The organism is Kitasatospora sp. NPDC088548 (assembly GCF_044753005.1).
Taxonomy (GTDB): Bacteria; Actinomycetota; Actinomycetes; order Streptomycetales; family Streptomycetaceae; genus Kitasatospora.
Genome location: NZ_JBIVMI010000003.1, coordinates 1 through 56813, shown reverse-complemented (window position 1 = coordinate 56813; position 56813 = coordinate 1). Strand labels below are relative to the sequence as shown.

Annotated in this window: 50 protein-coding genes, 1 rRNA gene and 2 riboswitches (1 of these 53 running past the window's edge); of the genes, 21 read left to right on the top strand and 30 right to left on the bottom strand. The window is 73.0% G+C overall.

Going from position 1 to position 56813, the window contains the following annotated elements; genetic code table 11:
• Positions 1-551, bottom strand: partial view of a sensor histidine kinase gene (locus ACIP82_RS05720; protein WP_400651239.1) — the 5' portion only. The gene continues 190 nt to the left of window position 1, outside the view; 551 of the gene's 741 nt are visible here — the first part of the coding sequence; it begins with the start codon at positions 549-551; its stop codon lies off the left edge, out of view.
• 334 nt (positions 552-885) lie between these two features.
• On the opposite strand from ACIP82_RS05720, the gene polX reads away from it, so the two are divergent.
• Complete coding sequence (polX, locus tag ACIP82_RS05715; RefSeq protein WP_400651236.1) at positions 886-2613, top strand: DNA polymerase/3'-5' exonuclease PolX; 1728 nt, start codon at positions 886-888, stop codon at positions 2611-2613.
• 328 nt (positions 2614-2941) lie between these two features.
• On the opposite strand, the gene ACIP82_RS05710 is transcribed toward polX, so the two are convergent.
• The 3 genes from ACIP82_RS05710 to ACIP82_RS05700 all read right to left on the bottom strand — a co-directional run bounded on the left by ACIP82_RS05710 (position 2942) and on the right by ACIP82_RS05700 (position 5545).
• Positions 2942-3637 (bottom strand): response regulator transcription factor, encoded by a 696-nt coding sequence (locus ACIP82_RS05710; protein ID WP_363609088.1) that lies wholly within the window; start codon positions 3635-3637, stop codon positions 2942-2944.
• A 110-nt stretch (positions 3638-3747) separates the two neighbouring features.
• Positions 3748-4194, bottom strand: a complete 447-nt coding sequence (locus ACIP82_RS05705; RefSeq protein WP_363609090.1) for a hypothetical protein — start codon at positions 4192-4194, stop codon at positions 3748-3750.
• A gap of 130 nt (positions 4195-4324) precedes the next feature.
• Entirely contained in the window at positions 4325-5545 is a 1221-nt protein-coding gene (locus ACIP82_RS05700; protein ID WP_400651231.1) for a sensor histidine kinase, read from the bottom strand.
• 212 nt (positions 5546-5757) lie between these two features.
• Here ACIP82_RS05700 and ACIP82_RS05695 point away from each other — a divergent pair, with 212 nt between their 5' ends.
• From ACIP82_RS05695 to ACIP82_RS05685, 3 genes are read left to right on the top strand one after another with little or no spacing between them, the layout of a single operon-like run.
• Positions 5758-5910 carry a hypothetical protein gene (locus ACIP82_RS05695; RefSeq protein WP_400651229.1) on the top strand — a complete coding sequence of 51 codons (153 nt, stop codon included), beginning with the start codon at positions 5758-5760 and terminating at the stop codon, positions 5908-5910.
• 30 nt (positions 5911-5940) lie between these two features.
• Positions 5941-6081, top strand: coding sequence for a hypothetical protein (locus ACIP82_RS05690; protein WP_363609095.1), 141 nt, complete (start codon positions 5941-5943; stop codon positions 6079-6081).
• A complete protein-coding gene (locus tag ACIP82_RS05685; protein WP_400651227.1) occupies positions 6078-6809 on the top strand; it encodes a (2Fe-2S)-binding protein in 732 nt (243 codons plus the stop codon). Before ACIP82_RS05690 ends, ACIP82_RS05685 begins: the two co-directional genes overlap by 4 nt.
• Before the next feature lie 122 nt (positions 6810-6931).
• Here ACIP82_RS05685 and ACIP82_RS05680 read toward each other — a convergent pair whose 3' ends face one another.
• The 4 genes from ACIP82_RS05680 to ACIP82_RS05665 all read right to left on the bottom strand — a co-directional run bounded on the left by ACIP82_RS05680 (position 6932) and on the right by ACIP82_RS05665 (position 12206).
• Positions 6932-8512 carry an alpha-amylase family glycosyl hydrolase gene (locus ACIP82_RS05680; protein ID WP_400651225.1) on the bottom strand — a complete coding sequence of 527 codons (1581 nt, stop codon included), beginning with the start codon at positions 8510-8512 and terminating at the stop codon, positions 6932-6934.
• A 78-nt stretch (positions 8513-8590) separates the two neighbouring features.
• Positions 8591-9286 (bottom strand): bifunctional 4-hydroxy-2-oxoglutarate aldolase/2-dehydro-3-deoxy-phosphogluconate aldolase, encoded by a 696-nt coding sequence (locus tag ACIP82_RS05675; RefSeq protein ID WP_400651223.1) that lies wholly within the window; start codon positions 9284-9286, stop codon positions 8591-8593.
• Entirely contained in the window at positions 9283-10905 is a 1623-nt protein-coding gene (locus tag ACIP82_RS05670) for an amidohydrolase family protein (RefSeq protein ID WP_400651221.1), read from the bottom strand. Before ACIP82_RS05670 ends, ACIP82_RS05675 begins: the two co-directional genes overlap by 4 nt.
• The gene (locus tag ACIP82_RS05665) at positions 10905-12206 is read right to left on the bottom strand and encodes an alanine racemase (RefSeq protein ID WP_400651219.1); all 1302 of its coding nucleotides are present in this window, start codon (positions 12204-12206) and stop codon (positions 10905-10907) included. The genes ACIP82_RS05670 and ACIP82_RS05665 overlap by 1 nt, the downstream gene beginning before the upstream one ends.
• A 129-nt stretch (positions 12207-12335) precedes the next feature.
• Between ACIP82_RS05665 and ACIP82_RS05660 the strand changes: the two genes are divergently transcribed.
• The 3 genes from ACIP82_RS05660 to ACIP82_RS05650 are packed head-to-tail and all read left to right on the top strand — an operon-like array spanning position 12336 to position 14694.
• On the top strand, positions 12336-13472 hold the full coding sequence (locus ACIP82_RS05660) for a sugar kinase (protein ID WP_400651216.1): 1137 nt from the start codon (positions 12336-12338) through the stop codon (positions 13470-13472).
• Complete coding sequence (locus ACIP82_RS05655; protein WP_400651213.1) at positions 13469-14239, top strand: IclR family transcriptional regulator; 771 nt, start codon at positions 13469-13471, stop codon at positions 14237-14239. The genes ACIP82_RS05660 and ACIP82_RS05655 overlap by 4 nt, the downstream gene beginning before the upstream one ends.
• Positions 14240-14268: 29 nt before the next feature.
• Positions 14269-14694: a RidA family protein gene (locus ACIP82_RS05650; RefSeq protein WP_363609110.1), complete on the top strand. Its 426-nt coding sequence runs from the start codon at positions 14269-14271 to the stop codon at positions 14692-14694.
• Positions 14695-14767: 73 nt separating this feature from the next.
• Here the strand turns inward: ACIP82_RS05650 and ACIP82_RS05645 are convergent, their stop codons facing one another.
• Positions 14768-15979 carry an MFS transporter gene (locus ACIP82_RS05645; RefSeq protein WP_400651210.1) on the bottom strand — a complete coding sequence of 404 codons (1212 nt, stop codon included), beginning with the start codon at positions 15977-15979 and terminating at the stop codon, positions 14768-14770.
• A gap of 169 nt (positions 15980-16148) precedes the next feature.
• Between ACIP82_RS05645 and ACIP82_RS05640 the strand changes: the two genes are divergently transcribed.
• Positions 16149-16880 carry a DUF2470 domain-containing protein gene (locus ACIP82_RS05640; RefSeq protein ID WP_400651207.1) on the top strand — a complete coding sequence of 244 codons (732 nt, stop codon included), beginning with the start codon at positions 16149-16151 and terminating at the stop codon, positions 16878-16880.
• A gap of 236 nt (positions 16881-17116) precedes the next feature.
• On the opposite strand, the gene ACIP82_RS05635 is transcribed toward ACIP82_RS05640, so the two are convergent.
• Positions 17117-18085, bottom strand: a complete 969-nt coding sequence (locus ACIP82_RS05635) for a peptidoglycan DD-metalloendopeptidase family protein (protein WP_400651206.1) — start codon at positions 18083-18085, stop codon at positions 17117-17119.
• Between the two features lie 3 nt (positions 18086-18088).
• A riboswitch (cyclic di-AMP (ydaO/yuaA leader) is annotated at positions 18089-18247 on the bottom strand.
• A 395-nt stretch (positions 18248-18642) separates the two neighbouring features.
• Between ACIP82_RS05635 and ACIP82_RS05630 the strand changes: the two genes are divergently transcribed.
• Complete coding sequence (locus ACIP82_RS05630; protein ID WP_400651860.1) at positions 18643-20103, top strand: MFS transporter; 1461 nt, start codon at positions 18643-18645, stop codon at positions 20101-20103.
• 41 nt (positions 20104-20144) lie between these two features.
• Here the strand turns inward: ACIP82_RS05630 and purB are convergent, their stop codons facing one another.
• The gene (gene purB / locus ACIP82_RS05625; RefSeq protein WP_363609119.1) at positions 20145-21575 is read right to left on the bottom strand and encodes an adenylosuccinate lyase; all 1431 of its coding nucleotides are present in this window, start codon (positions 21573-21575) and stop codon (positions 20145-20147) included.
• A 118-nt stretch (positions 21576-21693) separates the two neighbouring features.
• Between purB and ACIP82_RS05620 the strand changes: the two genes are divergently transcribed.
• Positions 21694-23934 (top strand): ATP-binding domain-containing protein, encoded by a 2241-nt coding sequence (locus tag ACIP82_RS05620; RefSeq protein WP_363609121.1) that lies wholly within the window; start codon positions 21694-21696, stop codon positions 23932-23934.
• A 246-nt stretch (positions 23935-24180) separates the two neighbouring features.
• On the opposite strand, the gene ACIP82_RS05615 is transcribed toward ACIP82_RS05620, so the two are convergent.
• The 3 genes from ACIP82_RS05615 to ACIP82_RS05605 form a co-directional block, all read right to left on the bottom strand.
• Complete coding sequence (locus tag ACIP82_RS05615) at positions 24181-24636, bottom strand: MarR family winged helix-turn-helix transcriptional regulator (RefSeq protein ID WP_400651203.1); 456 nt, start codon at positions 24634-24636, stop codon at positions 24181-24183.
• Positions 24637-24774: 138 nt separating this feature from the next.
• Complete coding sequence (locus tag ACIP82_RS05610) at positions 24775-25191, bottom strand: DUF3037 domain-containing protein (RefSeq protein WP_363609125.1); 417 nt, start codon at positions 25189-25191, stop codon at positions 24775-24777.
• Positions 25188-25943 carry a HipA family kinase gene (locus tag ACIP82_RS05605; RefSeq protein WP_400651201.1) on the bottom strand — a complete coding sequence of 252 codons (756 nt, stop codon included), beginning with the start codon at positions 25941-25943 and terminating at the stop codon, positions 25188-25190. Before ACIP82_RS05605 ends, ACIP82_RS05610 begins: the two co-directional genes overlap by 4 nt.
• Before the next feature lie 170 nt (positions 25944-26113).
• Between ACIP82_RS05605 and ACIP82_RS05600 the strand changes: the two genes are divergently transcribed.
• On the top strand, positions 26114-27472 hold the full coding sequence (locus tag ACIP82_RS05600; protein WP_400651199.1) for an NAD(P)/FAD-dependent oxidoreductase: 1359 nt from the start codon (positions 26114-26116) through the stop codon (positions 27470-27472).
• 75 nt (positions 27473-27547) lie between these two features.
• On the opposite strand, the gene ACIP82_RS05595 is transcribed toward ACIP82_RS05600, so the two are convergent.
• Positions 27548-28885, bottom strand: coding sequence for an aminotransferase class I/II-fold pyridoxal phosphate-dependent enzyme (locus tag ACIP82_RS05595; RefSeq protein ID WP_400651197.1), 1338 nt, complete (start codon positions 28883-28885; stop codon positions 27548-27550).
• A gap of 34 nt (positions 28886-28919) precedes the next feature.
• Here ACIP82_RS05595 and ACIP82_RS05590 point away from each other — a divergent pair, with 34 nt between their 5' ends.
• The 6 genes from ACIP82_RS05590 to ACIP82_RS05565 all read left to right on the top strand — a co-directional run bounded on the left by ACIP82_RS05590 (position 28920) and on the right by ACIP82_RS05565 (position 34523).
• Positions 28920-29582: a pyridoxamine 5'-phosphate oxidase family protein gene (locus ACIP82_RS05590; RefSeq protein WP_363609130.1), complete on the top strand. Its 663-nt coding sequence runs from the start codon at positions 28920-28922 to the stop codon at positions 29580-29582.
• A 13-nt stretch (positions 29583-29595) separates the two neighbouring features.
• The gene (locus ACIP82_RS05585; protein WP_363609132.1) at positions 29596-30219 is read left to right on the top strand and encodes an FMN-binding negative transcriptional regulator; all 624 of its coding nucleotides are present in this window, start codon (positions 29596-29598) and stop codon (positions 30217-30219) included.
• A 123-nt stretch (positions 30220-30342) separates the two neighbouring features.
• On the top strand, positions 30343-31755 hold the full coding sequence (locus tag ACIP82_RS05580) for a sugar porter family MFS transporter (protein ID WP_363609134.1): 1413 nt from the start codon (positions 30343-30345) through the stop codon (positions 31753-31755).
• Between the two features lie 58 nt (positions 31756-31813).
• The gene (locus tag ACIP82_RS05575; protein ID WP_363609136.1) at positions 31814-32515 is read left to right on the top strand and encodes an alpha/beta fold hydrolase; all 702 of its coding nucleotides are present in this window, start codon (positions 31814-31816) and stop codon (positions 32513-32515) included.
• Positions 32516-32612: 97 nt separating this feature from the next.
• A complete protein-coding gene (locus tag ACIP82_RS05570) occupies positions 32613-33893 on the top strand; it encodes an MFS transporter (protein WP_363609138.1) in 1281 nt (426 codons plus the stop codon).
• A gap of 96 nt (positions 33894-33989) precedes the next feature.
• Positions 33990-34523: an HAD domain-containing protein gene (locus ACIP82_RS05565; protein ID WP_363609140.1), complete on the top strand. Its 534-nt coding sequence runs from the start codon at positions 33990-33992 to the stop codon at positions 34521-34523.
• On the opposite strand, the gene ACIP82_RS05560 is transcribed toward ACIP82_RS05565, so the two are convergent.
• Both ACIP82_RS05560 and ACIP82_RS05555 read right to left on the bottom strand, forming a co-directional pair.
• On the bottom strand, positions 34501-35289 hold the full coding sequence (locus ACIP82_RS05560; RefSeq protein ID WP_400651191.1) for a CPBP family intramembrane glutamic endopeptidase: 789 nt from the start codon (positions 35287-35289) through the stop codon (positions 34501-34503). The genes ACIP82_RS05565 and ACIP82_RS05560 overlap by 23 nt on opposite strands.
• A 76-nt stretch (positions 35290-35365) precedes the next feature.
• A complete protein-coding gene (locus tag ACIP82_RS05555) occupies positions 35366-36871 on the bottom strand; it encodes a glutamate--cysteine ligase (RefSeq protein ID WP_363609143.1) in 1506 nt (501 codons plus the stop codon).
• A gap of 374 nt (positions 36872-37245) precedes the next feature.
• Here ACIP82_RS05555 and ACIP82_RS05550 point away from each other — a divergent pair, with 374 nt between their 5' ends.
• The gene (locus tag ACIP82_RS05550; RefSeq protein ID WP_363609145.1) at positions 37246-37818 is read left to right on the top strand and encodes a hypothetical protein; all 573 of its coding nucleotides are present in this window, start codon (positions 37246-37248) and stop codon (positions 37816-37818) included.
• Between the two features lie 349 nt (positions 37819-38167).
• Positions 38168-38359 carry a DUF5999 family protein gene (locus ACIP82_RS05545; protein ID WP_363609147.1) on the top strand — a complete coding sequence of 64 codons (192 nt, stop codon included), beginning with the start codon at positions 38168-38170 and terminating at the stop codon, positions 38357-38359.
• Between the two features lie 79 nt (positions 38360-38438).
• Here the strand turns inward: ACIP82_RS05545 and gcvP are convergent, their stop codons facing one another.
• On the bottom strand, positions 38439-41339 hold the full coding sequence (gene gcvP / locus ACIP82_RS05540) for an aminomethyl-transferring glycine dehydrogenase (RefSeq protein ID WP_363609149.1): 2901 nt from the start codon (positions 41337-41339) through the stop codon (positions 38439-38441).
• A 238-nt stretch (positions 41340-41577) separates the two neighbouring features.
• Positions 41578-41681: riboswitch (glycine riboswitch) on the bottom strand.
• A gap of 223 nt (positions 41682-41904) precedes the next feature.
• Here gcvP and ACIP82_RS05535 point away from each other — a divergent pair.
• Positions 41905-43134, top strand: coding sequence for a PRC and DUF2382 domain-containing protein (locus ACIP82_RS05535; protein ID WP_400651186.1), 1230 nt, complete (start codon positions 41905-41907; stop codon positions 43132-43134).
• Positions 43135-43276: 142 nt separating this feature from the next.
• Positions 43277-44758: an MFS transporter gene (locus tag ACIP82_RS05530; RefSeq protein WP_400651184.1), complete on the top strand. Its 1482-nt coding sequence runs from the start codon at positions 43277-43279 to the stop codon at positions 44756-44758.
• 142 nt (positions 44759-44900) lie between these two features.
• On the opposite strand, the gene ACIP82_RS05525 is transcribed toward ACIP82_RS05530, so the two are convergent.
• The 12 genes from ACIP82_RS05525 to rrf all read right to left on the bottom strand — a co-directional run.
• Complete coding sequence (locus ACIP82_RS05525; RefSeq protein WP_400651181.1) at positions 44901-46322, bottom strand: DNA polymerase IV; 1422 nt, start codon at positions 46320-46322, stop codon at positions 44901-44903.
• A gap of 132 nt (positions 46323-46454) precedes the next feature.
• Entirely contained in the window at positions 46455-47189 is a 735-nt protein-coding gene (locus ACIP82_RS05520; RefSeq protein WP_400651179.1) for a vancomycin high temperature exclusion protein, read from the bottom strand.
• 90 nt (positions 47190-47279) lie between these two features.
• Positions 47280-47939 (bottom strand): MerR family transcriptional regulator, encoded by a 660-nt coding sequence (locus tag ACIP82_RS05515; protein WP_363609157.1) that lies wholly within the window; start codon positions 47937-47939, stop codon positions 47280-47282.
• Positions 47940-48162: 223 nt separating this feature from the next.
• A complete protein-coding gene (locus tag ACIP82_RS05510) occupies positions 48163-48639 on the bottom strand; it encodes a bifunctional nuclease family protein (RefSeq protein WP_030303568.1) in 477 nt (158 codons plus the stop codon).
• Positions 48640-48714: 75 nt separating this feature from the next.
• Positions 48715-49407: a MerR family transcriptional regulator gene (locus ACIP82_RS05505; RefSeq protein WP_363609171.1), complete on the bottom strand. Its 693-nt coding sequence runs from the start codon at positions 49405-49407 to the stop codon at positions 48715-48717.
• Positions 49408-49589: 182 nt separating this feature from the next.
• Entirely contained in the window at positions 49590-50471 is an 882-nt protein-coding gene (locus ACIP82_RS05500; protein WP_363609173.1) for an FHA domain-containing protein, read from the bottom strand.
• 214 nt (positions 50472-50685) lie between these two features.
• Entirely contained in the window at positions 50686-51729 is a 1044-nt protein-coding gene (locus tag ACIP82_RS05495; protein WP_363609159.1) for a DUF881 domain-containing protein, read from the bottom strand.
• A 52-nt stretch (positions 51730-51781) separates the two neighbouring features.
• On the bottom strand, positions 51782-52114 hold the full coding sequence (locus ACIP82_RS05490) for a small basic family protein (protein ID WP_030062488.1): 333 nt from the start codon (positions 52112-52114) through the stop codon (positions 51782-51784).
• Positions 52111-53229: a DUF881 domain-containing protein gene (locus tag ACIP82_RS05485; RefSeq protein ID WP_400651170.1), complete on the bottom strand. Its 1119-nt coding sequence runs from the start codon at positions 53227-53229 to the stop codon at positions 52111-52113. The genes ACIP82_RS05490 and ACIP82_RS05485 overlap by 4 nt, the downstream gene beginning before the upstream one ends.
• 166 nt (positions 53230-53395) lie before the next feature.
• A complete protein-coding gene (locus ACIP82_RS05480) occupies positions 53396-55891 on the bottom strand; it encodes a sugar phosphate nucleotidyltransferase (RefSeq protein ID WP_363609163.1) in 2496 nt (831 codons plus the stop codon).
• A gap of 124 nt (positions 55892-56015) precedes the next feature.
• A complete protein-coding gene (locus ACIP82_RS05475) occupies positions 56016-56627 on the bottom strand; it encodes a CDP-alcohol phosphatidyltransferase family protein (RefSeq protein ID WP_363609165.1) in 612 nt (203 codons plus the stop codon).
• A 99-nt stretch (positions 56628-56726) separates the two neighbouring features.
• Positions 56727-56813: ribosomal RNA gene (gene rrf / locus ACIP82_RS05470) — 5S ribosomal RNA — on the bottom strand; the annotation flags it as partial.

Here is a 56813-nt window from a genome sequence, read left to right as displayed (position 1 = left end):
CGGATCTCCACCCGCGCCTTCTCCTGCCCCGAGTACCCCGACTGCCCCGCATACCCCGAGCGCGTCGAGGACCCCACCTGCCCCGACCGCCCCGGCCCACCCGGTCCGGTCACCGCGTCCGCCCTGACCAGCACCCTGCCGCCGAGCGGGCTGCGCCGGATCGCGTGATCGACCAGCCCGGCCAGCGCCGACTCCAGTCGACGGGCGTCCGCGACCACGACCGGCAGACCGACCGGCACCCGGTTGGCGACCTGGGCCGCCCGACCGCCGCCGCGCAGCACCCGCTGCACCAGCTCGGCCACCTGGACGTGGTGCGCCTGCGCGGGGCAGCCCTCCGGGCGGTCCGTCCAGTGCACCCGGTCCAGTTCGGGCCGGGACAGCACCCGCGGCCCGGCCATCGAGCCCGGGTGGGACCGGCCCGGGCCTTCGTCGGGTTCGCCGACGCCGTCCCCGCCCACGCCGAACCCGCCACCGAAGCCCCCGAACGCGCCGAACCCGCCGAGCGCCCGGGCACCCGACGCGACATAGGCCCAGAGCTTCCCGCGTGCCATCGCTGTACCTCTCGCGCCTCACCGGCGGCCACCGTCAGGTGCGCGGCGGGCCGGAACAGGCCGCCTCACCGGCCCTTCCGCCAAGCCTGCGCCCGCACCGGACGGGTGACAATCCGGCTCCAGGGCGCGAACCAACCACCGCACCCCGCCGAACGGCTGGACCCGTACCCCCCGAGCGGCGGGGCGCGCCCACCCTCCGGCGGAGCGCACCCGACAACACCAGAGCCCCGGCGCACCGGAACACCCCCGCGCCCCCGACCTCCCCGACCTCCCCGACCTCCCCGACCGATCGGCCCACCCGGCCCGATCACCCCGCCCGCCCTAAACTGGCCCTGTGCCCCGGCTCAACGACCAGGTCCAGGAGCTGCTCCAGGAGTACGCCGACCTGATCTCGATCACCGGCGGGGACGCCTTCCGGGCCCGCGCCTACGAGAAGGCCGCCCGCGCGGTCGGCGGATTCCCGGAGGACGTCGCCGGGCTGGACACCAAGGGGCTCCAGCAGATCCCCGGCGTCGGCAAGTCCACCGCCGAAAAGATCGCCGAGTACCTCGCGACCGGCCGGATGGAGTCCCTGGAGAAGCTGCGGGCCATGATCCCGGCCGGCGTCCGCGAGGTGATGGCCGTCCCCAGCGTCGGTCCCAAACGCGCGCTCGCCCTCTACCGCGACCTCGACATCGCCTCCGTCGACCAGCTCGCCGAGGCGATCCGCGCCGAACGGCTGCGCGAGGTGCCCGGGTTCGGCGCGCGCAGCGGCGAGAAGATCCTGCACGGCATCGAACTGCTGCGGCAGTCCGGCGGGCGGACGCTGCTCGACGCGGCCACCGAGCAGGCCGAGCAGATCGTCGCGGCGATCGCGGCCGTGCCGGGCTGCACCCGCTGCGCCTACGCGGGTTCGCTGCGCCGGATGCGCGAGACCGTCGGCGACATCGACGTGCTCGCCACCGCCGAGGACTCCGCACCGCTGATGGCCGCGCTCGCCGGACTCCCGTACGTGACCGAGGTGATCGCGCAGGGCCCGACCAAGACCTCGGTGCGCACCGCCAAGGGCCTCCAGGTCGACCTCCGGGTGGTGCCGGAGGAGGACTGGGGCGCGGCGCTGGTGTACTTCACCGGCTCCAAGGCGCACAACATCAAGCTGCGCACCATGGCCGTCCGGGCCGGGCTGAAGCTCTCGGAGTACGGGCTGTTCGGCGCCGAGAGCGGGAAGAAGGTGGTCTCGGCGACCGAGGAGGAGGTGTACGCGGCGCTCGGTCTGCCCTGGATCGCACCGCCGCTGCGCGAGGACCGCGGCGAGATCGAGGCGGCCCTGCGCGGCGAACTGCCGGACCTGGTCACCCAACGCGACCTCCGCGGCGACCTGCACACCCACACCGACCTCACCGACGGCCTGGCCACCCTGGAGGAGATGATCGACACGGCGGCCGCCCGCGGCTACGCCTACTACGCGGTCACCGACCATGCGCCGGACCTGGTCATGCAGCGGATGACGGACGAGAAGATGCTCGCCCAGCGCGAGCGGCTGCGCGAACTGGCCGGCCGGCACCGGCGAATGCGCCTGCTGCACGGCACGGAGCTGAACATCGGCCCCGACGGGGGTGTGGACTGGCCCGCCGAGTTCCTGGCCGGGTTCGATGTGTGCGTGGCCTCGGTGCACTCGCACTTCGGCGCCGACCGGGCCGCCCAGACCCGCCGCCTGATCCGCGCCTGCGAGAACCCCTACGTGCACGTCATCGGCCATCTCACCACGCGGCGGATCGGCCGGCGCGGGCCGATCGACGTCGATCTGGACGCCGTCTTCGAGGCGGCCGCCCGGACCGGCACCGCGATCGAGATCAACAGTTCGCCGCAGCGGCTCGACCTGCGGGACGAGGACGTGCTGCGGGCGAAACGGCACGGGGTGCGGTTCTCGATCGACAGCGACGCCCACTCCACCCCGCAACTGGCCTACCCGGTGTACGGGATCGGCACCGCCCAACGGGCCTGGCTGACCGCCGAGGACGTGATCAACACCTGGCCCTGGCAGCGGCTGAAGCGGTTCCTGCGCAAGGACGCGCTGCGGTGATGACCGCCCCGGGGCCACGCCTCGCGCCACCGGTCCGGAATATTCCCGAATTGCCCGATTCCGGACCGGAAACCCCTGGTGCCTGGGCCGTAAGAGGCGCATGATGGTAGTGAACCTGCGAGGTAACAGTGGGAGTTTGACCGCAGGAGGCAGTGGCGACAGATCGAGACGGATCAAGGTCTGCCGCTGGTACCTCGGTCGACGATCGAACTAACAGGCCGGAGGACGTAGTCCGGAGGCCACCCCGGCCTCGCAGGTTCACCGGTGCCCGGAACACCGCAGGCCGACGCCGGACACCCCCGGGGCGTCCCGGGGCCTCCGGGACGGTTCAGGGTGCGCGGCCCCCGGCGGCCGGCACCGGGTACCCCATCTCCCAGGCGTGCACGGCGATGCCGACCCGGTTCGGCACGTCGAGCTTGCGCTGGATGCTGGCGACATGCGTCTTGACCGTGCCCGGTGAGATGAACAGCTCGGCGGCGATGTCCGCGTTGGTCCGGCCCGCCGCCACCTGTCCGGCGATCTCCACCTCCCGCTCGGTGAGCGGCACCACCGGTCCGGGCCGCCGCTCGGCACGCCGGGGCGCGGTGACGTGTTCCAGCAGGCGGACGGTGACGGACGGGCTGATCAGACTCTCGCCGCCCGCCGCCGCCCGGACCGCCTCGGCCAGCAACGCCGGGCCGGAACGCTTCAGCAGAAAACCCGACGCGCCGTACCGCAGGGCCGGATAGACGTACTCGTCGAGGTCGAAGGTGGTCAGCACGACCACCCTGACCGGGGTGACGGCACCCGGTCCGGCCAGCCTGCGGGTCAGTTCCAGGCCGTCCATCCGGGGCATCCGGATGTCGACCAGAGCGACGTCGGGGCGCAGCTGCCCGGCGAGTTCGAGCGCGGCGGCGCCGTCGGCGGCCTCACCGACCACCTCGATGTCGGGCTGGGCGTCCAGAATCCGCCGCACGCTCCGGCGGACCGCCTCCTGGTCGTCCGCGATCAACGTGCGGATGGGCTGCGGGTTCGGGCTCGTCACGCCGAGCAGTCTCGCACGCCGACGGCCCCGGCCACACCGGGCCGCGTCGGCACCACGCCCCCGGGCGCACCACCACCCCACCCGGACACCGGAGGCAAGGACGGCCGGTGTCAGGAGGCGTTGCCCCCGAGGTCGGTCGCCCGGCCGTCACGCAGGACGGTCAGACCGCGCGGCACCTCCACCCGGAACCTCACATCGCAGTTGGCGATGCCGTTGCAGCCGGCCCTGAGGTCGAGGGCATCACCGTCCAGGCTCCAACTGGCTTCCTTGGAACCGATGACCCGCGCTTCGAACCAGCGGATCACCCTGACATCCTGACGGTCCGTCGCGACCAGATCGGTGGGGAGGCCGTGGGCACGCACGTCGAGGGTGGTTCCGCCGTAGCTGAAGACCTTCTCCTCAGGGGTGGCGTCCTTCGCCGTCGCGCAGCCGGTGACGGCGGCCGACGAGACGAAGGCGGCCAGGACCAGGGCCAGAACGGTGGCGGGCGCCCGCCCGGAAGACGCCCGGGCAGACATTCGGGGAAACGCCCGGCGGACGGACGGGGTACTGGTCATGAGGTGGATCCTCCGGCAGGAGCGGGTCGGTGACGACTACGAGCCTCGCCGCTGCGCCCGCCGCTGCCATCTGCCGTTCGGCAGATACCCGGCACCCGGCCGACCGCGCGCCCCGCCCGGGCCGGGCCGCCTACCGCACCGGCAGCACACAGACGGTCCGCCAGCCGGACGGCCGGTGCGGGCCCGCCTCCAGGGTGCCGCCGTGCGCCGCGGCGCGTTCGGCCAGGCCCGCCAGCCCGGTGCCGCCGCCCACGCGACGGCGCAGCAGGCCCTTCGGGCCGCGCGCCGCCCCGCCGTCGTTCGTCACCGACACCTCGACCGCCCGGCCGGGACCGGCCGTCACCCGGACGGCCACCTCGGTGGCGCCCGGCGCGTGCCGCCGCACATTGGTCAGCGACTCCAGGACGACGGCGTACACGGTGGCCTCGGCCTCGGCGGAGAGCACTCCGGTGGCATCCGGCGCCAGCTCGACGGTGGCGCGGACCTCGGCACCAGCGGGGCCGGTCGTGGCGAAGCGGCCGACCAGCTCCGGAAGATCGGCCAGCCCGCGGATCCGGGTGGCACCGGACGTCCGGCCGGCCGCCGCCGCGTCGGACTGCGGGTCGCGCAGGGCACCCACCATCTCGTCCATCGAGTCCAGCGCCCGCAGTCCGGCCTCCTCCAGACGGCGCAGCAGTGCGGCCGTCTCCTCCCGGTCCTGGCCGGGCAGCTGGCCGGCCTGTGCCTCCAGGACGATGCCGGTGATCTCGTGGGCGACGAAGTCGTGCAGTCCCCGGGCCACTTCGAGTCGCTGCTCGCGGCGGGCACGAGCCACCGCGCGCTCCCGGCGGGTGTCCAGCACCCGTAGGTAGAGGCCCGCCCCGGCGACGCCGACGGCCGGGAGGAGCGAGAGCAGGAGGGCAACCAGCGAGTCCTGCCATCCACCGTGCGGGGTCCGCAGGGTGAAGCGCAGCGGCACCAGGAGCGTCGCCAGGCCGACCAGGGCCGCCACCGCGCCCACCCATCGGCCCGGCACCCGGCGTATCGCCCGGCCGAGCAGCACCAGAAGGGCGAGCCACTCGAAGGGCAGCCAGAACGCGGGGAGCCGGTAGAGGCCCGAGTAGCCCGCGTCGAGTGCCAGCGAGGCGGCGGCCACGACGACGGCGGCCGCCCCGAGCGTCACCCTCCGGGCCGGCCACCGGACCGTCGCCACCAGCACCGCGAGCGCGGCCATGGCGGCGACGAGCAGGGCCGCCGCGCGGTCACCCGGGCGGGCCGGCACCACCGGGGCCAGCAGCACCAGGACGGCGCCGGCGGCCAGCAACCGGCGAACCGGGGCGACGAAGGCCGGGGGCGGAGGGTCGGTACGCATGCGCCCGAGCCTACGGGGCCGGTCCCGGCGGTACGGCGGGCACGGCCCTCCCGGGGGAGGGCGGAATCTTTCCCGGGCGGAGCGATTCCACTCCCGTGCGGCAGAACTGACGGACCGCAGGACACCGGAGCGGATCCGGCCGCAGCCGGGACGCCGTCGCCACGGGCGTGATCACCCGGGGCGAGGCACCGTGGTTCCCCGGTCGCCGGCTCGTGGGCTCCAAGGTCTCGATCACCGTCCAGGACAACGGCCGCGCCGACCGGCTCGGCCGGCTCCGGGGAGCGTTCGGTCGGCCCGTCCCGGACTTCCGGGGCGCGGTAGCGTTCATCCGCACCAGCAGTGGCAACTTCACCGTGCGGGGCTGACGCCCCGGACCATCCCCGGAGGACGGCCCGATGATCGACGACCGCGCGACTCCCGCCGTCCCCGCCGCCCAGGACCGGGCCGCCCACCTGGTCACCGTCGGCCCGCCCGGACACGTCACCCGCTCCGCGCCACCCGCCGTGTTCACCGGCCCGACGGGCGCCGGCCGGTGACCCCCGTGCTGGACTACCGGCAACTGGCCGCCGTCGGACCGTACTTCGCCCTGGACGTCGCCACCGCCCCCGGGGAGGGCCCGCCCCCGGGCTTCCGGCCGCTGCGCGAGCTGTACGCCGGCGGACCGGACTCGTTGCTGGCGGGGCGGGTGCGCGTGGTGGCGCAGCGACTGGGCACCGCCGAGCCCCGGGTGGCAGCGTCGATCCTGCACCTCGGGCTGGCCGCCCGGTTCTGGTCGGTCGGCCTCGGCTCGGCCCTCCTGCTGGGCGTGGTGCCCGACCTGGACCCGGACCGCGCCCGTGTCCGGGTGCCCGACCAGGGGCCGATCGATCTCTGGAGGCCGTACGCACCCGCGCCGTCCGGACGTGAACCGCTCACCGAGCGGCTCCACCAGTCCGTTGTCCAGGGCCAGTTGACGCCACTGGGAGCGGCCGTCCGGACGGTGGCGCCGATCGCCGGCCGGCTGCTCTGGGGCAACGCCGCGTCCGCGCTGGCGGGCGCGCTGCGGATGCTGGACGCCCACGGGGCACCCGGCCACGGCCGTGCCCTCGTCGCGGAGTTGCTGGACCGCCCGCCGCTGGCCGGCACCGGTGTGCTGCGCGCCCTCGGACCGCGCGACACCGCGTTCCGCCGGAACAGTTGCTGCCTGTACTACCGCGTCGGCCCGGGCGCCGGGGTCTGCGGCGACTGCTGCTTCACCCGCCCGCCTGGGCCCCGGGCCGGGTAGCGGCCCGCCCCTGACCGGCGGCCCCCGCCCGGGCGAGCACACTGCCGCGGCCCGGGCCCCTCGTACAGGGCCGCGCCGGCCAACAGCGTGCCGCCGAGCAACAGCCGGCGCGGGGCCCCCGGTCAGACCAGCTCGAACACCCCGTAGGAGAAGCCCTCGGCCCGCAGCTCCCCGTCCACCATCCGCACCCCTTGGACGTCCAGCGGCCGGAGCGCGCCCGGCCCGAACCGCACCGCCCCCGGCTCGCGCCTCGGATTGACGGCCACCAGGTACCGCCCGGCCCGGGTGTACACCAGCGGGTAGCCGGCATGCCGCACCTCGACCGTGCCGCCGGCGCCGAGGCCGGGGTGGGCGCGGCGCAGCGAGATCAGCCGGCGGACGGTGTGCAGCAGGGAGGTCGGATCGGCCCGCTGGGTGGCGACGTCGGGGCGGTGCGGGTCGGGGTCGACGGGCAGGTAGAGCCGCTCGGGCGGCGCCGTGGAGAAGCCCGCGTTCGGGCCCGGTTCCCACTGCATCGGGGTGCGCGAGCCGGCCCGGTTGTAGTGCGGCCCGAGCACACTGCCCTCGACGTCCGGGAGCCCGGGCAGGTACCGCATGCCGATCTCGTCGCCGTAGTAGACGGCGGGCAGGGTGGGCCAGGTGAGCTGGAAGGCGAAGGCGGGGGCGAGTTGCTCGGCGGTGCGCGGGCCGGTGGCGAGCCGGGAGAAGTCGTGGTTGGCGGTGGGCAGGGCGATATGGCCCGTGCCCCCGGTGAGTTCGGCGGCGGAGCGCCAGGCGTCCAGGAAGGTCTGCGGGGTGCCGCGGCCCTCGGCCTCGAAGTAGCAGGGGCCCTGTGTCCAGCGCTCCTCGGCGGTGCCGGCGCCGTTGTTCCACAGCGAGCGCAGCGGCAGGCCCCGGTCGGGGCCGCCGAACTGGAGGAAGAAGTCGGCGTGGAACCCGGCCGCGACGGCGACGGCCGGGTCGCCCCACTCGGCGAACAGCGCGGCCCCCGGGTGGGCACGGTCGAGCCAGTCGCGCAGTTCGGTCCAGAGTTTGGCGGTCTCGACGAAGCCGGGGTCGTCCTTGACCAGGGAGGAGGCCATGTCCACCCGGAAGCCGGCCAGGCCGAGGCCGAGCCAGTGCGCCATGATCTCCCGCAGGGCGGCGCGGTTGGCGCGCGGCCCGTCGGCGTCCACCGGCTGGCGCCAGGGCTGGTCGGAACGGCTGTGCGCGTAACCGAAGTTGAGCGCGGGCTGACAGTCGAAGAAGTTCGGCCGGTACCAACCGGGCCGACGGCCGGGCGAGGCGACGAAGCCGTCCACCGGGCGGTCGGACCAGATGTAGCGGTGGTCACCCGGGTCCTCGGCGGCGGCCAGGAACCACGGGTGCCGGTCCGAGGTGTGGCCGGCGACCAGGTCGAGCAGGACGCGGATGCCCTTGCGGCGGGCGGCCTCGACCAGCGCGACCAGGTCGTCCGTGGTGCCGTAGCGGGGCGCCGGGGCGAGGTAGTCGCTGATGTCGTACCCGGCGTCACGGAACGGCGAGGCGAAGCAGGGGTTGAGCCAGACGGTGTCGACGCCGAGCCAGGCGAGGTGGTCGAGGTGCCCGGTGATGCCCGCGAAGTCGCCGATGCCGTCGCCGTCGGAGTCGGCGAAGGTCTGCGGGTAGATCTGGTAGAGGACGGCGTCGGCCAGCCAGTCGGGGCCGGGTCGGGTCGAGGTCATGGGGGTGGATCCTCCTGCCGGGTGCCGGGGGCCGGGCTAACGATTGTCGTCCGATCCCGGCCGTCCCGACAGTCCGCGTCAGGCGGCTCGTGTCGCACACGCCTCCGTGAACGCCTTGGCCCGGCGGGTGATCTCGGCCCAGTCCCCGGCCGCGACGACGGCCGGCGGCACGACGTCGGTGCCGGCGCAGACCGCGAGCGCGCCGTGCGCGAGGAAGTCCGCCGCGTTGCCCGCGTTGACGCCGCCGGAGGCGACCAGCGGCACCTCCGGGTAGGGGCCGTGCAGGTCCTTGAAGTAGCCGGGGCCGAAGGCCCTGGCCGGGAAGATCTTGACGGCGGCGGCCCCGAGGTCGACGGCCTGGGCGACCTCGGTAGGGGTGAGCGCGCCGAGCACGACCGGCACTCCGGCGGTATGTGCGGCGTGCGCCACCTCGGGCCGGCAGCCGGGGGTGACCAGGAAGGACGCGCCGGCCTCGACGCCGCGCTCGGCCTGCTCGGCGGTGAGCACAGTACCGACCCCGACCCGCCAGCCCTCGGCCGAGGCCCGGCGCAGATGGTCCGTCACATCCGGTGTGGTGTAGGTGAATTCGGCCCAGGTGATGCCGCCCTCGGCGAGCGCGGCGCAGAGTGCGGCGGCGTCCGGTATCCGGGGGGCGCGGACGACGGCGATCACCGGCTCGGCGGCCAGCGCGGCCCGGGCGGTGGCGAGCACGGACTGCGCCGGAGCGGACCGCGCGGAAAGGGGCTGTGCGGGAAGGGGCTGTGCGGGGCTCATGCGGCTCGGGTCCCTCGGTCGGTTCGGCGCAGGGCGCGGCCCGGGCGGGCGCCCGTGGTGCGGCCCTGCTGGATGACGGCGGTGCCGTTGACGAAGACGTACTCGATGCCCGTGGCGGGCCGGCGGGGCTGGTCGAAGGTGGCGGCGTCCTGGACGTGTTCGGGGTCGAAGAGGACCAGGTCGGCGTGGTGGCCCGGGGCGATCAGGCCGCGCCGGTCCAGCCGGAGCCGGGCGGCGGGGCGGCCGGTCATCCGGGCGATCGTCTCCTCCAGCGTGAGGACGCCCAGCTCCCGGCTGTAGCGGGCGAGGTACCGGGGGAAGGTGCCCCAGGCGCGCGGGTGCGGCCGGGCGCCGACCAGCAGGCCGTCGCTGCCGACGGTGTGCGCGCGGTGGCGCATGATCGTCCGGACGTTCTCCTCGTGGCCGACGTGCTGGAGGATGGTGGTCGCCAACTCGTCCCGGCACAGCAGGTCGAGGAAGACCTCGGTACCGGACCGGCCCTGTTCGGCGGCGAGTTCGGCGACCGTCCGCCCGACCACCGCGGCCAGGCCGGGGGCGCGGACGCCGGAGATCTGGATGGTCTCCCAGTCGGTGACCACCCCGTGGCAGCCGTCGCTGCCCTTCTCCTCCACCTCGTACCGGATCCGCTCGCGGGCGTCCGCCTCGCCGAGCCGGGCCAGGGTGGCCTGCGGGCCGCCCTCGGTGGCCCAACCGGGCAGCAGGGCGGCCAGGGTGGTGGAGCCCGGCAGGTAGGGGTAGCTGTCCAGGGTGAGGTCCACGCCGTCGTCCAGCGCCCGGTCGACGAGGTCCAGCAGTTCACCGGCCCGCCCCTGGTTGACGCCGAAGTTCATGGTGGCGTGGGTCAGGTGCAGCGGGCAGCCGGAGCGGCGGGCGATCTCCACCATCTCGGCGTAGCCCTCCAGCGCCCCGGCCCCGTAGGAGCGCTGGTGCGGCGCGTGGAAGCCGCCGTGCGCCGCGACGACGGTGCACAGCTCGACCAGTTCGGCGGTGTCCGCGTACATCCCCGGGGTGTAGGTGAGGCCGCTGGAGAGGCCGACCGCGCCCTCGCGCAGCCCCTGGGCCAGGAGTTGGCACATCAGGTCGAGTTCGGCCGCCCTCGGTGCCCGGTTCTCCCAGCCCATGGCGAGCATCCGCAGTGAGCCGTGCGGCACCAGGTAGCAGGCGTTGACGGCGACGCCGGCGCGGTCCAGCCGGTCCAGGTAGCCGCCGACGGTGCGCCAGTCCCAGTCGAAGCCCTCGGGGTCGCCGTTCCAGCCGGCGATCTGGCGGCGCAGCGCGGCGAGCGTGCCGTCGTCCACCGGCGCGTAGGACAGGCCGTCCTGGCCGAGCACTTCGCAGGTGACGCCCTGGGTGACCTTGGCGGGGTGCTCGGGTTCGAGCAGCAGGGCCAGGTCGGAGTGGGCGTGCATGTCGATGAAGCCGGGTGCCAGGACGAGCCCGTCGGCGTCCACCTCCCGGACGGCGCCGAGGCCGTGGCCGATCTCGGTGATCAGTCCGTGGCTGATCCGGACGTCCGCGCGGTACCGCTCGGCGCCGGTACCGTCCACGACCGTGGCGCCCTTGAAGACGAGGGCCTGCCCTTCCGCCTGAGGCCTCATCAGAAATACGTCCGCACCAGGCCGGTGACCTTCGGCTCGGGGCTGTCCGCGTCGTCCAGCACCGGGATCATCGTCCACTTGTCGAAGGCGGTGCACGGATGCGAGACCCCGAGCCGCAGGACGGCACCGACGGGGGCGAGGTCGCCCGCGTCGCGCAGGAAGGCGTGCTGGTCGTTCAGCGCGGTGATCCGGGCGGCCGTCCCGGCCAGCCCGGGCCCGCCCCGGACGAGTTGCGGCTCCGGCAGGCCCTCGTCGAACGGCAGGTCGCGCTTGCCGGCGTCGAGCAGGGCCAGTTGCGGCTCGGGGCGGGAGACCACCCGCGCCCAGCCGTGCAGGGCGCTGCGGAACGGCGCCTGGCCGGCGCCCCGCCCGAGCGGCGAGATGCCCCGGTAGAAGCCGTCGTCGTGCGCCACGTACGCGCCCGAGCGCAGCACCACGAGGGCGTCCGGCAGCCCGGCCAGCTCCTCGACCACGAGGTCGAAGTAGGCGCTCCCGCCGGCCGACACGATCGGCTCGGCGCCGCTGGAGCAGGCGGTGGAGAGCCGCCCGTGCAGATCAGCGAGGGCCCGCAGATAGCCGCGGACGGTGGCCAGCCCCTCCTCGCTCGCGTCGTGGGCCAGCGCCCCCTCGTAGCCGCCGACGCCGGCCAGCCGCAGGGTGGGCGCACGCAGTACCGCGGCGGCGATCTCGACGGCCTCCTCGACGCCGCGCGCTCCGGTGCGCCCGCCGGGGCCGCCGAGTTCGACCAGCACCTCGACCGGCCGTTCGGCGCCGGCCGCGCGCAGGGCCTCGTCCATCAGCCGGACGCTCTCGGCGGAGTCCACCCAGGAGACGAAGGCGAACGACGGGTCGGCGGTGAGCTCGGCCGCGAGCCAGCCCAGTCCGGCGGGGTCGAGCAGCGTGTTGGCGAGCAGGATCCGCTGGACGCCGAAGGCCCGGGCCACCCGTACCTGCGGCAGGTTGGCGAGGGTGATGCCGTGGCTGCCTGCGGCGAGCTGCGCCTGCCAGAGCGCGGGCGCCATGGTCGTCTTGCCGTGCGGGACGAGGGCCACCCCCGCCTTGGCGCACCACTCGGCCATGGTCCGCACGTTGTGGTCGACCGCGGCGGCGTCCAGGGTGAGCAGCGGGGTGCCGAGGCCGGCGAGGGCGGGCCGGGTGGCGAGGTAGTCGCGGACGCTCAGCCCCCAGGCCTCGGGCGGCAGGGCCTTGAACCGCCAGTCGAGCACCTCGTCGGCAAGGGCCGCCACCTTGCCGGCGTCGATGCCCGGCCCGGTGCCGCTGCTTGCGAAGGTCTGTTCCACGGTCTTCCTCCATCGCCGATGTTGCAACATACGCAACGAGGGTTGCACATGCTGGCATCACGGTTCTAGCATCGGCGCCGGACGAAGGTCAACGGAACGGTCAGCCGCAGGACACGAGGAGCCCAGCAGATGCCACGACAGGACCAGGCCGTGAGCTCGGGCACCCCGCCGCGCCGCACCCCGGCGGTGGAGGCGGTGTGCGTGGGCGAGTCGATGGCCGTCCTGCTGCCCGACCGGACGGGCCCGCTGGAGTCGGTGGAGAACTTCCACCTCTCGGTCGGCGGCGCGGAGTCCAACGTGGCGGGCGCCCTGGCGGCGCTCGGTGTGCCGAGCGCCTGGATCAGCCGGGTCGGCGACGACGGCTTCGGCCGCCGCCTGACCGGCGAGGTCGCCGCACGCGGGGTGGACGTGTCCGCGGTCGCCGTCGACCCGCACCGCCCGACCGGCCTCTACCTCAAGGAGGTGGGCGGCAGCACCGGCCGCCGCCACGACCTCGGGCCCGGCCGCAGCCGGCTGCACTACCACCGCCGCGGCTCCGCGGCGTCCGCGCTCTCCCCCGCCGTGCTGGACGATCCGGCCGCCGCCCGGCTGCTGGCCGGCGCCCGGCTGCTGCACCTGTCCGGCATCACCGCCGCCCTCTCCGACGACTGTCTGGAGCTGCTCCGCGCCCTGCTGGCCGACCGCCGCCCGGGCCGTCTGGTCAGCTTCGACCTGAACTGGCGCCCGGCCCTGTGGCGCGAGCGCGACCCGGCCGTCCTGCCGCCCCTGCTGGACGCGGCCGACGTGCTGCTGCTCGGCTCCGACGAGGCGGAGGCCGCCTTCGGCACCGGCGACCCGGACGCGCTGCGCCGCCTCTTCCCCTCCCCCGCCACCGTGGTGGTCAAGGACGCCGCCCGAATGGTCACGGCCCTGCACCGGGACGGCACCGCCGTCACCGAGCCGGCCCTCGCCGTCGAGGTGGTCGAGGCCACCGGAGCGGGCGACGCCTTCGCGGCCGGCTATCTGGCCGCCACCGTGCGCGGCCTGGACCAGCGCAGCCGGCTGCGGCTCGGCCACCTCAGCGCGGCCTGCGCGCTCACCGCCCACGGCGACCAGGCCGAGCTGCCGCCCGAGCCGGTGGTCACCGCCCTGCTGACCGCCTCCCCGGGGGACTGGGCCGCGACCCGGGTCTCGGCGGATGGCATCGTGTCCCCGGTACTGCCCGTGGCCGGGGGCGGTGCCCCCGACCCTCGACCGGCCGCGTCCCCGGCCCTTGGAGCACGATGAGCCAGACCGTCACCCGCGCCCTGCGCATCCTCGCCGAGCTCGGTGAGGGCGAGCGCTCCCTCGACCAGCTGGCCGAGGTGCTCGGCGTGCACAAGACCACGGTGCTGCGGCTGCTCCAGAGCCTCGAAGAGGAACGTTTCGTCTACCGGGACCCGGCCTACCGCTACCACCTGGGCGCCGGACTCTTCGCCCTCTCCGGCCTCGCCCTGGAACAGCGCGGGATCCGCCGGATCGCCGCGCCGCACCTGGCCGGGCTGAACGCGGCCACCGGTCAGACCGTCCACCTGGCCGCGTACGAGGGCGGCGAGGTGGTCTACATCGACAAGTACGACTCCCGCCACCCGGTGCGGATGTACTCCCGGATCGGTCTGCGCGCCGCCCTGCACAGCGCCGCCGTCTCCAAAGTGCTGCTCGCCGACCTGCCGGTGCCCGAGCGCCGCCGGGTGGTGGCCGGGATCGACTTCATCCCGCACACCGCGCACACCCTGGCCACCCCCGAGGCCCTGCTCGCCGAGCTGGAGAAGGTCTCCGCCCAGGGCTGGGCGCAGGACCACGCCGAGCACGAGGCCTTCATCAACTGCGTGGCCGCGCCGATCCGGGACGCCAGCGGCCGGGTGGTCGCCGCCGCGTCGATCTCCGTCCCGGACGTCGTGCTCCCCTACGAGCAGGTGCTCGAACTACTGCCGCAGCTGCTCGCCACCACCCGCGCTGTCTCCGCCGACTGCGGCCAGCCGCCGCACGCCGGGCCGGCCACCCCGACCGCCTGACCCACCATCACCAACCGAGGAAGCACCGCATGAGCGACCAGCAGCCCGTCAACGGCAAGACCGAGATCCGCACCGACGGCGCCCCCGCCCCGGCCTGGATGTTCTCCCAGGGCGTCCGCAAGGGCCCGATCCTGCAGGTCTCCGGCCAGGGCCCGCAGGACCCGGCCACCGGCGAGTACCTGTACCACGGCGACGTCAAGGCGCAGACCCGGCGGACGCTGGAGAACGTCAAGGCCATCGTCGAGGCCGGCGGCGCCACCATCGAGGACGTGGTGATGTTCCGCGTCTACCTGACCAAGCGCGCCGACTTCCCGCTGATGAACGAGGTCTACGCCGAGTTCATCGACGAGAACGTCAAGGCCGGCGGGGTGAAGCCCTGCCGCACCACGATCTTCGTCGAGCTGCCGCAGGAGCCGATGCTGGTCGAGATCGACGCGCAGGCCGTGATCGGCTGAGCCGCCCGAGGCGGTACGCGCCGGGGCCCGGACGACCAGTCGGCCGTCCGGGCCCCGGCGCTTTCGTCCGCCGTCACCGGCCGGCGGTGACCGCCTGCTCGGCGGCCGCGCCGCGCGCCACCACCCGGGCGGCGCCCTTGGCCTCGCGCCGCTCCAGGGTGCCGGAGAGCAGGGCGACGCCCAGCGCGGCGACGGTGAGCAGCCCGCCGACCCAGTTCGGCGCGTCGTAGCCGAGCCCGGCGGAGATGACCAGCCCGCCGAGCCAGGCGGAGAGCGCGTTGCCCAGGTTGAACGCGGCGATGTTGGCGGCCGAGGCCAGCGTGGGCGCACCGGCGGCCTGGTCCATCACCCGCTTCTGCAGCGGCGCGACGGTGGCGAAGCCGAACAGGCCGATCAGCGGGATGGTGATGATCGCGCCGGCCTTGCTGTGCGAGGCGAAGGTGAAGGCGAACAGCAGCACCGCCAGCACCGCCAGGATCACGTACAGGCTGCGCATCAGCGCGCGGTCGGCGAACCAGCCGCCGAGCAGGTTGCCGACGAACAGCCCGATGCCGAACAGGAGGAGCAGCCAGGTGACGCTGGTGTCGGCGAAGCCCGCCATCTCGGTCATCATCGGCGTGATGTAGGTGAACATCGCGAAGATGCCACCCCAGCCGAACACCGTCATGGTCAGCGCGAGCCAGATCTGCGGCCGGCGGAAGACCGCCAGCTCCGGGCCGAGCCGGGCCCCCTCGGCGCGCCGCTGGACGGGCACCAGCGCGGCGATGCCGGCGAACCCGATCACGCCGAGCGCCGCGACCACGTAGAAGGTGGACCGCCAGCCGAAGTGCTGGCCGAGCAGGGTGCCCATCGGCACGCCGAGGACGTTGGCGGCGGTGAGCCCGGTGAACATCAGGGCGATGGCGCCGGCCCGCTTCTGCGGGGCGACCAGATCGGCCGCGACCACCGAGCCGATCCCGAAGAACGCGCCGTGCGCGAAGGCCGCGAGGATCCGGCCGACCATCAGCAGGCCGAAGGCGGGCGCCACGGCGGAGACCAGGTTTCCGGCGATGAACAGGCCCATCAGCATCAGCAGCATCCCCTTGCGGGGGATCCGGGTGCCGAGGACGGTGAGCAGCGGTCCGCCCACCACGACGCCGAGCGCGTAGCCGGAGATGAGCAGGCCCGCGGTGGGGATGGACACCGAGAAGTCGCCGGCGACCTCGGGCAGCAGGCCCATGATCACGAACTCGGTGGTGCCGATGCCGAAGGCGCTGATCGCCAGCGCCAGGAGCGCGAGGGGCATGAGAGTCTGCTTTCCAAGACGATTGCATGTGCAACTACCAGCGCCGACAATACGTCTACCATCCAGATACTTGCAAGCGCCGGATATTGCCTAGGTGAACATACGCCACGCTTGCCAGCACCCCTCGGCACGATTAGGTTAGGCTCACCTAACTTACTGGAGGTCAGCCATGAGCCCCGTGGACACCACGGCACCCGAGGCGCCGGAGGCGCCCGAACCCACCGCCGCCGAACGGGTCTGCAGTCTGCTCACCGCCACCTCCTCCGTGGTGATCCGCGCCTGCGGCGAGCACCATGAGCTGGACACCCCGATCGCGGTACAGGGCTCCCGGCTGCGCCTCCACGCCCCCCTCGACGCGCCGCTCACCCTCGCCGCCACCCGCGCGCAGGACGGGCTCGCCGTCGTCCTGGACCTCACCGACATCGCCCCGGTCGCCGTCCGCGACCGCGTCCGCGGCCGGCTGTCCCTGGCCGGCCGGCTCCACCTGGCCCACCTCGCCGACGACGGGCTCGGCGTCCACCTGCGCCTGGACGTCGCACACGCCGTCCTCTCCACCCCGTACGGCACCACCGCGCTGACCGGCGCCGACCTCGCCCTCGCCGGGCCCGACCCGCTCGCCCGCTACGAGGCCGGCCTGCTCACCCACCTCGCCGACGACCACCCGGACGCGCTCGCCGTGCTCACCCGCCTGCTCGACCCGGACCTGCTCGCCGAGCGGCCCGGGATCCGCCCGCTGGCCCTCGACCGGTACGGCCTGGTGCTGCGCCTGGACCACCCGCACGGCCACCGCGACGTCCGTCTGGTCTTCCCCGAACCCGCCCGGGACGCGGACGAGTTCGGCCACCGGGTACACCAGCTGCTGACCGCCGCGCACCGCGCGCTGCCCGCCCACCGGATCTGAACCAGGCCACCGGTCAACGTGGCTGACCAGACGTCAACTTCCCTTGGCGTCACGTAAAACCAAAACGGCCGGCCCGGCTCGCGAGAGGATTTCTCGCGAGCCGGGCCGGCCGACTGGGCGTGTCCCGCGCCCAGGGCGCCACTGTCGGTGCGGCGATCACCCGGTCGAGCGGTCACCCGACATGACCATCCCGAGTGGCCGTACGCCCCGCACCCAGCGGTGGTTCTGATGCCCGATCAGATGGCGACGCCGTGCGCCCGCAGGTAGGCGATCGGGTTGACGTCCGTGCCGTACCCCGCACCGGTGCGGATCTCGAAGTGCAGGTGCGGGCCGGTCACGTTGCCGGTCGCGCCCGAAAGGCCGATCTGCTGGCCGGCGGTGACGGTCTGGCCGATCCTGACGCCGATCGAGGACAGGTGCGCGTACTGGGCGTACTTGCCGTCGGCGAGCTTGATCTCGACCTCGTTGCCGTAGGCGCCGCCGTTGCCGGCCTTCACCACGGTGCCGCCCGCGACGGCGCGCAGCGGGGTGCCGGTGGAGACGACGAAGTCGGCGCCGGTGTGGTGGCCGGAGGACCACATCGAGCCGGCCACGCCGTAGGCGGTGCCGAGCTTCGGGCTGGCGACCGGGGAGACGTAGCTGGCGACGCCGGCCACGGTAACCGGGGCCGGGGTGGCGGGCTTGGCGACCTCGATCTTGGTCTGGACTGGGGTCTGCGGGGCGGGCTTGACCGGCTTGGCGGTCTGAACCGGCTTCGGCGCGGCGGCCGGAGCGGCCGGAGCAACCGGGGCGGCCGGCTTGGCGGCCTCGGCCGGAGCGGCGGCCTTGGCGCCGAGCGCGAGCTTCTGGCCCGGGAAGATCAGGTTCGGGTTGGCACCGACGACCGAGCGGTTCTGCTCGTACAGCGCCTGCCAGCCACCCTCGACCTGCTTGGCGTCGGCGATCTTCGACAGGGTGTCCCCGCCGACGACCTGGTAGCTCTGCTCGACCGGCGCGGCTGCCGGGGCGGCCTGCTGCGGGGCGGCGGCCGGGGCGGCGTCGGCGGTCGAGGAGTTGCTCTGCTGGGGCTTCGCGGCCGGCGCGGTGTGGGCCTGGGCGCTGATCGCGGTCACCAGCGGAAGGGCGAAAGCGGCGCCGGTGACGGCGGTGGCGATACCGATGCGGGCGGCGCGGGGCAGGGCGATACGACGAGCCTGTGCGGGCATGGAAGATTTCCTCTCCGACGCCTACGAGGTGAGCTGTCGGGTTCGGGCTGGAGTTGCCCGGCCGCAATGCGGCTTCACCCCAAGCCGGACCGTGAATTCCGGTCCGGCGACTTACCTTTGGGTCCCCCGCTCCTGCCGTACAGAGTTCAGTTCGCACCACCGGGCAGCGGCAGGACTAGGCGTTCCACCCGGTGGCCGCCCGGGCCGTGGCCGGGCGGTCGCTGAACTAAAACCCATCCGTACGGGCTAAGCAATGTCGATCACGTGAAGTCACCACAAAGCCCCGAGGCGTCGTGACACTCCGAATGATCGGCTGCACAGTACGCACACAATCCATTGACCTGGAGCGACCGCCCGGCGACACTCCGCCGATATCCGCGTCAGTACGCATGCGATCACCTACGGAATGCCATTCGCCGACACACCCCCCGGTGACCCTTGTCACGTCGGCCCGCGGGGCGCACGATCGGGCGGTGGCCACCTCCGAGGCCGGCACCCTGCGCCTGGGCACCGCGCAGGGTCGCTGGGTACTACTGGCGACGGTGCTCGGCTCCAGCATGGCGATGCTCGACGGCACCGTGGTGAACGTCGCCCTGCCCCGGATCGGCGCCGATCTGGGCGCCCCCCTCGCCGCCCTGCAATGGACGCTCAACGCCTATCTGCTGACCCTGGCCGGGCTGATCCTGCTCGGCGGCGCGCTCGGCGACCGCTACGGCCGCCGCCGGGTGTTCCTGATCGGCGTGGTCTGGTTCGCGGTCGCCTCGGCGGCCTGCGCCGCCGCGCCCACCATCGGCGTGCTGGTCATCGCCCGCGCCGTGCAGGGCATCGGCGGCGCCCTGCTCACCCCCGGCTCACTGGCGATGCTCCAGGCCGTCTTCCACCCGGACGACCGCTCGGCGGCGGTCGGCCTCTGGTCCGGCCTCGGCGGGGTGTCGGCCGCGGTCGGGCCGTTCCTCGGCGGCTGGCTGGTGGACGGCCCCGGCTGGCGGTGGATCTTCCTGCTGAACGTCCCGCTCGCCGTCCTGGTGGTCGCGGTGGCGGCCCGGCACGTGCCGGAGAGCCGGGACGAGAGTGCGACCGGCCGGTTCGACGTCCTCGGCGCACTGCTCGCCGCCCTGACCCTGGGCGCGATCACCTACGCGCTGACGGCGGCCGGTGGAGGGGTGTCCGCGTCCGTCTGGGTGACCGGCGTGGCCGGCCTGCTGCTGGGGGCGGCCTTCGTCTCGGTGGAGCGCCGCAGCCCGGAGCCGATGCTGCCGCTCGGCCTCTTCTCCTCCCGGCTGTTCACCGCGGTGAACCTGGTCACCCTCTGCGTGTACGCGGCCTTCAGCGGAGTGTTCTTCCTCCTGGTGGTGCAGTTGCAGACGGTCTCCGGGTTCTCCCCGCTGGTCTCCGGGCTGTCCCTGATCCCGGTCACCGTCCTGATGCTGGCCCTGTCGGCACGCGCCGGGCGGCTCGGCAAGCGGATCGGCCCGCGGCTGCCGCTCACCGTGGGTCCGCTGCTCTGCGCGGGCGGTGTGCTGCTGATGCTGCGGATCGGCCCCGGCGCCTCGTACTGGGCGGACGTGCTGCCCGCCGTCACCGTGCTGGGCTGCGGGATGGTGCTGCTGGTCGCGCCGCTGACCGCCACGGTGCTGGCGGCGGTGGAGGTCCGGCACGCGGGCATCGCCAGCGGTGTCAACAACGCCGCCGCCCGGGCCGCCGGCCTGCTCGCGGTCGCCGCCCTGCCCGCCCTGGCCGGTCTCAGCGGCGAGGCCTACCGGGTGCCCGCCTCGGTGGACTCGGCCTTCCACACCGCGATGCTGATCTGCGCCGGGCTGCTGGTCGCCGGCGCGCTGGTGGCCGTCACCACCGTCCGGGGCAATGTGCTGGCCCCCGAGGACCACCGCCCGGTGGCCGAGCCGGACTGCCAGTGGTCCTGCGGCACCAACGCCCCGCCGCTCGACCCGGGCCACGTCGACGCCGGAACGGCCGAGGGCCCCGCCACCGGAACGGCGGCAGGGCCCTCGGCGAACTGACGGCACACCGGCGCAGGCGCGGCGTCAGTGCAGACGGGGCGTCAGAGGATGTCGCCCGGCGCGTACTTGGCGGCCTCCGGGTACGCGGCCGCGACGGCCTCGACCCGGCGGACCACCTCGGCGACCTGGGCGCCGGCCGCACCGGTGAAGGAGAGCCGGTCGGCGAGCAGCGCGTCCAGGGCGGCCCGGTCCAGCGGGATCCGCTCGTCGGCGGCCAGCCGGTCCAGCAGCTCGTTCTCCCGGGCGCCGGCCCGCATCGCCAGCGCGGAGGCGACGGCGTGCTCCTTGATGACCTCGTGCCCGGTCTCCCGGCCGACGCCCGCCCGCACCGCACCCATCAGCACCTTGGTGGTGGCCAGGAACGGCAGGTAGCGGTCCAGCTCGGCCTCGATCACGGCCGGGAAGGCGCCGAACTCGTCGAGGACGGTCAGGAAGGTCTCCAGCAGGCCGTCGAAGGCGAAGAAGGCGTCCGGCAGCGCGACCCGGCGGACCACCGAGCAGGAGACGTCGCCCTCGTTCCACTGGTCGCCGCCCAGCTCGGCGGTCATCGAGGCGTAGCCGCGCAGGATGACGGCCAGGCCGTTGACGCGCTCGCAGGAGCGGGTGTTCATCTTGTGCGGCATCGCGGAGGAGCCGACCTGGCCCTCCTTGAAGCCCTCGGTGACCAGCTCGTGGCCGGCCATCAGACGGATGGTCTTGGCCAGGCTGGAGGGCGCGGCGGAGAGCTGGACGAGGGCGGTGAGCACCTCGAAGTCCAGCGAGCGCGGGTAGACCTGGCCGACGCTGGTCAGCACGTTCTGGAAGCCGAGGTGGCCGGCCACCCGGCGCTCCAGCTCGGCGAGCTTGTCGGTGTCGCCGCCGAGCAGGTCCAGCATGTCCTGGGCGGTGCCGACCGGGCCCTTGATCCCGCGCAGCGGGTAGCGGGCGATCAGCTCCTCCAGGCGGCTGAAGGCGACCAGCAGCTCGTCGGCGACGGTCGCGAAGCGCTTGCCCAGGGTGGTGGCCTGCGCGGCCACGTTGTGCGAACGGCCGGCCATGACCAGCTCGGCGTGCTGGGCGGAGAGACGGCCGAGGCGGACCAGGACGGCCACCGTGCGGTCCCGCACGTGCTCCAGCGACTGGCGGATCTGCAGCTGCTCGACGTTCTCGGTCAGATCCCGGGAGGTCATTCCCTTGTGGATCTGCTCGTGACCGGCGAGCTCGCTGAACTCCTCGATCCGGGCCTTCACGTCGTGGCGGGTGATCCGCTCACGGGCGGCGATGGAGCCGAGGTCGACCTGGTCGACCACGCGCTCGTAGTCGGCGACGGCGGTGGCGGGCACCTCGACACCGAGGTCCTGCTGGGCCTTCAGGACGGCGAGCCACAGGTGGCGCTCGAGGACCACCTTGTGCTCGGGGGACCACAGCTGGGCCAGGGTCGCCGAGGCGTACCGGGAGGCCAGGACATTGGGGATCTGGGGCTTCGCGCTCACGCTTCGCAAGCCTAACAGCCGAGGTCAGCCGGAACGGCCGCGCATCGGGTAGGCTGGGTCACTTGAGCACGGAAAATTAGAGGCACTACAAACTCCTCACCGCAAGGATACCACATCGATGGACGAATTTCCAGCGGAACCGACAGCCCGCCCGGGAGCACCAGCACATCCGGAACCGGCGGCGAACCCTGCCGTACCCCCGGAGCCGTCGGCGGCCGAGGCGCTCGCCGAGGCCCTGCGCACCGAACAGGCCTGCCTCACCCGGCTGTACGCCCGGCTGGACACCGTCCGGGAGGAGACCCGCCGCACCCTGGACGGCGTCCTCGCCCAGGCCGGCGCCGGCGGTACCCACCAGGCCAGGCTGGAGCGCGAGGTCCGTGCCACCGAGGCCGCCCGCCGGTGCGCCCGGCTGGACGCCGTCGAACGCGGCCTCTGCTTCGGCCGGCTCGACGCACGCGACGGCACCGTTCACCACATCGGCCGCACCGGACTGACCGACGAGGAGTACGAGCCACTGCTGCTGGACTGGCGCGCCCCCGCCGCCCGCCCCTTCTACACCGCCACCCCGGCCGACCCCGGCACCGTGGTGCGCCGCCGCCATCTGCACACCCGCGACCGCACCGTCACCGGCCTGGACGACGAGGCCCTAGACCTGGCCGGCCTCGGCGAGGAGGGCCGGCGCACCCTGGTCGGCGAGGCCGCCCTGCTGGCCGCGCTGGGCCGCGAGCGCACCGGCCGGATGGGCACCGCGGTGGCCACCATCCAGACCGAGCAGGACCGGGTGATCCGCGCCCCGCTCTCCGGCGCCCTGGTCGTCCAGGGCGGCCCCGGCACCGGCAAGACCGTCGCCGCCCTGCACCGCGCCGCCTACCTGCTGTACACGCACCGCGCGGTGCTGGAGCGGCGCGGCGTGCTGGTCGTCGGCCCCAGCCCGGCCTTCCTGCGCTACATCGACCAGGTCCTGCCCGCGCTCGGCGAGACCGAGGTGGTGCTCTGCACCGTCGGCGGGCTCTTCCCCGGTGTCGACGCCACGGCCTCCGACACCCCCGCCACCGCCGTCGCCAAGGGCGGCCCCTGGATGGCCGACGTCCTCCAACGCGCCGTCCGGGCCCACCAGTCGGCGCCCGCCGACGGACTCGACCTCGGCGACGGGCTGCGTCTGTCGCACCGGGTCTGCGCCGAAGCCCGCGCGGCCGCCCGCGGCCTGCGGCTGCCGCACAACCGGGCCCGCGGGTTCTTCCTGCGCACCCTGCTGGACGCCCTCGCCGTCGCCCAGGCGCTCGTCCTCGGCCGCCAGTACGACGAGGAGGAGGCCCGCTACGCCCCGCGCGAGCTGTGGGAGCGGCCGGACGTCCGGGCCGCGCTGGGCGCGCTCTGGCCGAAGCTGACCCCCGAGGGCCTGGTCGAACGGCTGCTCACCGACCGGGCCCTGCTGACCGCCGCCACCCCCGGCCGCTCCCCCGCCGAACGCGCCGCGCTGCTCCGCCCGCCAGGCGGCCCGTGGACGGTCGAGGACGTCCCGCTGCTGGACGAGGCCGCCGAGCTGCTCGGCGAGGACGACGCCCCCGCCCGCGCCCGGGCCCGCGCGGCGGAGCGCGGCCGGGCCGATGAACTCGCCTACGCCCAGGGCGTGTTGACCATCACCGGGCAGACCGGCAACGCCACCCTGGACCCGGCCCTGCTGGCCGATCGGTTCCACGACGACGGCCCGTACCGCTCCACCGCCGAACGGGCGGCCGCCGACCGCACCTGGGCGTACGGACACGTGGTGGTCGACGAAGCGCAGGAGCTGTCCGCGATGGCCTGGCGGGCCGTACTGCGCCGGGTGCCGACCAGCTCGCTGACCGTCGTCGGCGACCTCGCCCAGACCGGTTCGGCGGCCGGCGCCCGGTCCTGGGCCGAGATGCTGGACCCGCATCTGGCCGGCCGCTGGCGCGAGCAGCGGCTGACCGTCAACTACCGCACGCCCGCCGCCATCATGAGGCCGGCCGCGGCCGTCCTGCGCAGCGTCGCCCCCGACCAGCGGCCGCCCGAGTCCGTCCGCGACGACGCCGAGCCGCCGAGCGCCGTCCACGTCCCGGACGCCGACTACACCACCGCCCTGGCCCGGCTGCCCGCCCCGGTCGGCACCCTCGGCGTGATCGCGCCGGACGCCCTGGCCGCCCGCTCGGGGTGGCTGACGGTCGCGGGCTGCAAGGGACTCGAGTTCGACACGGTGGTGGTCGTCGACCCGGCCGCCATCCTCGCCCAGTCCCCGAAGGGCGGCCAGGACCTCTACGTCGCCCTCACCCGGGCCACCCGCCGGCTCACCCTGCTCCACCACGCGCCGCTGCCCGCAGTCCTCGCCGCAGCACTCTGACCCACCCGCTCCAGCGCGCCGGCCGGGCCACCGTTCCCGCGCCGGCGCGCTCGGCCCGGTCCAGGCTGTCCTCGATCAGGGCGTCGCGCAGCGGCCGGTAGACCAGCGGCCGGGTCAGCCGCGCCGGGCCGCGGGTACGCATCGCCAGGGTGTGCCGCAGTACCGTCCGCCGCCACCTGCGCGCCGACGGCGCCCTGCCCGGGCACGCCGAGGAGCTGGCCCGGTGCTCCACCGCCCGGCTGCTGGCTACTGCGGGCTGACCGCCCGGCCGCTCAGCACCGGCAGCACCTGGGAGCAGATCGAGTGCAGGGCCACCCGCTGCTCGTCGCTCATCGCCTCGAAGGCCTGGTGGGTACGGGCCATCTCGCCGCGGATCAGGCCCAGGATCGCCCGGCCCTGCTCGGTGATGACGACGATCTTGACCCGCCGGTCACCGGCCGCGGCCTCACGGTGGGCCAGGCCCAGCGACTCCAGCCGGTCGACGATCCCGGTCACGTTCGAGGCGTCGCAGCCGAGCCGCCCGGCCAGCGCCCGCATCGGCACCGACTCCTGCACCGCCCCCAGTGCCTTGGCCTGCGAGGAGGAGAGGCCATGCCGGGCCGCCGCCGCCGCGAAGTCCTGGAAGTACGCGGCGCCCACGGCGGCCAACACCTCCATCAACTCGGGGTTGGTCGGTACGGTCGTCGTCGCTGTCGAACCCATGGGGTCAGCGTACGACCGAGTGCTTCAGTAACTCAAGCTTTGACCACAGCAAAGGTCCGCCGGCCAACCGCTCACCCGCTCTTCCTCCGCCCCGCGGCACCCGCCTCCCCGCCCGCGGGGCAGCGGCCGGAACGGCGGTCAGAGCACCAACTGGTCGAAGAGCCGCCGCAGTTCCGCCTCCGGATCGGCGGTCAGCCCGGTGTGCACCGGCCCCGGCTGGACGATCGCGCTGCGCGGCGCCGTCAGCCAGCGGAACCGCTGCCCGGGGCTGTCGGCCGCCGCCGGACCGGCCGGCGGGCCACCCACGCAGACCGCCTCGATCCCGTGCAGCGCGCGGCGCACCCCGGCGACGTCCGCCACCGGGTCGAGCGCCAGCAGCCGGCCCTGGTCGAGGTGGGTCCGGGCGGCCAGGTGCCCGCTCTGCCGGCAGTACAGCAGCACCCCGACGTTGACGCACTCCCCGCGCTCGACCCGGGGCACCGCCCGGATCACCGCGTACTCGTAGTCGTGCAGCTCGGCGACGGCCGGCAGGGCCGGCGGCAGGGGCTCGGTCATGCGGACACCTCCGGCAGCCAGTCGCGCGGACCGGCCAGTCGCTCGGTGAGCTGGGCGCGGTACGCGGCGCGCACCGCCTCGGGCGAGTCGAAGCCGGGTTCGTCCGCCAGCCAGACGTCGGGGATCTGCGCCACCGCATCCTCGATCGCCGCCTCGGCGATCGGGGCGAGCGCCTTGTCGGCCGCCGGCAGATCGGGCTCGGCCCGCAGCAGCGCGTGGTCGGAGGCGTCGTACGGGCGGCGGATCCAGGAGGCCGCGCCCGCCCAGTGGTGATGGAAGATGAGGCTCGCACCGTGGTCGATCAGCCGCAGCCCGCCGGTGGCGACCAGCAGGTTGGGGTTGCGCCAGGAGCGGTCCACATTGCCGATCAGCGCGTCGAACCAGAGCACCTGCCCGGCCAGTCCGGCGTCCACGTCGAAGCAGAGCGGATCGAAGTTGAGCGCGCCGCTGACAAAGGCCATGCCCAGGTTGACTCCGCCGCTGGCCCGCATCTGGTCCTGGATCAGCGGGTCCGGCTCACTGCGGGCGAGCACCGGATCCAGATCGACGGTGACCAGCTCCGGCACCGGAAGGCCCAGCCGGCGGCCGAGTTCACCCGCCAGCACCTCCGCCACCAGCGCCTTGCGGCCCTGCGCCGCGCCGACCCATTTCAGGGCGTACAGCCGTCGGTCGTCCGCCTCGACCAGGCCCGGCATCGAGCCGCCTTCTCGCAGTGGCGTCACATAACGGATCGCCGTCACCTCGGTGAGCACGCCCGACAGCCTATCGGGCATATGCGCGAGGCGGGTAACTCCGGCGCGTCTGCGCCATCCGCGCCTCCCCGGTGGCAGCCCACGCTGCTCCGTGCGAGTGTGGCGGGCAATAGGGCGCGTCTGAGGCCCCGGACCCTGCACTGGACGACCTGCGCTGTAAGGGATGAACGATGGAACGACCTCGGATCCTGATCGTGGGCGGCGGCTTCGCCGGACTGGAGTGCGCTCGCCGCCTCGAACACAAGCTCACGCCCTCGGAGGCGGAGATCTCGCTGGTCACGCCGTTCAGTTATCAGCTCTACCTCCCGCTGCTGCCGCACGTGGCCGCCGGGGTGCTGACTCCGCAGTCGGTCGCGGTCTCGCTGCGCCGCACACTGCGCCGCACCCACATCGTGCCCGGCGGCGCGATCGGGATCGACCCGCGTTCCAAGGTCTGTGTGGTCCGCAAGATCACCGACGAGGTGGTGGCGCAGAAGTACGACTACCTGGTGCTCGCCCCCGGCAGCGTGACCCGCACCTTCGACATCCCGGGCCTGACGGACTACGCGCGCGGGATGAAGACGCTCGCCGAGGCGGCCTACGTCCGCGACCACGTGATCGCCCAACTCGACCTCGCCTCGGCCACCCTGGACCAGAAGGAGCGCGAGTCCCGGCTCCAGTTCGTGGTGGTCGGCGGCGGCTACGCGGGCACCGAGACCGCCGCCTGCCTGCAGCGGCTGACCACCGCGGCCGCCAAACGCTACCCACGGCTGGACGCCCGGCAGATCAAGTGGCATCTGATCGACATCGCGCCCAAGTTGATGCCGGAGCTGGGCGACGCGCTGGGCCTCGCCGCCCTGGAGGTGCTGCGCGAGCGCGGCATCGAGGTCTCGCTGGGCGTCTCGGTGGCCGAAGTCGGCGCCGAATCGGTGAAGTTCACCGACGGCCGGGTGCTGCCCTGCCGCACGCTGATCTGGACGGCGGGCGTCGCGGCCAGCCCGCTGATCGGCACGCTGGACGCCGAGACGGTGCGCGGCCGGATCGCGGTGACGGCGGAGATGCGGGTGCCGCAGTTCCAGGGCGTGTTCGCGCTCGGCGACGCGGCCGCGGTGCCGGACCTCTCCAAGGGCGACGGCGCGGTCTGCCCGCCGACCGCCCAGCACTCCGCCCGCCAGGGCCGGGCGGTGGCGGACAACGTGCTCGCCGCGCTCCACAACCGACCCCTGGAGCCCTACTACCACAAGGACTTGGGCCTGGTGGTGGACCTCGGCGGCAAGGACGCGGTCTCCAAGCCGCTGGGCGTGGAGCTGCACGGGGTGCCGGCCCAGCTGGTGGCGCGCGGCTACCACCTGATGGCGATGCGCACCAATGTCGCCAAGTTCCGGGTCGGCGCCAACTGGCTGCTGAACGCCACCGCCGGAGACGACTTCGTCCGCACCGGCTTCCTGGCCCGCCAGCCCGCCCGGCTGCAGGACTTCGAGTACACCGACGCCTATCTGACGAAGGATCAGGTAAGGGCGCACGCCGAGGCGCTGCTCGCCAAGGGCTGACCGGAGCCGGGGCGGCCGCCGCACAACGGCCGCCCCGGCTCCGACCCCGACTCCCGCTCCGGCTCCGGCTCCGGTTCAGATCAGCCGCGAGCCGACACCGCCCGTCCCCAGCACGGCCGCCAGGTCCTCGGCCAGCCGCCGCGCGTCGGCCGGATCCAGCTCCGCGATGGTGAGCCTCATCCCCGGCGGGGACTGCATCCGGTAGCGCCCGCCGGGCGCCGCCACCCAGCCGCGCTGCACCAGGGCGACCAGCGCGGACGTCTCGTCCGGCACGGGCACCCAGACGTTCAGCCCGCTGGCGCCGTGCGCCTCGATGCCACGCGCGGCCAACTCCCCCAGCAGCGCGTCCCGGCGCTCCCGATAGGCGGCGGCCACCCGCCCGGCCGGCGCCGCGTCGGTCCGCCACAGTTCCGCGACGGTGCGCTGCAGCAGATGGCTGACCCAGCCGGCCCCGAGCCGCTGCCGGCCCGAGACCCGCCCGATGGTGTCCTCGTCCCCGACCGCGACCGAGAGCCGCAGGTCCGGCCCGTACGCCTTGGCCGCCGAGCGCACCACCGCCCAGCGTTCCGGGCCGGAGCCGACCAGCGGGTGGTACGGCTGGTCGACGATGCCGTGCCCGTGGTCGTCCTCGATCAGCAGCACCCCGGGGTACCCGGCCAGCACCTCGCGCAGCTCTCCGGCCCTGGTGGCGGTGAGCGCGGCCCCGGTCGGGTTCTGCGCGCGGCTGGTGACGATCACCGCGCGGGCGCCGTCCGCCAGCGCCCCGGCGAGCGCGTCGGGCAGCGGGCCGTCGTCGTCCAGCCGGACGGGCGCGGGCTTGAGACCGAGCGCGGGCAGCAGGTCCAGCAGGCTCCCCCAGCCCGGATCCTCGACGGCGACGGCGTCGCCGGGGCGCAGCCGGGTGGCGAGGATGCGCTCGATGGTGTCGAGCGAGCCGGAGGCGACGGCGATCGGCCCGTCGGGGAGGCCGTCGGCCGCGAAGGCGGCGCCGGCGAGGGCGAGCAGCCCGGGGTCGGCGGCCGGGTGTCCGTACTGCACCGGCTCGCGGCGGGCGGCCTCGGCGGCGGCCGCGAGGGCCGGGGTGAGGTCGGGCAGCTGTGCCGGGTCGGGGTTGCCGCCGGACAGGTCGCGGGCGTGCGGGGGCACGGGCACGCGGATCTGGTCGCGCGGGGTGAGCGCGGGCCTGGGGAGGATGCGGCTGCCCTTGCGGCCGGCCGTCTCGATCACCCCGCGGTCGCGGAGCAGCCGGTAGGCGGCGGCGACCGTGTTGGGGTTGACGCCGAGCTCGCCGGCCAGGTCGCGCAGCGGGGGCAGTGGGGTTCCGGGCGCGAGCCGTCCGCTGCTCACGCCCTGCTCGACGTCGGCCGCGATTTCGCTGGCGCGCCGCCCCTTGATCGGATAGTCTCCTAGCACAAAACAGATTATGCACTAGTACATAGAGGTTGTCATGTCTGGCGGCACCCCGGTTTACTCCCGCACCCCGCGCACCACCCCGACCCGCTACAAGGACCGCGCCACCTGGGAGCAGGACGCGATCCACGCCATCCTCGACAGCGCCTACATCTGCCACCTGGGTTTCATCGCCGACGGCGCCCCGGTCGTCCTGCCGACCATCTACGCCCGCGTCGGCGACCGCCTCTACGTCCACGGCTCCACCGGCAGCCGTCCGCTGCGCGGCGCCGCGGGCGACCAGGGCCTGCCGGTCTGCGTCACCGTCACCCTGGTCGACGGCCTGGTGCTGACCAAGTCCGCGTTCAACCACTCGGTCAACTTCCGCTCGGTGGTCGCCCACGGCACCGCCCACCAGGTCACCGACCCGGAGGAGCTGACGACCGCGCTGGACGCGCTGGTCGACCACGCCGTCCCCGGCCGCTCCGCCGAGGTCCGCCCGGCCAACGCCAGGGAGCTCGCCGCCACCGCGGTGATCCGCCTCGACCTGGACGAGGTCTCCGCCAAGACCCGCGCCGACGGCGCCGACGACGACGAGGCCGACCTCGGTCTGCCGCACTGGGCCGGCGTGGTGCCGGTCGCCACGGTGCACGGCACCCCCGAACCGGCCGCGTCCACCACCGTTCCGCTCCCCGCGCACCTGCGCGACCTCTCCCGCTGACGGGGGCCCGACGATGCTGATCAGGTCCTGGGACCGGGGCGACGAGGCCGAGTGGCGCGCCTGGCTCGCCGAGGGCCGCGACTTCGGCCTGCTCGCCGCCAACGGCCCGCCCGGCCAGGGCCCCGTCCTGGTCCCCACCCACTTCCTGCTGGACGCCGAGCGCGGCGAGGTCCTGCTCCACCTCGCCGCGCCCAACCCGCTGCTCGCCGCCGTCCGGGCCGACCCCCAGGTGACCCTCTCGGTGACCGACGACTACGTCTTCGCCCCGGGCCACTGGCGCGGCGAGCCCGGCACGCCGACCAGTTACTACGCCTCCGTCCAGTTCTCCTGCACCGCCGAGCTGGTCGAGGACGCGGCCGGCAAGGCGGAGATCCTCAACCGCCAGCTGGCCCACTTCCAGCCCGAGACCCCGCAGATCCGGGTCACCCCCGGCGACAGCCCGTTCGGCCGGCTCCTCCCGGGCCTGCGCGGGCTGCGGCTGACGGTCCGCGAGGTACGCGCCAAGTTCAAGTACGACGACAAGAAGCCCGCGGCCGAGCAGCACGCCATCGCCGACCGCCTGGCCGAACGCGGCCGCGGCCTGGACACCGCGGCCCGGGTCCAACTGCTCCGGCGTAACGCCCGGCGGAGCGGGTAGCAGCGCTGACACCACGTCACCCGATCGGCTCGATCTCGGGCGGGATCCACCGACTACTGGTCGGATGTGAGACGAATCCCGCCCATCCGGATGCCGGCGGGCCCGTCCACTCGGGGAGCGCGCATGTCCACACTCGACAGTCATCAGGCGTCCGGCGAGGCGCACCTCGGGCACGTCGTGTTCATCTCCGCCGCCGCCGCGATGGGCGGCTTCCTGTTCGGCTACGACAGTGCGGTGATCAACGGCGCGGTGACGGGCATCCAGCGGCACTTCGGGGTGGGCAACAGCGAGACCGCCTTCGTGGTGGCCATCGCGCTGCTCGGCTCGGCGGCCGGCGCGGTCATCGCGGGCCGGCTCGCCGATCACCTCGGCCGGGTCCGCACCATGCTGCTCGCCGCGACCCTCTTCGCGATCAGCGGTGCCGGCTCGATGTTCCCGCCGAGCATCCAGGTGCTCGCGGCCTGGCGGGTGGTCGGTGGCATCGCGATCGGCATCGCCTCCGTCATCGCGCCCACCTATATCGCCGAGGTCGCCCCGACCGCCTACCGCGGCCGGCTCGCGTCCTTCCAGCAGATGGCGATCGTGCTCGGCATCACCGTCTCCCAGCTCGCCAACTGGGCGCTCAACCAGGCCGCCGGCGGCGAGTCCACCGGCCACCTCGGCGGTATCCAGGCCTGGCAGTGGATGCTCGGTGTGGAGACCGTCCCGGCGCTGGTGTACGGCCTGATGGCGCTGGCCATCCCGGAGTCTCCGCGCTATCTGATCGCCGACCACCGCGAGGAGCAGGCGCGCAAGGTGCTGCTGGAGGTGGAGGGCGCGGGGGTGGACCTGGACGCCCGGGTCGCCGAGATCCGGGCGGTGCTGGAGTCCACCCACAAGCCCCGGCCGAAGGACCTGCTGGGCGGCCGGTTCGGGCTGCTGCCGATCGTCTGGGTCGGCATCGGCGCCTCGGTGTTCCAGCAGTTCGTCGGCATCAACGTGATCTTCTACTACTCGTCCTTCCTCTGGCAGTCCGTCGGCATCAACGAGGCCAACTCACTGCTGATCAGCCTCTCCACCTCGATCATCAACGTCATCGGAACGGTGGTCGCGATGGCGCTGGTGGACCGGATCGGCCGCAAGCCGCTGGCGCTGGCCGGTTCGACGGGCATGGCGATCGCGCTGTCCACCGCCGCCTGGGCGTTCTCCTACCGGCACGGCACCGGCGACACCGCCACGCTGGACAACACCCACGCCACGGTCGCGCTGGTCGCCGCGCACGTCTTCGTGTTCTGCTTCGCGTTCTCCTGGGGCGTGGTGGTCTGGGTCCTGCTCGGCGAGATGTTCCCCAACCGGATCCGGGCGCTCGCCCTGTCGGTCGCCGCCTCGGCCCAGTGGATCGCCAACTGGGCGATCACCGTCACCTTCCCCGACCTCGCCGACTGGAACCTGTCGGCGACGTACGTCGTCTACGCCGCCTTCGCGCTGCTCTCGATCCCCTTCGTGGCCTTCTGCATCAAGGAGACCAAGGGCCGCGCCCTGGAGGAGATGGGCTGACGTACAGGCCCCCGCAGTCGTCGCCGCGCCGCGCGGCCCGTCCCACCGAGAGGAAGCCATGCCTGATCAGGGCGGCTCCCGGCAGAACGTCACCTTCCCGAGCAACGGGCGTCGGGCCCACGGCTATCTGGCCCGTCCGCCGCAGGGCGTCGGCCCCGGCCTGGTGGTGGTGCAGGAGTGGTGGGGGCTCACCTCGCACATCGCGACCATGGCGGACCGCTTCGCCGCCGAGGGCTTCACCGTCCTCGCGCCCGACCTGTTCGGCGGTGCCACCACCCACGACAGCGCGGAGGCCGCCCGGCTGAGGCGCGAGCTGCCGGTCGAGCGGGCCGTGGCGGACCTCGGCGGCGCGGTCGACTTCCTGCTCGGGCTCGACGGCGTGGTCGGGGACGCCGTCGGGGTGGTCGGCTTCTGCATGGGCGGCGGCTTCGCCCTGCTGCTCGGCGCCGCGGCGGGCGACCGGGTGGCCGCCGTGGTCCCGTTCTACGGGCTCCCGCCGGACCAGGACTTCGACTACCGGGGCCTGACCGCGCACGTCCTCGGCCACTTCGGCGAGCGGGACCGCTCGATCCCGATGGCGGCCGTGGACGAGGCGGCGATCCGCATCGGCGAGGCGACCGACGTCCGCCCCGAGATCCACTTCTACCCGGCCGGGCACGCCTTCATGAACGACGAGAACCCGCTCGGCGGCTACGACCCGCTCCAGGCCCGGACGGCCTGGCGGCGCACCCTCAGCTTCCTCCACGGCCACCTCGGATAGGGCCTGCCCCGCGCCCCGCCCCGTACCCGCCCCACCACCGCCGGTAAGGCTCGAAAACCCGCTGGACAGCTGACAGTTCGCCCGGCATAGTCTCCAGGTGCCCAGCCAACCCGCACGCCGCCCCCGTTTCCCCTGGGCCGGCCGCAACTACCGCATCCAGACCGCCGCCACCGTGATCAGCGGCCTCGGCAACGCCGGCGCCCCGATCGCCACCGCCTTCGCCGTCATGGACAGCGGTGGCTCCACCGCCGAGGTCGGGTATGTCACCGCGGCCCGTCTGGTGCCGGTCGTCCTGCTGCTGATGGTCGGCGGCGCCCTCGCCGACCGGCTGCCGCGCCACCACGTCATGGTCGCGGCCAATCTGTTCAACGCCCTCTCCCAGGCCGTTCTGGCCGCCCTCGTCCTCTCCGGCCACGTCCAGCTCTGGCAGTTGATGCTGCTCTCCGCCGCCGGCGGCGCGGGCCACGCCTTCTACGCCCCGGCCTCCGAGGGCATGATCATGCAGAGCGTGTCGACGGAGCACGCCGGGCGGGCGTTCTCGGTCTTCCGGATGGCCCTCAACTCGGCCCAGATCGGCGGTATGGCGCTCGGCGGCGCCCTGACCGCCGCCGTCGGCCCCGGCTGGGTGCTCGCGCTGGACGCCGGCTGCTTCCTGGTCGCCGCCTGCCTGCGCTTCCTCCTGGAGGCGGAGGCCGCGCCCACCGCCGGCGCCGGGCCCGGCATGCTGCGCGATCTGCGCGAGGGCTGGCAGGAGTTCGCCTCCCGGCGCTGGCTCTGGGTGATCGTCCTCCAGTTCGCCGTCCTGATGGCGTGCATCACCGCAGTGGACGCGGTCTACGGGCCGATCGTCGCCAAGGAGCAGCTCGGCGGCGCCGGCGACTGGGGTCTGGCGCTGGCCGCGCACGGGATCGGCCTGGTCGTGACCGGCCTGGTGATGGTCCGCTGGCAGCCGCGCCGGATCCTGCTCGTCGGCAACTACGGCGTCTTCCTCTTCGGCCTGCCCGCCCTGGCCCTGGCCGTGGCCGCGCCGCTGCCGGTCCTGGTTGCCGTGATGTTCCTGTCCGGCGCCGGGGTCACCGTGTTCGGCGTCAACTGGATGATCGCCCTGCAGCAGGAGATCCCGGCCGAGATGTTCTCCCGGGTCTCCGCCTACGACCAGCTCGGCTCGCTCTCCCTGGCACCGGTCGGAACGGCCCTGGCCGGCCCGGCCGCCGACGCGCTCGGCCTCTCCGGCGCCCTCTGGGCCTGTGCGGTGCTCTGTCTGCTGCTCAGCGCCGTCGTCCTGCTGGAGCCGCAGGTCCGCCAACTCTCCCGGCGCGCCGCCCGGCCCGCCGAAGCCGCCGTGCCGACCGGTACGGAGGCCACCGCCGTCCGCTGAGCGCCCCACCTGACCCGTACGCCCCGCCGGTGGCAACCACCGGCGGGGCGTCCCGCGTCCGACCAGGAAACGACGGAGTCGAACCTGGGGCGCCCGATGCCGAAACCACTGCTCTTCCTGGACGTCGACGGTGTGCTCAACCCGGTCTGTCCCGGCCCGGAGAACGATTTCGACACGCACACCCTGCTCGGCTACAGCGTGCTGCTCTCGGCCCGGCACGGCGAGTGGCTGCGCGAACTGGCCGGCACCTACGAACTCGTCTGGGCGACCACGTGGGAGGAGAAAGCCAACATCCACATCGCCCCGGCGATCGGCCTGCCCCGCCTCCCGGTGGTCCGCTTCGCCGGCTACGTCCCGCAGCCCGGCGACCCGCGGGTGCCGCTGATGGACCTGTTCTCCGCCCACAAGTGGGCACCCCTGCTGCGGTACGCCGCGGGCCGTCCGTTCGCCTGGGTCGACGACGTCATCCCCGGCTGCCTGGTCCGCCGGGCGCTCTGGCGGCGCGACCGCGTCCTGCTGCCGATCGACCCCGGCCAGGGCCTCGAACGCCGGCACGTGGACCGGCTGCTCGCCCGCCCGCCGCGCACCCCGGCCGTCCCGTTCCCGGTCAGCCGGTCGGCAGCCAACTGACGTGCCCGGCCAGCAGCGCGTACCCGACGAAGGCCACCGTGTCGATCAGCGCGTGCGCCACCACCAGCGGCATCACCCGCCCCCACCGCCGGTACAGCAGGCAGAACACCGCGCCCATCACCATGTTGCCGATCAGCCCGCCGACCCCCTGGTACAGGTGGTACGAGCCCCGCAGCACCGAACTCGCCACCAGCGCGGCCGGCCAGGACCAGCCCAGCTGCCCGAGCCGGCGCAGCAGGTAGCCGAGGACGACCACCTCCTCCAGGATCGCGTTCTGCCAGGCGGAGGCGAGCAGCACCGGGATCCGCCACCAGACGTCGGGCAGCCCGGAGGGCGCCACCGTCAGGTTGTAGCCGGCCGCCTGGGAGGCCAGGTAGAGCGCGAGCCCCGAGCCGCCGATCGCGGCGGCGACGGCGGCGCCCCGGCCGAGGTCCTTCAGCTTCTGCCCGAGGTCGAAGCCGAGCACCCGCAGCGCGGCGCCCTCGCGCACCAGCAGATAGCCGACCAGTACGACCGGCATCAGGCCGCGTCCGATGTAGTACAGCTGCCAGGTGAGGTCCAGCCAGGGCCGGCCGGGGGCGCGCGAGCCGTTCAGGGTGGCGACCTGCTGGCCGAGCTTGAGCGGCTCGGTGAGCGAACCCGTGAAGCTGATCAGCGCGGCGATGCCGCTGGCCCCGAGCGAGAGCCCGAGGACGGTCAGCAGCTCCACGCCGAGCAGCCGGCGCGTGGGCGTCGCGGTCTCCGGTGCGGTCGGGACGGTGGTCACGGGGGGCTCCAGCGGGCGGGCGTCGCTCCGGCCGTCGGCCGACCGCCGGAGCGGTCATCCTGCCACAGGGCTGCTCCTAGCCCACCGGCCAGGTGTGCACCGGCTCGCCGCCGCGCATGTGCTCGATGTACCGCCGGGTCATCGCGGCGAGCGCGGCCGACCGGTCCATCCCGAACTGCTCGCGCAGCCGGTGGAAGGTCGCGCTCTGCCAGGAGGCTCCGTTGACGCGGCGCAGGCAGCGCTGCTCGATGATGCCGAGGTAGCGGTCCCGGTCGGCGGGCTCCACGCCCCACTCGTCCAGTCCCTGGTACGCCATCGGCAGCAGTTCGTTGAGCACCAGGTCCACGGCGGAGACGGTGGCCAGCCCGCCGGCCCGCCCGGCCCGGCCGCGCTGCGGCCACTGGAAGACGGCGTCGATGCCGTACCGGGCGGCCTGCTGGAAGTTCTCGTCCGCCCGGTCGAACGGCAGCCTGGTCCAGATCGGCTTCGGCTGTTCGGCCAGCACCCGGACCAGCCCGTAGTAGAAGGCCGCGTTGGCCAGGGTGTCGGCCACCGTCGGGCCGGCCGGCAGCGCCCGGTTCTCCACCCGCAGGTGCGGCACGCCGTCGCTGACGTCGTACACCGGGCGGTTCCAGCGGTAGATGGTGCCGTTGTGCAGGCGCATCTCGGCCAGCCTCGGGATCCCGCCGGAGGAGAGCACCTTGGCCGGGTCCTCGTCGTCGCAGATCGGCAGCAGCGCCGGGAAGTAGCGGAGGTTCTCCTCGAACAGGTCGTAGGCGGAGTCCACCCAGCGCTCGCCGAACCAGGTGATCGGGCGCACGCCCTGTGCCTTGAGCTCCGCCGTACGGGTGTCGCAGGCCTGCTGGAAGAGCACCGGCCTGGTCTCCCGCCACAGCTCCCGTCCGAACAGGAACGGCGAGTTGGCGCCGAGCGCGAGCTGCGGGCCGCAGAACGCCTGGGCGGCGTTCCAGACCGAGGAGAACCGCTCGGGGGTGACCTGCAGATGCAACTGCAGGGAGGTCGCGGCGGCCTCGGCCACCATGGTGATCGACTCCAGCTGGAGACGCTCGACGCCCTCGATGTCCAGGGTGATGTCCTCGCCCCGGGCCGCCACGATCTGGTCGCTGAGCAGGCTGTAGCGCTGGTTGTGGGACATCGCGTCCAGCCCGGTGTGGTCGTGCTCCAGGGTCGGGAGGATGCCCACCATCACGATCCGGGCCCCGGCCTCGGCGGCCCGCCGGTCGGCGTAGCGCAGCCCGGTGTCGATCTCCTCCCGCAGTTCCTCGAAGACGTGCCCGCAGAGCCGGTGCGGGGTGATGTTGACCTCGATGTTGAACTGGCCCAGCTCGGTCTGGAAGTCACTGGAGCCGATGGAGCTCAGCACCTGCGCGTTGCGCATCACCGGAAGACCCTGCTCGTCGGCCAGGTTGAGCTCGATCTCCAGGCCCACCACCGCTCGCGGGCGGTCGAAGCGCTCCTCGCGCAGCATCCGCCCCAGCGCGTCGAGACAGGACTGCAGCTTGCGGCGGTACTGCTGTCGGTCCGACAGGTCCGCCCGCGTCGCCACGACCTTCTCGCCCATGGTCCCCTCCTCCTGAGCCCACCCGGCCGACCGACCGTGCAAGCATCATGCCCGCCTGGAAGATCGATACCCGAGAGCTTCGAATGGCTTGCAATGCAAGGAAACTGATGGACTTTCAGCGCATCTGCCGACTTGCCCGGCGACACCGCCTGTGATAAACAGGTCACCCTGCGCACCTGTTCGAGTAGAATTCGCACTGCACTGCGCTCCGGCCGGTCTGCTACTGCTCCGAAGCCCTCGTCGACTGCAGCAGCCGCGCCGGCACCGCGATCATGCACAACCGGACACGGCCAGGTCCCGTCACCGATGACACACCGCGCCACGCCGGTATGCCGCACTCGCACGCCGATCTCGCACGGAGAGGCGACCTCGCCATGACTCTGCAGACCCCCCAGCCCCCGCCCAGTGCCCTGCGCGCGGTCCTCGCCGCGCTCGACTCGGAGACCGCGCTGCGCCAACCCGCCGCCGCAGCGCTGCTCCACCCGGCCGGCCCACTGCTCCCCGCACACCCGCTCGCGGTCTACGTCCTGGACGGGCCACGCCCCGAACTCCGCGCCGCCCGGCGAACGGGCTGGCGCTTCCTGATCAAGGACGGACCCGAGGTCGCCGCCGCGGCGGAGGTCGTACAGGGCGTGGAGGGCCACGCCTTCTCCCACTTCACCGCCGGGCCGTACCTGGACTCCACCGTCCGGGCCCTGCGCCAGGCCTGGCAGCTCGCCCAGTCCTCCCGGGCCCGGCAGCAGCCCAGACTGCTGACCTTCCCCGGCCAGTACGCGACGGCGCTGTGGCTGCACAGCCCGGACGCCGGCCCGGCCTCGGACCTGCTGATCCCGCTGGCACCGGCCCCGCTCGGGGTCACCGCGCACCGCGCCTATCCGGCCGGCGACCTGCTGGCGGCCCTGGCACGGACACCGCTCGCCGGGTCGCTGCTGCTCGGCTCGCCCTGAGGCCCCCCACGGCACCCCACCGCCATGCCCGCCCACCCGGGCGGGCCATCGGGCATGGCCTTCCCGGGCCAGCCGGACGATGGCCCGTCCGGGGGTGATTCACCCGCTACGCCACCTGAACGGGTGATCTCTGCCCGGGGGTTGTGGCGCGTGTCACGAAATCGCTGCGCGATCGTCCCCGGATGCCGACACTGGGAACCAGCGTGGAAGGACCCCCTGTCCTACCCACTTGAGCGCCGGCCCACACCTGGCCCGGCGCCGGACAGGATCCGGCTACCGCGGCGGCTCCCGATGGTCATCCGTCGGCCGCACCACGGGGTGGATCGCAGAGCGAAGCGAGGGTACGCGAATGTGCCAGCACCGTCCTGAGTGCCCGTCGGCCGAATCCGAGGACCGCGAGGCGGCCGTACCGGTGGCCTGCCACCCGGAGCAGGGCTGGAGCCTGCTCTGCAACGGCGTCCTGCTCTTCGAGGACACCGGCGAACTGCTGCCCGACGGCCGGGTGATCGCCCCGCGCCGCGCCGTCGCCCACGCCGCGTAGACGGCCGGGGCGACACAGGACGGGGCAGGGCCCCGGCGGAACGTTCCGCCGGGGCCCTGCCTGTGCCGTCCGGGCTACGTCAGGAGCCGTACTCGTCCAGCGGCGGGCAGGAGCAGACCAGGTTGCGGTCGCCGTACGCGCCGTCGATCCGGCTGACCGGCGGCCAGTACTTGTCCGCCGGGTTGACGCCGGCCGGGAAGACCGCCTCCTGCCGCGAGTAGCCGTGCGCCCAGTCGCCGGCCAGGGCGGCTGCGGTGTGCGGGGCGTTGCGCAGCGGGTTGTCCTCGGCCGCCCACGCGCCCGAGCCGACCTTCTCGATCTCGGCCCGGATCTCGATCATCGCGTCGCAGAACCGGTCGATCTCGTGCAGGTCCTCGGACTCGGTCGGCTCGATCATCAGGGTGCCGGCCACCGGGAACGACATCGTCGGCGCGTGGAACCCGTAGTCGATCAGGCGCTTGGCGATGTCGTCCACCGAGACGCCGGTCTCCTTGGTGAGCGGGCGCAGGTCGATGATGCACTCGTGCGCGACCAGGCCGCCGGGGCCGGTGTAGAGCACCGGGAAGTGCGGGGCCAGCCGCTTGGCGATGTAGTTGGCGTTCAGCACCGCGACCTGGGTGGCGTGCTTGAGCCCCTCGCCGCCCATCAGCCGGACGTACGCCCAGGAGATCGGCAGGATGGCGGCCGAGCCCCAGGGCGCGGCCGAGATCGGGCCGACGCCGGTGGCCGGGCCGGCCTCCGCCTGGAGCGGGTGGTTGGGCAGGTACGGCGCGAGGTGCCCGCGCACCGCGACCGGGCCGACGCCGGGGCCGCCGCCGCCGTGCGGGATGCAGAAGGTCTTGTGCAGGTTCAGGTGCGAGACGTCCGCGCCGAACTTGCCCGGCTTGGCGAGGCCGACCAGGGCGTTCAGGTTGGCACCGTCCACGTACACCTGGCCCCCGGCCTCGTGCACGGCCGCGCAGATGTCGGTGATCTGGGTCTCGTACACGCCGTGGGTGGACGGGTAGGTGACCATCAGCACGGCGAGGCTGTCGCGGTGCTTCTCGATCTTGACCTTGAGGTCCTCGACGTCCACGTCGCCGTCGACCAGGGTCTTGACCACGACCACGCGCATGCCGGCCATCACGGCGGAGGCCGCGTTGGTGCCGTGCGCGGAGGACGGGATCAGGCAGACGTCACGCTGGGTGTCGCCGTTGGCGTGGTGGTAGGCGCGGACGGCCAGCAGGCCGGCCAGCTCGCCCTGGGAGCCGGCGTTCGGCTGGATGGAGACGGCGTCGTAGCCGGTCACCTCGACCAGCTGCTGCTCCAGCTGACGGATCAGGGTGAGGAAGCCCTGCGCCTGGTCGATCGGCGCGAAGGGGTGCAGCTGGCCGAACTCGGGCCAGGTCACCGGCTCCATCTCGGTGGTCGCGTTGAGCTTCATGGTGCAGGAGCCCAGCGGGATCATGCCGCGGTCCAGCGCGTAGTCCCGGTCCGACAGGCGGCGCAGGTACCGCAGCAGCGCGGTCTCCGAGCGGTGGCTGTGGAAGACCGGGTGGGTCAGGTACTCGTCCTCGCGCAGCAGCGCGGCGGGCAGCGCGTCGGCGCCCTCCGCGACCTCGACGCCCTCGACGCCGAACGCGGCCCAGACGCCCGCCAGGTGCTCGCGGGTGGTGGTCTCGTCGGTGGAGACCGAGATCCGGTCCTCGCCGTCCTGGTAGACGTTGATGCCGTGCTCGCGGGCGGCCTCGGCGATCGCGGCGGCGCGGCCGGGGACGACGGCGGTGACGGTGTCGAAGAACTCGCCGTGCAGCAGTTCCACGCCGCCGGCCCGCAGGCCCTCGGCGAGGGCGGCGGCGTAGCGGTGGGTGCGCCGGGCGATGTCCGCCAGGCCGTCCGGGCCGTGGTAGACGGCGTACATCGAGGCCATCACGGCGAGCAGCACCTGGGCGGTGCAGATGTTGCTGGTCGCCTTCTCGCGGCGGATGTGCTGCTCACGGGTCTGCAGCGCCAGGCGGTAGGCGCGGTTGCCGTCGGCGTCGACGGAGACGCCGACCAGGCGGCCGGGCAGCGAACGGGCGTACTCGGCGCGCACCGAGAGGTAGCCGGCGTGCGGGCCGCCGAAGCCCATCGGCACCCCGAAGCGCTGCGAGGTGCCGCAGGCGATGTCGGCGCCGAGCGAGCCCGGGGACTTCAGCAGGGTGAGCGCCAGCAGGTCGGCGGCGACGGCGACGATCGCGCCGAGGCCGTGGGCCTGCTCGATGACGGGGGTGAGGTCGCGGACCACACCGGTGGCACCCGGGTACTGGAGCAGCACGCCGAAGACACCGCGCTCGACGATCTCGGCCGGGATGCCCGCGGAGAGGTCGGCGACGACGACCTCGACCCCGGTCGGCACGGCGCGGGTGTTGACCACCGCGAGGGTCTGCGGCAGGGTCTCGGCGTCGACCAGGAAGACACCGCCCTTGACCTTGGTGACGCGGCGGGCCAGCGCCATCGCCTCGGCGGCCGCGGTGCCCTCGTCGAGCAGCGAGGAGCCGGAGGTGGGCAGGCCGGTCAGGTCGGAGACCAGGGTCTGGAAGTTGATCAGCGCCTCCAGGCGGCCCTGCGAGATCTCCGGCTGGTACGGCGTGTAGGCGGTGTACCAGGCCGGGTTCTCCAGGACGTTGCGGAGGATCACCGGCGGGGTGAAGGTCCCGTAGTAGCCCAGGCCGATCATCGGCTGGAGCACCCGGTTGCGGCCGGCCAGCTCGCGCAGCTCCGCGAGCACCTGGGCCTCGCTGCGACCCGCGGGCAGGTCCAGACCGGTGATGGAGCGGATCGCCTCGGGCACGGCGGTGGCGGCGAGCTCGTCCAGCGAGCCGTAGCCGACCTGGGCCAGCATCTTCTCCTGCGCGGCGGCGTCGGGGCCGATGTGGCGGGTCTCGAAGGGGCTGGCCTGCTCAAGCTCGGTGAGGGTCGCGGCGCTGGTGGAGCGTCCGGCGTTCGGCTGGGCGTTCATGGTGGTCGAGGCCTCCTGGTCACGGACCGGCGGGGGTCCGCACGCCGGACGGCTCCGATCGCTGCGGACAGCGGCTCGGCCCGGGCGGACGAACCCGACAGGCCTCCCCCTCTGTCATCGGGACCTGAGAGCTTCACCCGCACGGTGCGCTGTGGGCGCACCGTCGGCTTGCACCGTCGGTGAGGGTGGTGGCCGCCGGCTCCCTCGCCGGCGGTCCTGCCCTGCTTTCCAGAGTGACCTATCCCACACGGTACGGATGCCTGAGAGATTCCGGGGAGGAGTTGCTCCTTCGGCGCCTCGACCAGCGGTTTTCGCGGTCGGGGACTCTCCCGAGCGGGCTCGGCGGTCGCGCCCAGGGTACCAGCGGGAAGCCCTCCGATCACGGGTACGTCAGGTCACTCGGCCACTTCACCCGTGACCCGTACAGCGGAGCACCCGGCCCGGACGGCTGCACCCGGCTCGCGTATGTCTGGTTCATGGCTTTTGGTGTGAAGTGGCGGAGGGAACGGGTGCTCAAACCGCCGGCCTACGGCGTTCCGCAGGAACAGCTGCACGGGAGGAAAGAGTGCAAACCGATATCGATCCCCGGGACCTCATCGGCCACAAGGCGGTGGACCGCAACGGAGACAAGATCGGCACGGTCGACGAGGTGTACCTCGACGACGCCACCGGCCAGCCGGAGTGGGCCGCCGTCCGGACCGGCATCTTCGGCCGGGACGCCTTCGTCCCGCTGACCACCAGCGAGTTCTCCGGCGACGAGCTGCGGGTGCCGTACGACAAGTCCCTGGTGAAGGAGTCACCGGACTTCGGCGTGGGCCAGCACCTCTCACCGGCCCAGGAACTCCAGCTCTACCGCTACTACGGACTCGACACCCCGGCGGACGACCGCTCCGGGCCCGACACCGACCAGCCGGCCGACCTGGACTTCGGCGCCGTCCCCCCGGCGGAGAAGGCCGCCGACGCGGCGGGGGCGGGCGCGGCCGCAGGCGTCGCGTCCACCGCCGCGGCTCCGGCCAAGCACCTCTCCTTCCACTCCGCAGACGCCGCGCCCCCCGCCGGGCCGCTCGCCTTCCACTCCGCCGACACCGCGCCCGCCAAGCACGCCACCACCCCGGCGGTCGACCTCGGCAAGCCGTCCGGACCCGCCCGGGAGACCGCCTCGGGAGCCGGCACCGCCACCGCGCCCGCCGCCGCGCCCCGGCCGCAGACCACGGAGCCCGACACTCCGGCCGTCGACGGCGCCCCAGTCGTCGACGGCGCCCCGGTCGACGCCGCACGGCCGGCCCCGCCCGCGCTCGGCAGCCCGGTGGAGCTCACCTGCCGCGAGGAACGGCTGGAGGTCACCACCGAGTGGCACGTCCTGGGCACCGCGAAGCTGCGCAAGTACGTCATCACCGAGGCGGTGGAGCACCGCGTCCCCGTGGTCCGCGAGCGGGTCCGGGTGGAGCGGACGCCCGTCAGCGAGGCCGAGCGCGCGCTCATCACCAACAAGGAGATCGCCGAGTCCGTCGAGGAGGTCACGCTGCGCGAGGAGCGCCCGGTGGTCCGCAAGTACCTGGCGCCCGTCGAGCGGGTCCGCCTGGTGGTCGAGCGGTACACCACCGAGGAGGTGATCCGCGACGAGCTGCGGCGCGAGCACATCGAGGTGCACGACGCCACCGCGCCCGCCCCGCCCCCCGCGACGGCGTCCGTCCACACGCCCGTACCCCCGGCGGCCCACACTCCGCACCCGGCCACAGCCGCCCGTGCGGTGGACGAACCGGCCCGCGAGGCTCCGGTCCGGCCGCTCATCTGAACCGGACATCAGCAGGACCCCGGGCCGCCGCGGCCCGGGGTCCTCGACTTTGCCAAAGCTTCACCAATCGATATTTGACACACTGAAGTATCCCCCTGCATGGTTACTTCAGTTCATTCACCATGTACAGGAGGAAGCAACCGTGAGTGAGGCACCACAGCCCACCACCACGAAGCCAAGCAGCGCCCGGGTCCTGCCGGCCCTCATCCTGGCGATGCTGTCGTTCAGCGTGGTGCAGACCGCGGTCGTTCCGATCCTGCCCTCGCTGGCCAAGGAGCTCGGCGTCTCGGGCTCCAGCATCACCTGGCTGATGACCGCCAACCTGCTCTCCGCCGCCGTGCTGACCCCCCTGCTGGGGCGCTTCGGCGACCTGCGCGGCCGCAAGCCGATGCTGCTGATCTCGCTGGCCGGCCTGGTGGCGGGGTCCGCACTCGCGGTCACCACCCACTCCTTCACCTGGCTGGTCGTCGCCCGCGTCCTCCAGGGCGCCGGCGGTGGCGTGCTGCCGCTGGCCATCAGCATCGTCCGTGACGAACTGCCCAAGCAGAAGGTCACCGGCGGCGTCGCGGCGATCAGCGCGTCGATGGGCGTCGGCAGCGGCCTCGGCCTGGTCGCCACCGGCCTGCTGCTGGAGCACTGGAGCTACAAGTCGATCTTCTGGATGGGCCTGGTCTTCGGTCTGCTCGCGGTCGCCCTGGTCGCCTTCCGGGTGCCCGCCGACCCGGTCACCGACAAGGACGGCGGCGCCGACCCGCTCGGTGCGATCACCCTGGCCGGCTGGCTCTCCGCCCTGCTGGTCGCGGTCAGCCAGGGCAACCACTGGGGCTGGACCTCCACCAAGACGCTCGGCCTGTTCGCCGTCGCCGCCGTGGTCGCCCTGATCTGGGGCGTCATCGAGGTCAAGGTCAAGCACCCGCTGGTCGACATGACGATGATGTCCCGCCCGGCCGTCGCCTTCACCAACCTGGCCGGCCTGCTGATCGGCTTCGGCATGTACGGCTCGTTCATGGTGATCAGCAACTTCGCCCAGACCCCTGAGAAGCTCGCCCACTACGGCTTCACCGCCACCGTGCTGCACGCCGGCATCATGCTGCTGCCCTCCGCGCTCGGCTCGATGGTCGCCGCCCCGCTCGGCGCCCTGCTGATCGCCCGCCGCGGCCCCCGCCTCCCGCTGGTCCTCGGTGGCGTCCTCGGCGCCGTCGCGATGGCCTACCTGGCCCTGCGGCACAGCCACGAGGCCGACATCTACACCGCCTCGGCGATCTTCGGTCTGGGCATCGGCCTCGCCTTCTCGGCGATGCCCGCCTACATCAACGGCGCCGTCCCGGTCGAGCAGAGCGGCATCGCCAACGGCATGAACGCCGTGCTGCGCACCGTCGGTGGCGCGATCGGCACCGCCGTGATGGCCGCCATCCTGACCGGCGACACCATGAAGCTGCCGATCCCGGTCTCGCTCCCCACCCTGGACGCCTACAAGCACGCGTTCTGGACCGCCGCCGCGGTCTGCGTGGTCGCCGGCGCCGTCCCCTTCCTGATCCGCAGCGTCAAGCCCGCCACCATCGTGGCCCAGGGCTCCGCGGCGAACCACGCCTCCAGCCCCGAGCTGGTGAAGACCGACGCCTGACGAGGCGTCCACCCCCGCGCTCAGGGACAGGGCGCGGGGGACCGGACCCCGAACGGTCGACGAGGGCATCGCGGCCGTCCGAGGCCCGGCACGGCACGCGGCCCCACCCGGATCCCCCGCCGGGTGGGGCCGCTTCGTATGTTCAGCCGTCCCCTGCCGAGCCTTCGGCCCGACCCGCCTCCCCGTCGTCGGGAGCCCCCTCGTCCCCGCGCAGCGGCAGCGGCCGGGCCGGCTCCAACGCCGGATCGTCCACCGCGAAGGTCCGCACCCGGCCCCGCCCGCTCCACGGCGTCTCGAACCGGACGGTCACCCGGCCGACGCCACTGCCCTGGACCCAGCCCGGCCCGAACCCGGCATGGCGGACGTCCTGCCCGGGCATCCAGTGCCGCACCCCGGCCGCCACCGGCTCGGGCTCCGCACCGGTCGTCTCGTCCTCGTCCGCCTCCCGCTCCGCAGACTCCTCCCGGACGGCCTGCGCGAACAGGTCCTCCTGGGTGTAGTCGGCCAGCTGCGAGACCCCGACACCGAGCAGCCGCACCCCGCCGGTGATGTCCACCTGGCCGGCCAGTCGGCGGGCCGTCTCGGTGATCACCGTCTCGTCGTCCGTCGGGCCGCGCAGCGTCTCCGAGCGGGTCAGCGTGGAGAAGTCGAACCGGCGGACCTTCAGCACCACCGTCCGGCCCGAACGCCCGGCCGCCCGCAACCGGCGCACGCACCGCGCCGCCAGCACCTCCACCTCGCGCAGCACCCGCTCCCGGTCAGCCAGGTCCACCTCGAAGGTGTCCTCCACCGAGACGGACTTGGCGTCCTGGTCGGCCACCACCGGCCGGTCGTCCAGCCCTGTCGACATCTGGAACACACCGGCGCCGTGGGCCCTGCCGAGCAACTGCACCAGCTCGGCCTCCCCCGCCTCCGCGAGATCGGCCACGGTGTTCAGACCGGCCCGGCGCAGCACCTGCTCGGTGGCCGGCCCGACACCGGGCAGGGCCCGCACCGGCATCGGCCCGAGCACCGCGCGCTCCTGGCCGGGCTCGATCAGCACCAGCCCGTCCGGCTTGGCCTGCTCGGAGGCGATCTTCGCCATCAGTTTGGACCCGGCCGCCCCGACCGAGGCGGTCAGCCCGGTGCGCCGGTGGATGTCCGCGCGCAGGTCCTCCGCCAGCGCGAGCACCAGCCGCTCCCCCGTCGCGTGGTCCGCCGCCGCCAGCGCCGGTCCGTACGGGCCGGCCTCCAGGTCGACGAACGCCTCGTCCAGGCTGAGCGGCTGCACCAGCGGCGACAGCTCGCGCAGCAGGCCCATCACTATCTCGCTCACCTGCCGGTAGGCCTCGAACCGCCCGGACAGGAACGCCGCGTTGGGGCAGAGCCGGCGCGCCTGGGCCATCGGCATCGCCGAATGCACCCCGAACTTCCGCGCCTCGTACGAAGCGGTGGAGACGACGCCACGCCCGCCCAGCCCACCGACGATCACCGGCTTTCCACGCAGGCTCGGCTTGGCCGCCTGCTCCACCGCCGCGAAGAAGGCGTCCATGTCGAGGTGGATGATGCTCGGCAGTGACCGCACTCGCCGATCATGCCGCACGGGTCCGACAGTCCGTACGAACCCGGCCGCCGCCCGTCACCCGTCGGCCGTCACCAACCGCCGGGGAGCCTGCCAACCTGGACCGATGCCACGCTGGATCGACGCCGCCCGGGGTCAGCGCTGCCCCGCGACCGACCCCGCGTCGGCCAGTGCCTGCGGAATGCCCTCTTCCGCAGGGCCGAGGAACACCGGATCCGGCCGCAGCCAGGCGTTCAGCGCCGCTTTTCCCGCTCCCGGGATCTCCCGCAGCCCGCCGTACAGCCAGGTGGCGTCGTGCAGCTCCGGTACCCCGACCGCGTAGGAGTCGATGCCCGCCGCCTCGCAGAGCGCCAGCGCCCGCCGGACGTGGAAGTCCTGGCTGACCAGCACCGCCCGGTCAACCCCGAAGATCCGGTGCGCCCGGGTGCAGGAGTCCCAGGTCTCGAAGCCCGCGTAGTCGCCCACCACCCGCACCTGGGGCACCCCGTGCTCGACCAGGTACTGCCGCATCGCGTCGGTCTCGTCGTAGCTGTCCCGCCCGTTGTCACCGGTGACCAGGATCGCCTGGACCTTCTGCAGCCGGTACAGGTCGACCGCCGCGTCCAGTCGGTGGGCCAGATACGGCGACGGCTTGCCGTCGAAGAGCCCCGCGCCGAAGACCACCGCCACCGGTGCCGTGGGCGCGCTCTCCACCGTGCCCACCCGGTCCCCCGCCGACATCCACAGCCAGGCGCTCGGCGCCAGGGCCAACGAACAGCAGCTGGTGGCGAGTTGGAAGATCCTGCGCTGGGTGCGCCGCCGCCGCAGCCGGACGCCGAGCCGCAACGCCCGCCGCCTCAGCAGACCAGGTATGCCGGAGCCGGACCGCACATGCCCTCCCGTGATCGGTTCACCAGGCACGACGAGGCCGCGGGCCCGGACGGTTCCCCGTCCGGGCCCGCGGCCTCGTCAGCTCCCGCGTCAGCCCGCGCGGTTGCGGCGCTGCGCCAGCTCGTCCGCCGGGTCCTGTCCGATCACGGTCTCACCGGTGTCCGTACGCTCGGCGTGCAGCCGCCCGAGGGACCGCTCCAGCTCCTGCCAGACCGCACCGACCGCGATGCCGAAGACACCCTGACCGCCCTTGAGCAGATCGACCACCTGCTGCGGCGTGGTGCACTCGTACACCGTCGCGCCGTCGCACATCAGCGTCAGCCCGGCCAGCCCGGTGACCTCCGGGGACTGCAGATGGGCGACCGCCACCCGGATGTTCTGCAGCGAGACACCCGCGTCCAGCAGCCTCTTCACGATCTTCAGCAGCAGGATGTCGCGGAAGCTGTACAGCCGCTGGCTGCTCGCCGGATACACCGACCGGACGCTCGGCTCCAGCAGCCCCGTCCGGGCCCAGTAGTCCAGCTGGCGGTAGGTGATCCCGGCCGCGGCACAGGCCGTCGGGCCCCGGTAGCCGATCAGCTCGGAGGTCGGCGCGAGGCGCTCGATGGCCGGCTGGCCCGGCTGTACGGCGGGGAACCGGCCCACCCGGGGCAGCTCCGGCCGGTGCAGGTCAGCCACGCTGCGAGCGGTGCGCGACATGTGCACGGCGCACAGGCCTCCCACGGCCGCTTCATCGCCGGTGCTGATCATGCCTACCTCCGTCCACTCGTCCTGCGGGCAACCCAGGCTGCGGGCGAGAGACACCCTGACAACCACTCCTGACGGTAGGCAGTCCCCTATGGCCCGTCAACGATCGCCACGCCGAGCGGGATAAACCGCGTCACTCGGGAGAGTGGTTTTTCGTGCCCCTAGTGTGGGTAAGTAGTCGCCTTTTGGCAAAATGACCGAACGCCCGCCCCGCCAGGTCTCCGCATTACTGCGGACCGCTGCCGCCGAAGTCCTCGGGCGACACCTGATCGAGGAACTCGCGGAACTTCTCGACCTCGTCCTCCTGCTCGTCCGGGATCGCGATGCCCGCCTCCGCGAGCACCTCCTCGCTCCCGTAGATCGGCGTGCCGGTCCGCAGCGCCAGCGCTATCGCGTCGGACGGCCGGGCGCTCACCTCCACCCCGCCGGCGAAGACCAGTTCGGCGTAGAACACGCCCTCCCGCAGATCGGTGATCCGCACCTCGGTGAGCTGCTGGCCGAGCGCCTCCAGGACGTCCTTGAAGAGGTCGTGCGTCAGCGGGCGCACAGGCGTCATGCCCTGCTGGGCGAAGGCGATCGCGGTCGCCTCGCCGGGGCCGATCCAGATCGGCAGGTACCGATCGCCCCCGACCTCCCGCAGCAGCACGATCGGCTGGTTGGAAGGCATCTCCACCCGGACACCCACGACGTCGAGCTCATTCACACAGGCAACCCTATGGCCCTCGACCCGGATATGAAAGCGCAGAGTCGACGGCGCTGGTCAGCGCGGTGGGGCAGGCTACGAGCGGATTCGCAGGCCGGCCTGGACCATGGCCGCGTGGAGCCGCACGGAGAGCGTGGCCAGCTCCCTGGCGGTGGCCTCGGCGTGGGCCCTGGTCTGTGGGTTCCGGTGCCGCCGCAGCGGCGCCACGACCTGCTCGACCAGCGCGATCTCGCGGTCCGCGGCGGCCTTCATGGCCCGCAGGTGGCGCGGTTCCAGGCCGTACCGGCCCAGCTCCGCGACCAGCCGGGCCACCTGCAGCGCCTCGCCGTCGTAGCCGCCGTCCGGACCGGGTGCGACCAGCCCGTACGACTCCCACTCGGCCAGTTCGCCCTCGCCCGCCTCGGCGGCGGCCAGCAGCTCGGCCCGGCCGAGCCGGACCCCGGTCGAGGCCTCGGCGGCCGCCACCAGCTCGCGGTCCGCCTCCTCCATCGGCCCGGGCCTGGCGTCGGCAGGGGGCAGCGCGGGCGGGTTCTCGCCGCGCTCGATCGCGTCCAGGTGCTCGCGGATCACCCGTAGCGGCAGATAGTGGTCGCGCTGCATCCGCAGCACGTACGCCAGCCGCTCGACGTCGGCCGGACTGAACTTGCGATACCCCGAGGGTGTGCGCTGCGGCTCGACCAGGCCCTCCGCCTCCAGGAACCTGATCTTGGAAATGGTGACCTCGGGGAAGTCGTCCCGCAGGAAGGCCAGCACCGCTCCGATGCTCAGCAGCTCGTCGCCGGCGCGCCGTCGGCCACCCCCGGCCACCCGGTCCGAGTGGATCGGGCGCCTGGGGGCCGCGACCACCCCGCGCACGGTCTGGTCCGCTTGCGAACCGGACGACGCGGGGTTGGCCGCCCCGAGAGATGAAGGGGTGTTCGCACTCACTCGGGCTCCTGCCAACGTTGGGGTCAGTACCCCCGGTTATGGCCGGCGAAGAACACCAGCCGGTACTTCCCGATCTGCACCTCGTCGCCGTTGTTCAGCGACACCTCGTCGATCCGCTCCCGGTTGACGTAGGTGCCGTTGAGGCTGCCCACGTCGGCGACGCTGAAGCCGGCCGGGGTGCGGCGGAACTCCACGTGCCGCCGCGAGACCGTGACGTCGTCGAGGAAGATGTCACCCTGCGGGTGACGTCCGGCCGTGGTGATGTCCGAGTCCAGCAGGAACCGGCTGCCCGAGTTCGGGCCGCGCTGGACGATCAGCAGGGCCGAGCCCGGCGGAAGCGCGTCGATCGCCGACAGCACCTCCGCCGACAGGGCCGGCGTGGCGCCGGTGCCGGTGGTGGTGTTGGGGTCGTACGACTCCAGGCCGGAGATCGAGATGGTCGACGTGGTCTCCGCCGCCCCCTCGGGCAGCGCGCCACCGCGCAGCGCCATACCGCAGTTGGAACAGAAGCGGGCCGCAGCCGGGTTCTGGTTGCCACACCTGGGGCACGGAATGGGGCCAGCCATGTTCACAGCCTCCTGGCGCGGCACACCCGACGGGTTGTGCCCGGCATACGGGTCCGGGGCAAACCCTCCACCAGAGGTTGAGGGTCCTGACGGGAAACCTATGCGCGGGGCGCCGGAGGGGTCAACCGACGCGCCGTAGCCCGCGGAATTTCCCGCGTACTGGGCGCCGGCACCGTCCCGGAACAACGGCCGCTCGGCGTAGTCCGCCCCCTCTGGGGCGGAGCGCATGCCCGGCACGGCGGGCTCTTCGTCGGCGCGGCGGTGACGCGCGGTGGGCGCCTCGACGGCGGCCGCGTCACGGCCCTTGTTGCGACCGAACAACTTCGAGAAGAAACTCACGGGCGAATCCCCTTGCGTGTGACAGACCCGCCCGCGGGGCAGGGTGAGAACCTCGGACAGGCTGCGGGCCCGGTCATGGATCGGGCCGGCTGGAGTGGTACTCCGACGGGTGGTGTTCCGGCGTGTGCTGGTGTGGACCAGTCTCGCCCACGCGACGGCGGCCTCCCGTACCGGGGGCCGCCCGCGGGTGACGGACCGTTCGACAGGTGCCCCGTCACTTCGGAGCCGGCTTGGCGTACTGCGGTGTCTTCAGATCGACGAGAGCGTCGACGACCACCTTCTGCTGCTGGGAGATGGTCGCCCGCGCCTGATGGCTCTCCAGGGTACGGACCACACCCCCCGGGATGTTCAGCGCGGGTGTGAGGTCCTGCGGGTTCCCCACGACGGTGAACCGATAGGGCTGCGAGACCTTCTTGCCGTCGATCTGCACGCCGCCGCCGGACACGTCGGTGAAGTAGGTGTTGACCACCACACGCACATCGTTGATCTGAATCGCCTCCGCCCCCGCCGCTCGGAGTTCCTGCAGGGTGTCCAGCAGCATATCTGCCTTCACCTGCCCTTGGGGATCATCGACCGTCAGTACGATGCCCGGACCAGTGGCTTTGACGGTCCCGGCAAGCACGCCGAGCTCCGTCACCTTCTTCCTGGTCTGTTCCTGGGCCTCCTTGGCCTGGTTGGAACTGTTCTCCAACTTGGCCAGGGACTGCTCGAGCTCCGCCTTCTCCTGCTGGAGACGCTGCTGGCGGCTGTCCAGTTCGTCGAGGATACGAACAAGATCCTCCTGGCGTGCGCCACGCAGCTGGCTGTGGTGGTCGTTCGTCGAACGCACCTGGATCGCCAGCGCCAGACCGAGCGAGAACAGCAGCACCGCCACGACCAGCTGGCCGCGCGACAGGCGCGGCGGCCAGAGCGCCGCCTTCAGGCGCCGCCGACCCGCACCGCGGTCGTCGGCGTCCGGTTCCGCCCCGGGTTCGGCCGGCTCCTCCGCCGCTCGTACCCGCTCCGCCTCGGGCGCCGTCCCGGCGGCCGGTTCCGGCCCGGGCACCGCCACCGGCTGCGGCGCAGGCGCGGCGGGCTCGGCCGCCGCCTCGACCTCAGCCTTGGCCTCAGGCTTCGCCGGCCGCCCCTCGGCCTCCTGCTCGGCCTGGCCGCCGTTCCCCTGGTCGGACGACCCAGACCCCGCGACGGGCCCTTCCGGAATCCGCTCCGGCGCCTTGCCCGCCGCCTTCTCAGGCCCCTCGCCGCTGCCCTCGCGCACGCCGTTTCCTGCCCTTTCGTCCATGTTCCCGTCCGCCGGCCCGCGGTCCGGCTCAGGCACGGAAGACATGGCGCCTGATCGCAGCGGCGTTCGAGAAGATGCGGATACCGAGGACGACGACCACGCCGGTGGACAGCTGCGAGCCGACGCCCAGCTGGTCCCCGAGGAAGACGATCAGCGCCGCGACCACCACGTTCGACAGGAACGAGACGATGAACACCTTGTCGTTGAAGATCCCGTCCAGCATGGCCCGGACGCCACCGAAGACGGCGTCCAGCGCCGCCACCACCGCGATCGGAAGATACGGCACGACGGCGTCGGGCACCTCGGGCTGGACGAAGAGCCCGACGACCACCCCGATCACGAGACCCAGTACGGCAATCACGGTCTAGCTGCTCCTGTCCCTGCGGAGGAGGGCGGCCCGCTTGTGGCCGCCGTGGGCGTGTGGGCTGTCGCGGTCCTGGCGGAGGTGGTCGGCGTGCGCCTGCCCGAGGGCTGCCCGCTGGGCGTGGCCTTCGACGAGGCCCCGGCGGAGGGGCTCTCCGAGCCACTGGCGGACGGTGGCACACCGGCGGAGGCCGAGGAGCCGGGGGCGGCCGACGGGCTCGCCGTCGGCGCCGGCTCGGGCGTGGCCGGCTGGGCGGTCCGCAGTGTGACGCCGACCGCCGCCGGCAGGGTCAGCTTCTTCTGCGCCGAGATCGTCGACTTGATGCCGTACTTCTCCTGGAGCAGCCGCAGGTACTGGCCCGCCATATTGCCCTCGAAGGCGGTGACCAGCTTCGGACCGTCCCCGAGCGCCTGCACGTTGTACGGCGGGACCAGCGGCCGGTTGTCGACCAGCACCGCCTCGCCGGCCGCCCGGATCGCCGAGAGCGCGGTGAGCCGCTGCCCGTTGATCGACACCGCCTCCGCACCGGACTCCCAGAGGCCGTTCACCACCAGTTGAAGATCTCGGTCCCGGAGGCGGCCGCTGTTGGAGAAGCCCTGCCCGGCGCGCGGATCGACGTTCCCGCCCGCGCCGGTGCCGCTCGCGTCCTCCAGCACCAGTTTCACGCCCGGCCCGGCGACCTCCCCGAGCCCGACGGTGCCCGCCAGGTCGGCCGGATCCGTGTCCCCCGAGTCCAGCGCCTGCTGCTGCGCATTGTCGGCCTTCCGCCGCAGGTCCTGGACCTGCTGCTGGAGGTGGTCCACCGAGCCGTTGCTGTCGTTGATCCGCTGGATCAGCGCGTCGCGTTCCTTGGCCAGCGTCGGCTCGGCCTTGTGCGCGTTGACCGCGCCCACCGTCACCACGGCCCCGACCAGGGCCAGCCCGGCACCCAGCGTGAGCAGGCCCCGGGCCGTGCCCGGTATCCGGCTGTCGCGGTCACCGCCCTGCGCCGCGGCCGCCTCGGCATAGCCCTCGTCCAGACTGTGGTCCATCACATTGGTCAGCAGGGACATCGAGGCGTCCGGACGGTTGTACCGTCCGTTACGGGCACCCGGTGTCGGCGTCGCTGGCATGCGGACCATCGTCCCATGTCGGCGGAGGACCCCGCGCACACCCCCTGACCTGCACACACGCCATAAGCGACGGATCATGACCAAGAGTGCGAAAACGGACAGCGGGGCGGTACGGGACATCCCGTACCGCCCCGCTGTCCTGACCGCGGTTCTCAGGCCCCGGCCGTCACCGCCCGGCCCCGTCGACCACTGCGGCCCACTCGTCCAGCAGCGCCTCGGTCGCCGCGTCGTCCGGGCCCTCCGCCCAGAGGTGGGTGATCGCCTCGGCCGGGTCCGGCAGCACCAGCGTCCAGCGCCCGTCGGCCTCGACCACCCGCACACCGTCGGTGGTGTCGAGCCGCCGGCTACCGGCCGCCTCCACGACCGAGCGCATGACCATGCCCTTCGCCGCCCACGGCGTGGCGATGTCCCGGCGCCGGATGTGCGCCTGCGGGATCCGCGCGTCGATCTGGCTCAGCGTGAGCTGGGTCCGGGCCACCAGGCCGACCAGGCGGACGAACGCCGCCGCACCGTCCAGTACGCCGCTGAACTCCGGCACGACGAAGCCGCCGCGCCCGTCCCCGCCGAACACCGTGCCGTCGGCCGCGGCCGCCTTGGCGAGGTCGTCCGGCGAAGTCGTCGTCCAGCAGACCTGGGTGCCGTGGTACGCGGCCACCTGCTCGGCGATCCTGGTGGTCGTCACCGGGAGCGCCACCTGGCCACTGCGGCGCTCGGCCGCGACCAGGTCGAGCAGCACGAGCAGGGCCCGGTCGTCGTCGATCACCCGGCCCAGCTCGTCCACGAACGCCACCCGCTCGCCCACCGGGTCGAAGCGCACGCCGAAAGCCGCCCGGGACGACGCCACCAGCTCGCCCAGCCTGGCCAGCCCGGCCCTGCGCTCCTCCGCGTCCTCGGTGGGCCTGGACTCGTCCAGCCCGCTGGAGACGGTGAGCGCCTCCACCCCGAGCCGGCCGAGGATGCTCGGCAGAACGAGTGCGGCACTGCCGTGCGCGGTGTCCACGACCACCTTCAGTCCGGCCTCGCGAACGCCCGTGGTGTCCACCGTCCGCAGCAGATTACCCGCGTAGGAGTCGAAGACGCTGGACGGGAAGGTCAGATCACCGATCTCCCCGGGGAACGCGCGCCGGTACTCCTGGCGTGCGTACACCCGGTCGAGCTTGCGCTGCCCGGCCTGGGAGAGGTCGGCCCCGCGTTCGTCGAAGAAGAGGATGTCGAGCGAGTCCGGCACCCCCGGCGTGGTCCGCAGGAAGATCCCGCCCGCACTCCCGCGCGCGGTGTGCTGCCGGGCTACTGGCATCGGCACGTTCTCGAGGTCACGGACGTCGATCGCGCTCGTCTGCAACGCAGAGATCATCGCCCGTTTGAGTGCACGCGCACCACGCGAGTGGTCACGCGCAATGGTGACGGTGGCCCCCTTCTTCAGGGTCGTCGCGTACGCGCCGGCCAGCCGGACGGCCAGCTCGGGCGTGATCTCGACGTTCAGGATGCCCGAGACACCGCGCACCCCGAACAGGTGCTCCTGGCCGCGGGATTCCCAGATCACCGAGGTGTTGACGACCGCACCGGCCTCGATGGTCTTGAACGGGTACACCCGGACATTGGCCGTGATGATCGACTCCTCGCCGACCAGGCACTCGTCCCCGATCACCGCGCCGTCCTCGATCCGGGCGGCCCGCATCACATCGGTGTTCTTGCCGACCACACAGCCGCGCAGGTTGCTCTGCGGTCCGATGTAGACGTTGTCGTGGATGACCGCCCGGTGCAGGAAGGCGCCGCGCTTGACGACCACGTTGCTGCCCAGCACCGTGTGCTCGCGGATCTCCACCCCGGCTTCGACCTTGGCGTAGTCACCGATGTAGAGCGGCCCGCGCAGGACCGCCTCCGGGTCCACCTCCGCGCCTTCGGCGACCCAGACACCCGGCGAGATCTCGAACCCGTCGAGCTCGACGTCGACCTTGCCCTCCAGGACGTCCGCCTGGGCCTTGCCGTAGCTCTCGTGGGTACCCACGTCCTCCCAGTAGCCCTCGGCGACATAGCCGTAGACCGGCTTGCCCTCCTTGAGCAACTGCGGGAACACATCACTCGACCAGTCGACGGACTCCCCCGCGGCGACGTAGTCGAAGACCTCGGGCTCCATGACATAGATACCGGTGTTCACCGTGTCGGAGAAGACCTGACCCCAGGTCGGCTTCTCCAGGAACCGCTCGACCCGCCCCTCGTCGTCGGTGATCGTGATACCGAACTCCAGTGGATTCGGCACCCGGGTCAGACAGACCGTGACCAGTGCGTTCTTGCTGCGGTGAAACTCGATCAATTCCGTGAGGTTGAAGTCGGTCAACGCGTCACCGGAGATCACCAGAAAGGAGTCGTCCTTCAGCGCGTCCTCGGCGTTCTTGACACTCCCCGCAGTGCCGAGCGGCGTCTCCTCGTTGGCATATGTCAGATGCATTCCAAGCTCTTCGCCGTCACCGAAGTAGTTCTTGACCAGTGAGGCCAGGAACTGCACGGTGACGACGGTGTCGGAGAGGCCGTGCCGCTTCAGCAGCCGAAGCACATGCTCCATGATCGGCCTGTTGGCCACGGGAAGCAGCGGCTTCGGCATGCTGGAGGTCATCGGGCGGAGCCGGGTGCCTTCGCCCCCTGCCATTACAACGGCTTTCATTACGGGTGCGTCCTCCTTCGGGGTGGTGGACCTGCAGGTCCATCAAACCGTTCCAGAGGTTCTTCTACCCGGAAGATATCGTCCGACGCACCGTGTCGCCGTGGCACTTCTCTCAGATCACGTCTCAGCCTGTGGACGCGGCGCCGGCCCGGATGATCCGCCGCGCCTGAACGGCGTAAAGAATACCGGCCCACCAGTACAACGTGGTCCCCCACCAGATGAAGGCCCAGCTCACGGCCTCGGCCAGCCGCGAGATCCAGCTGTCGCCGACGCCGAGCAGGAGAAGCGGAAACGCGTACATCAGATTGAATGTCGCGGCCTTCCCCAGAAAACTCACCTGAAGCGGCCCATAACCATGCCGGTTCAGAATGGGCAGAAGCGCCAGGATAAACAGTTCACGCGCGAGCAGGATGCCCGTGACCCACCACGGCAGGATCTCACGCCAGGTCAGGCCGACCAGAGTGGAGAGGACATAGAGCCGGTCCGCCAGCGGGTCGAGCAGCTGGCCGACCCGACTGATCTGCCCCCACCTACGGGCGAGCTTGCCGTCCAGGTAGTCGCTGATGCCACTCAGCATCAGGATCAGCAGCGCCCAGCCGTCGTTGTTCGGCCCGTCGAACACCGGCCAGAGGATCAGCCAGAGAAAGAGCGGAACACCGACCAGCCGGCCCATGCTCAGCAGGTTGGGGATGGTGAGGACGCGATCGGTCTGGACCCGCGTCTCCTGGACCTCCACCCGGGAGCCTCCTGTACCGTGTGACGACTTTTGCACATTGACCTTACAACAGAGAAGCCCCCGCCCGGTTCACCCGGCGGGGGCTTCTCTCGAATGATTGTTCGGCGGCGTCCTACTCTCCCACAGGGTCCCCCCTGCAGTACCATCGGCGCTGTGAGGCTTAGCTTCCGGGTTCGGAATGTAACC

Excerpts from the sequence above, each read along its gene's own strand:
- ACIP82_RS05585 (WP_363609132.1), top strand. The coding sequence starts at position 29,596 with ATGCTGATCAGGTCCTGGGACCGGGGCGACGAGGCCGAGTGGCGCGCC.
- ACIP82_RS05480 (WP_363609163.1), bottom strand. The coding sequence starts at position 55,891 with ATGAAAGCCGTTGTAATGGCAGGGGGCGAAGGCACCCGGCTCCGCCCG.
- ACIP82_RS05600 (WP_400651199.1), top strand. The coding sequence starts at position 26,114 with ATGGAACGACCTCGGATCCTGATCGTGGGCGGCGGCTTCGCCGGACTG.
- ACIP82_RS05515 (WP_363609157.1), bottom strand. The coding sequence starts at position 47,939 with ATGATCAGCACCGGCGATGAAGCGGCCGTGGGAGGCCTGTGCGCCGTG.
- ACIP82_RS05640 (WP_400651207.1), top strand. The coding sequence starts at position 16,149 with ATGAGCCCCGTGGACACCACGGCACCCGAGGCGCCGGAGGCGCCCGAA.
- ACIP82_RS05565 (WP_363609140.1), top strand. The coding sequence starts at position 33,990 with ATGCCGAAACCACTGCTCTTCCTGGACGTCGACGGTGTGCTCAACCCG.
- ACIP82_RS05635 (WP_400651206.1), bottom strand. The coding sequence starts at position 18,085 with ATGCCCGCACAGGCTCGTCGTATCGCCCTGCCCCGCGCCGCCCGCATC.
- ACIP82_RS05705 (WP_363609090.1), bottom strand. The coding sequence starts at position 4,194 with ATGACCAGTACCCCGTCCGTCCGCCGGGCGTTTCCCCGAATGTCTGCC.
- ACIP82_RS05555 (WP_363609143.1), bottom strand. The coding sequence starts at position 36,871 with ATGGGCGAGAAGGTCGTGGCGACGCGGGCGGACCTGTCGGACCGACAG.
- ACIP82_RS05550 (WP_363609145.1), top strand. The coding sequence starts at position 37,246 with ATGACTCTGCAGACCCCCCAGCCCCCGCCCAGTGCCCTGCGCGCGGTC.
- ACIP82_RS05580 (WP_363609134.1), top strand. The coding sequence starts at position 30,343 with ATGTCCACACTCGACAGTCATCAGGCGTCCGGCGAGGCGCACCTCGGG.
- ACIP82_RS05545 (WP_363609147.1), top strand. The coding sequence starts at position 38,168 with ATGTGCCAGCACCGTCCTGAGTGCCCGTCGGCCGAATCCGAGGACCGC.
- ACIP82_RS05690 (WP_363609095.1), top strand. The coding sequence starts at position 5,941 with ATGATCGACGACCGCGCGACTCCCGCCGTCCCCGCCGCCCAGGACCGG.
- ACIP82_RS05630 (WP_400651860.1), top strand. The coding sequence starts at position 18,643 with ATGGCGATGCTCGACGGCACCGTGGTGAACGTCGCCCTGCCCCGGATC.
- ACIP82_RS05670 (WP_400651221.1), bottom strand. The coding sequence starts at position 10,905 with ATGAGGCCTCAGGCGGAAGGGCAGGCCCTCGTCTTCAAGGGCGCCACG.
- ACIP82_RS05485 (WP_400651170.1), bottom strand. The coding sequence starts at position 53,229 with ATGCCAGCGACGCCGACACCGGGTGCCCGTAACGGACGGTACAACCGT.
- ACIP82_RS05620 (WP_363609121.1), top strand. The coding sequence starts at position 21,694 with ATGGACGAATTTCCAGCGGAACCGACAGCCCGCCCGGGAGCACCAGCA.
- ACIP82_RS05655 (WP_400651213.1), top strand. The coding sequence starts at position 13,469 with ATGAGCCAGACCGTCACCCGCGCCCTGCGCATCCTCGCCGAGCTCGGT.
- gcvP (WP_363609149.1), bottom strand. The coding sequence starts at position 41,339 with ATGAACGCCCAGCCGAACGCCGGACGCTCCACCAGCGCCGCGACCCTC.
- ACIP82_RS05700 (WP_400651231.1), bottom strand. The coding sequence starts at position 5,545 with ATGCGTACCGACCCTCCGCCCCCGGCCTTCGTCGCCCCGGTTCGCCGG.
- ACIP82_RS05650 (WP_363609110.1), top strand. The coding sequence starts at position 14,269 with ATGAGCGACCAGCAGCCCGTCAACGGCAAGACCGAGATCCGCACCGAC.
- ACIP82_RS05610 (WP_363609125.1), bottom strand. The coding sequence starts at position 25,191 with ATGACCGAGCCCCTGCCGCCGGCCCTGCCGGCCGTCGCCGAGCTGCAC.
- ACIP82_RS05645 (WP_400651210.1), bottom strand. The coding sequence starts at position 15,979 with ATGCCCCTCGCGCTCCTGGCGCTGGCGATCAGCGCCTTCGGCATCGGC.
- ACIP82_RS05575 (WP_363609136.1), top strand. The coding sequence starts at position 31,814 with ATGCCTGATCAGGGCGGCTCCCGGCAGAACGTCACCTTCCCGAGCAAC.
- ACIP82_RS05590 (WP_363609130.1), top strand. The coding sequence starts at position 28,920 with ATGTCTGGCGGCACCCCGGTTTACTCCCGCACCCCGCGCACCACCCCG.
- ACIP82_RS05660 (WP_400651216.1), top strand. The coding sequence starts at position 12,336 with ATGCCACGACAGGACCAGGCCGTGAGCTCGGGCACCCCGCCGCGCCGC.
- ACIP82_RS05680 (WP_400651225.1), bottom strand. The coding sequence starts at position 8,512 with ATGACCTCGACCCGACCCGGCCCCGACTGGCTGGCCGACGCCGTCCTC.
- ACIP82_RS05675 (WP_400651223.1), bottom strand. The coding sequence starts at position 9,286 with ATGAGCCCCGCACAGCCCCTTCCCGCACAGCCCCTTTCCGCGCGGTCC.
- ACIP82_RS05615 (WP_400651203.1), bottom strand. The coding sequence starts at position 24,636 with ATGGGTTCGACAGCGACGACGACCGTACCGACCAACCCCGAGTTGATG.